Below are 55,863 nucleotides of genomic sequence, written 5' to 3'. Positions count from 1 at the left end.
AACACCAGTTCGCGGATCGGTGAGAAGTAGCCGACAAAAGTCATGCCGGTGACAAAACCGATCAGTAGCCACAGGGTGTGCTTGCTGAACTTGCGCAGGAATTTGTTGGCGCCCATCGGCGCTTTATCGAGCTTGATGCGTTGGTTGCGGTCGCCTTCGGTGATTTTTTCGCACCACATGAATATCCAGGTCCACACGCTTTGCGGGCAGGTGTAACCGCACCAGACGCGTCCGGCATACACGGTGATGAAGAACAGGCCAAAGGCCGCCACGATGAGAATGCCCGAGAGCAGGATGAAGTCCTGGGGCCAGAAGGTCGCGCCGAAAATGAAGAATTTGCGCTCGGGCAGGTTCCACCATACTGCCTGGTGGCCGCCCCAGTTCAGCCACACGGTGCCGAAGTAGAGCAGGAACAGCAAGGCGCCACCGAGCATGCGCAAATTGCGGAACAGGCCGGTGAAGGCACGGGTGTAGATTTTCTCTCGCGAGGCGTAGAGATCGACGGTCTTGGCAGGCGGGGTAACGTCATGTACCGGTATCTGGTTGCTCATCATTGCATCCCACGGCGGTGGAGATTTGCCTCGGCCAGTACGTGCCGGTCGGGGTCAAAACAGGCTGTTGCAGTGTCGTTATGATACGCCTCCATTGCTGCTGATCGGGGGCGACCTACGTGACCTGGATCAATTGATCTGGCAAGTAGGCTCGGTTTTGGCTGGCTCGGTCGTCAAAAACGAAGGAGGTCCCCTGTGGGAGCGGCCTTGCTCGCGAATGCGATGCGTCAGTCGCAAATCAAGTTGACTGATACACCGCATTCACAAGCAAGCCCGCTCCCGCACTTACTGCTCCTCGGCCTTCTTGTCCCCATGGGACAAGCTGTACACATACGCCGCCAGCAAGTGCACCTTATCGTTACCCTGCAATTGTTCCTGCGCAGGCATCTGGCCCTGGCGACCGTAGCGAATGGTTTGCTGCAACTGGGCGAAGCTCGAACCGTAGATGAACGCACCCGGGTGGGTGAGGTCTGGCGCGCCCATGGCGGGGGTGCCCTTGCCTTGCGGGCCGTGGCAGGCCACGCAGTTGGCGGCGAAGAGTTTCGCACCGTTGGCGACGTCGGCCTTTGCGCCTTCCGGCAGTTTGCGGCCATCGAGGTTGGTCACCACAAAGCCCGCCACGTCGGCCACGCCTTGTTCGCCGATGACGTCGGCCCAGGCCGGCATCACCGCGTGGCGGCCTTTCATGATGGTTTCCTTGATGGTGGCCGGTTCGCCACCCCAGCGCCAGTCGGCATCGGTCAGGTTGGGAAAGCCGTAAGCGCCCTTGGCGTCGGAGCCATGGCACACCGAGCAGTTGGATGCGAACAGGCGACCGCCCATCTTCAAGGCTTGCGGGTCCTTGGCCACTTCTTCAATCGGCATCGAGGCGAATTTGGCGAAGATCGGGCCGAACTTGGCGTCCGACCGTGCCATTTCCTTTTCCCATTCATGCACGCCGGTCCAGCCGGTCTGGCCGTTGGCGAACGGGGTTTGCTTGTCGTTGTCGAGGTAGTTGTAGCCCGGCAGCAGGCCCTTCCAGTTGCCCAGGCCCGGGTACAGCGCCAGGTAGCTCAGGGCGAAGACGATGGTGCCGACGAACAGCATGAACCACCACTTGGGCAACGGGTTGTCATACTCCTCGATGCCGTCGAACGAATGGCCGACGGTTTCGTCGGTTTGCTCGGCGCGCTGCCCCCTGCGGGTCGACAGCAGCAGCCAGGTCAGGGCGAAAATGGTACCCAGACTGAGGACTGTGACGTACAGACTCCAGAACGTAGTCATTCTTTGTTACTCCTAGAAGCTTGCTCGACGTGCTTGATGGCTTCGGGATCATCCGCAAAGGGCAGCATGGTCGCGTCGTCAAACTCCGACTTGCGCCGTGGACTGAACACCCACAACGCCAGGCCGACAAAGGCCACCATCACGACAACGGTGCCCAGGCCTCGAATCATCCCGATATCCATGAAGGTCACCGTTTGCTTTTGATGAGGGTGCCCAGGCCTTGCAGGTAGGCCACCAAGGCGTCCATTTCGGTCTTGCCCTTCACGGCTGCGGCTGCACCGGCGATATCTTCATCGGTGTAGGGCACGCCCAGGGTGCGCAAGACTTCCATCTTCTTCGCGGTGTCCTTGCCGTCGAGCTTGTTTTCCACGAGGAACGGATACGCCGGCATTTTCGACTCCGGCACCACGTTGCGCGGGTTGTACAGGTGCGCACGCTGCCAGTCATCGGAGTAACGCCCGCCGACACGGGCCAGGTCCGGCCCGGTGCGCTTGGAGCCCCACAGGAACGGGTGGTCCCACACGCTTTCGCCGGCCACCGAGTAATGGCCGTAGCGTTCGGTTTCGGCGCGGAACGGACGGATCATCTGCGAGTGGCAGCCGACACAACCGTTGGCGATGTAGACGTCGCGGCCTTCCAGTTCAAGGGCGGTGCGCGGCTTCATGCCTTCCACCGGCTTGTTGGTCACGTCCTGGAAAAACAGCGGAACGATCTGGGTCAGGCCGCCGATGCTTACGGCGATGACCATGAAGAAGGCCAGCAGGCCGATATTCTTCTCGACTACTTCATGCTTCATCAGTGCGCTCCCACAACGGCGATCTTGGCGGCGGCTTCGGCTTCGGCAGGGTCGGAGGCACGTACGGTGCGCCAGACGTTGTAGGCCATGAACAGCATGCCGGCGGCGAAGAACGCACCGCCCAGGGCGCGGACGATGTAGCCCGGGTGGCTGGCTTGCAGCGCTTCGACAAAGGAGTAGGTGAGGGTGCCGTCATCGTTGATCGCGCGCCACATCAGGCCTTGGGTGATGCCGTTGACCCACATCGAGGCGATGTAGAGCACGGTGCCGATGGTGGCCAGCCAGAAGTGCGCGTTGATCAGCCCGACGCTGTGCATCTGCACGCGACCGAACAGTTTGGGAACCATGTGGTACACCGCGCCGATGGAAATCATCGCCACCCAGCCGAGGGCGCCGGCGTGCACGTGGCCGATGGTCCAGTCGGTGTAGTGGGACAGCGAGTTGACGGTCTTGATCGCCATCATCGGCCCTTCGAAGGTCGACATGCCGTAGAACGCGAGCGACACCACCAAAAAGCGCAGGATCGGGTCGGTGCGCAGCTTATGCCAGGCGCCCGAGAGGGTCATCATGCCGTTGATCATGCCGCCCCAACTGGGGGCCAGCAGGATGATCGACATCGCCATGCCCAGGGACTGTGCCCAGTCCGGCAATGCGGTGTAGTGCAAGTGGTGCGGGCCGGCCCAGATGTACAGGGTGATCAGCGCCCAGAAGTGCACGATGGACAGTCGATAGGAGTAGATCGGACGCTCGGCCTGTTTGGGCACGAAGTAGTACATCATCCCCAGGAAGCCGGTGGTCAGGAAGAACCCCACGGCGTTGTGGCCGTACCACCACTGGATCATCGCGTCCGTCGCCCCGGAGTAGGCCGAGTAGGACTTGAACAGGCTGACCGGCAGCGAAGCATGGTTGACGATGTGCAGCATCGCCGTCACCAGGATGAACGCGCCGTAGAACCAGTTGCCCACGTAGATGTGCTTGGTCTTGCGCTTGACGATGGTGCCGAAGAACACCACGGCGTAGGTCACCCAGACGATGGCCAGAAAAATGGCGATGGGCCATTCCAGCTCGGCGTATTCCTTGGTGGTGGTGTAGCCCAGCGGCAGGGTGACGATGGCACCCAGGATGACCGCTTGCCAGCCCCAGAAGGTGAAGGCCGCAAGGCTGTCGGAGATCAGTCGCGTCTGGCAGGTTCGCTGCACGACATAGTAGGAGGTGGCAAACAATGCACAACCACCGAAGGCGAAGATCACCAGGTTGGTGTGCAGTGGGCGCAGGCGACCGAAGGTCGTCCATGGCAAACCGAAATTCAATTCCGGCCAAACCAGTTGCGAGGCGATGAACACCCCGAGCCCCATGCCAAGGATCCCCCAGACCACCGTCATGATGGTGAACTGGCGGACTACCTTATAGTTATAAGCAGTCGGACTGATTGCTGTGCTCATTCTAAGGTTCCACGGTTCAGGTTTTTTTATAGGTAAAATCGGCCGCAAGTATGTAGAAAGCGAGGGGCCATTGCAACGCAATGACTGACCTGTATCAATGCGTTCCACGCCAGATTCTGCGCCCTTTCCCTGTTTTGAGTAGGGACAAAATACAAAATGGAAAGCTGATCGAGTGGACAGGAAAATTTCGGCTCGTGACGGGAGTCGTCGCGTATGCCAGAACCGGTCCGCTGTGCAGGGAAGCGTAGACCCGAATGGCGGGAGGGGAAAGTTGTGCGTTGGAGGGGGTGTGACAAAAGGTCGCGAAGTCTCGGCGGGGGAAAGGGCGGTTATTCGTCCCAGGGATTGATCACCGTCACGCCACTGGATTTGAAGTCACTGCGATTGCGTGTGAACACGGTGAGTCCGTGTATCCGCGCGGTCTTGCTGGCCGGGCTAGCAAGACAGTGCGCAAAAAGCGTTGGCGAACACCAGGCCAGATCTATTTATGCGTGAAAACTCTTCATGGATTGGAACCGGCTAGGCCTTTTTCCCACATAGGAAAAGCAAATAGGCAGTAGGACTTCCAGTTAAGGAGAATTTGATGAGTGTTAACGCAATGTCCAATCACGCCATGCACGCTATGCAGCCGGCGTCGCAACTTTCGGCAAAACCGGGCACCGACAATCCGTTCACGCGAATGAGTGAGGCGCAATTGGTCAGGCATCTCTACGCTAATTTCGACAGGTTCACCGACCCTAAGCAGCCAGGCGTTGTCACGCGTCAATCCCTTGAGCGCATCGCGTATAGCTCCACGCAGTCTGGTATCAGCGCCGAAGATTCGCAGTTTGCACGGGCGCTGCTGGAAAACCATGGCCTCATGGACAAGCTGGACACCTATGGCAGGTCCAGACACGACGGAAAAATTAAACGGGAAAGTGCCCTTGCCGTCGCCTCCCCTGAGTACCAGCGGTTCAGTACCATGAGCGATAAGGAGATGTCCGACTACTTGATTGATCATTTCGATACGTTCAAGGAGTCCCCGGAAACTTTTAGCGCGTCCGGGCCCGATCTGGGGGTGACTATTTGGTCACTTGAGGATGTAGCCCTTTGGCCGAAGTCGCCTCTTGAGGCGAAGATGTTTGCGCATGAGTTGCTGGATCGCCCCGAGCTGATGAGTCGGCTGGGATTGAAGGATCGGGGCAGCCGAGTGACCCAACAATCTCTCGTGATCGCTCAGTCCAATCTTCCGTAAGTGCAACAATCAACGCTGTCGGTCTGATTGAAGCCACTGCAACCTGACAAAAAGCCCCGTCAGTATTCACTGTGCGGGGCTTCGTAGTGGGCGAGGGCTGATTACTCCTGCGTCTTCTGCTCCCCATGGGACAAGCTGTAAACATACGCGGCCAACAAGTGCACTTTGTCATTGCCCTGCAACACGTCCTGCGCCGGCATCTGGCCCTGGCGGCCATGGCGGATGGTCTGCTGCAACTGCGCCAGGCTGGTGCCGTAGATGAAGCCGGCGGGTTCGGTCAGGTCAGGTGCGCCCATGGCTTCCATGCCGTGGCCTTCCGGACCATGGCAAGCCACGCAAGTGGTGTTGAATGCAGTTTTACCGGCACCCAGGTCGGCCGTGTTGTCGGCCGGCAGAGGCAGCTTGGCCAGGTCATGACGCACGTAGGCAGCGACGTTCTTCACACCCTCGTCGCCGAGCATGTCACCCCAGGCCGGCATCGCCGCATGACGCCCATTCATGATCGTCGTTTTGATCGCGTCGGCCGAACCGCCCCAGCGCCAGAGCGTGTCCGCCAGATTCGGGAAGCCGTACGCGCCCTTGGCATCCGAGCCATGGCACACCGCGCAGTTGGAGGCGAACAGGCGCGCCCCCATTTTCAGCGCCTGCGGATCCTTGGCGACCTCTTCCACCGGCATCGCCGCGAATTTGGCGAAGATCGGCCCGAACTTGGCGTCGGCCCTGGCCATTTCCCTGTCCCATTCCCTGGTCTGGGTCCAACCGTCTTCATAGCCTGGCAACACACCTTTCCAGTTGCCCAGGCCCGGGTAGAGGATCAGGTAGCCGACCGCAAACACCAGGGTGCCGACGAACAGCATGAACCACCACTGGGGCAGCGGGTTGTCGTATTCCTCGATACCATCGAAGGCGTGGCCCATGGTCTGGTCCAGGCTGCCCTTGGTTTCGCCCTTGCGGGTGCCGATCAGCAGCCAGGTCAGGCCGATCAGGCTGCCGAGGGTCAGTACGCAGATCCATGTACTCCAGAACAGGGTCATGGCTGTGGGCTCCTTGTTGCAGGCTCGTCATGAGCGTCGGATGGAGAAGGTTCATCGGCGAACGGCAGCAGGCGCGCCTGCTCGAATTCCGCATTGCGTTGGCGGTTGAACACCCACAGCGACAGGCCGATGAAGGCGATGGCGACCACCAGCGTGCCGAGGCCGCGGACGGTGCCGGCATCGAATTCAAATCCCATGGCTCACCTCTTGCTCTTGATGGCAGTGCCGAGCACTTGCAGGTAGGCAACCAGCGCGTCCATCTCGGTCTTGCCCTTGAGGCTGGCCACGGCACCGCTGATGTCGTCGTCGCTGTAGGGCACGCCAAGGGTGCGCATGACTTTCAACTTGGTCTCAGTGTGACTGCTGTCGACCTGGGCGGTGACCAGCCACGGGTAGGCCGGCATTTTCGACTCGGGCACCACGTTGCGCGGGTTGTACAGGTGCGCGCGGTGCCAGTCGTCCGAGTAGCGCGCGCCGACGCGCGCCAGGTCCGGCCCGGTGCGCTTGGAGCCCCACAGGAACGGGTGGTCCCACACGCTTTCGCCGGCCACCGAATAGTGGCCATAGCGCTCGGTCTCGGCACGGAACGGGCGGATCATCTGCGAGTGGCACTGTACGCAACCTTCGCGAATGTAGATATCACGGCCTTCCAGTTGCAGCGCGGTATAAGGCTTCATGCCATCGACCGGGGTGTTGGTCACATCCTGGAAGAACAGCGGGACGATCTGGGTCAGGCCGCCGATGCTCACGGCCAGTACCATGAGCAGCATCAGCAGGCCGACGTTCTTTTCAATCGTTTCGTGTTTCATCTTGAACTCCTCAGGCCAACTGCGCGGTGGTGACGGCTTCGACAGGTTGCGCCGAACGCACGGTGCGCCAGGTGTTGTAGGCCATCAGCAGCATGCCGCCGAGGAACACCGCACCGCCCACCAGCCGCACGATGAAGCCCGGATGGCTGGCCACCAGGGTTTCGACGAAGGAGTAGGTCAAGGTGCCGTCTTCGTTGACCGCACGCCACATCAGGCCCTGGGCGATGCCGTTGACCCACATCGAGGCGATGTAGAGCACGGTGCCGATGGTGGCCAGCCAGAAATGCGCGTTGATCAGGCCGAGGCTGTACATCTGCTCGCGGCCGAAGACTTTCGGGATCATGTGGTACAGCGCGCCGATGGAGATCATCGCCACCCAGCCGAGAGCGCCGGCGTGGACGTGGCCGATGGTCCAGTCGGTGTAGTGGGAGAGGGCGTTGACGGTCTTGATCGCCATCATCGGGCCTTCGAACGTCGACATGCCGTAGAAGGCCAGGGAGACGACCAGGAAGCGCAGGATCGGGTCGCTGCGCAGCTTATGCCAGGCGCCCGAGAGGGTCATCATGCCGTTGATCATGCCGCCCCAGCTCGGGGCCAGCAGGACCAGCGACATCACCATGCCCAGCGACTGCGCCCAGTCCGGCAGCGCGGTGTAGTGCAAATGGTGGGGGCCGGCCCAGATGTACAGGGTGATCAGCGCCCAGAAGTGCACGATGGACAGGCGATAGGAATACACCGGGCGTTCGGCCTGCTTGGGCACGAAGTAATACATCATCCCCAGGAAACCGGCGGTGAGGAAAAAGCCGACGGCGTTGTGCCCGTACCACCACTGCACCATGGCATCCGTCGCACCGCCGTAGAGAGAGTAGGACTTGGTCAGGCTGACCGGGATTTCCAGGTTGTTGACGATATGCAGGATGGCCACGGTGATGATGAACGCACCGAAGAACCAGTTGCCGACGTAGATATGCTTGGTGGTGCGCTTCATCACCGTGCCGAAGAACACGATGGCGTAGGCCACCCAGACGATGGTGATGAGGATGTCGATCGGCCATTCCAGTTCGGCGTACTCCTTGGAACTGGTGTAGCCCAGTGGCAAGGTGATCGCGGCCAGAAGAATGACAAGCTGCCAGCCCCAGAAGCAGAACGCGGCGATTTTCGGCGCGAACAGCTGTGTCTGGCAGGTGCGCTGCACCGAATAGAACGAGCTGGCGAACAGTGCGCAACCACCAAAGGCGAAGATCACCGCGTTGGTGTGCAATGGGCGCAACCTGCCGAAGCTGGTCCACGGCAGGTCGAAGTTGAGCGCAGGCCAGACCAATTGGGCGGCGAGAAAAACCCCGAGGCCCATGCCGACGATGCCCCACACCACCGTCATAATGGCGAATTGGCGGACCACCTTGTAGTTATAGGTGGTACTTAAAGTAGTGTTCATGGTTCCCCATCCACGGTTCAACCCAAGCCAGTGCGGCACTTGGGCTGGAGTTATAGGCAGACTAAAAAGCGAGGCAAGCATGGGCAAAGAGCACAAGGCCAGTATTGACGGGGATCAATGGGCGCAGTGTGTGCGGGAGCGGGGTTGGTTGTGGGATGTCGCGACAGGCGCCGGCGCGGATACGCCGGTGACCTTGATCCTGGCCCACGGCGCCGGCGCCCCGATGGACTCAGCGTTCATGAGCGACATGGCTGCACGCCTTGCCGCGCACGGCGTGAACGTGCTGCGCTTCGAGTTTCCCTACATGGCCCAACGCCGTGTGGACGGTGGCAAGCGTCCGCCGAACCCGGCGCCCAAACTGCTGGAGGCCTGGCGTGAGGTGTACACCGAGGTGCGACGTCATGTCGCTGGGAAACTGGCGGTTGGCGGCAAGTCCATGGGCGGGCGCATGGCCAGTTTGCTCGCCGATGAGTTGGGTGCCGACGGACTGGTGTGTCTGGGCTATCCGTTCTATGCGGTGGGCAAGCCTGGGAAACCTCGGGTCGAGCATCTCGCCGGGCTGAAGACGTCGACCTTGATCGTGCAAGGCGAACGCGATGCCCTGGGCAATCGGGAGGCGGTGGAAGGGTATGGGTTGTCGCCGAGCATCGAGGTGATGTGGCTGGTGGCGGGGGATCATGACTTGAAGCCGTTGAAGGCGTCGGGGTTCAGCCATGAGCAGCATCTGGAGGCGGCGGCGGTGAAAGTGGCTGAGTTTCTTGGTGGCTGTTAGGGCCTCTTCGCAGGCAAGCCAGCTCCCACATTGGACGGGGTTCACAGATTTTGATTTGTGAATGCATTCAAGTGTGGGAGCTGGCTTGTCGAGTCGTCGCACCGCTGCGAAAGCGGTTTATCGGTTGAAACGCTCTACCAGCGAATACTGGGTATTGGCGGTATGGGTCAGCTCTTCACTCAACTGCGCCGAGTTCAGGGCCTGCTCCGACGTCTGATCCGCCAGCAACGCAATGGTGCTGATATTGCGGCTGATCTCTTCGGCGACCGAGCTTTGCTCTTCGGTCGCTGCGGCGATCTGGGTGGTCATGTCGGTGATATGCGCCACTGCCTCGCTGATGCCCACCAGTGCCTCATCGGCCTCCATCACTCGCGCTACGCCTTCTTCGGCCTGGCGATGCCCGGCGTCCATGGTTTGCACGGCGGCGCTGGCGGTTTGCTGCAGTTTGGCGATCAGGGTATGGATCTGACCGGTGGACTCGGCAGTGCGCTGAGCCAGTTGACGAACTTCGTCCGCGACCACCGCAAAACCACGGCCCATCTCACCGGCACGGGCCGCTTCGATGGCAGCATTCAAGGCCAGCAGGTTGGTCTGGTCGGCGATGCCTTTGATCACATCGACCACGCCGCCGATTTCATCGCTGTCCTTGGCCAGCTGGGTCACGGTCACGCCGGTTTCACCCACTGCGACGGACAGGCGCTGAATCGCCTCGCGGGTTTCCCCGGCGATGTCGCGACCACGGCCGGTCAGGCGGTTGGCTTCCTGGGTCGCATCGGCCGTGCGCTGCACATGGCTGGCGACTTCCTGGGTGGTCGCCGCCATCTGGTTGACCGCGGTGGCCACTTGTTCGGTTTCGACGCGCTGGCGTTCCAGGCCGCTGGAGCTGTTGTGCGCCAGGGTATTGGACTGCGCCGCCTGATCGTTGAGGTGTTCGGCGGTGTCCTGCAAACGTGTGAGGCACGTCTTCAGGCGTGCCTCCTGGCTGAGGATCGACATCTCCAGCCGTGCCTGGGCGCCACGGCTGTCGGTGTACATCTGCGCGATCAACGGGTCGGAGGTGGTCTGTTCCGCCAGGCGCAGCAGGCGCTTGAGGCCACGTTGCTGCCAGCTCAGGCCCAGCAGGCCCAGCGGCACCGACAACGCCGCCGCCAGGGCGAAGCCCCAGTGGGAATTGAGTGACGCGCCGATCATGAAGCTCAACTGGCTCACCAGAATAAAGGGCAGCCAGTCCTGCAACACCGGCAGCCATTTATCGCGCTGTGGAACGGCAGACTTGCCCTGGTTGAGGCGTTGATAGAGCGCTTCGGCCCGGCGGATCTGCTCGGCGGTGGGCTTGATACGCACCGATTCGTAGCCGATCACCTGGTTGCCATCGAAGACCGGCGTCACATAGGCGTTGACCCAATAGTGATCACCGCTCTTGCAGCGGTTCTTGACGATGCCCATCCATGGCAAGCCTTGTTTGAGCGTGGCCCACATGTGCGCGAACACCGCCGCCGGAACGTCTGGGTGACGCACCAGGTTGTGCGGCGCACGTACCAGTTCGTCACGGGTGAACCCACTGATCTCGACAAACGCGTCGTTGCAGTAAGTGATCACACCCTTGGCATCGGTGGTGGAGATCAACCGTTGCTGAGCGGGGAAGGTACGTTCGCGCTGGGTAACGGGTTGGTTATTACGCATGATTGTTCAATCCGCAAGGCTTTGAGGGGGTATCGGCGGTTGCAGGCATTTATTTAGCTTATTTTTTGCAACAATCAGCCGGCCAGCATCGGGTACGTAAACAAACCGAAGTGAAGCAGGTTCAAGCCGAAGTGCGTCGCCACCGCAGCACCCAGTCCGCCGAAGCGATAGGCCAAGCCATACCCGATGCCCGCGATCGTCGCCAGGAGCACCCAGTACCAGCCCGCCCCGACATGCACCAGGCCGAACAGCAACGAAGCCAGCAGCAGCGCCAGGTTCTCGCCGTAGGGTAGGTGTTTGAGGCGCTGGCTGAGCCCGCCCTGAATGTAGCCGCGGAACAGTGTTTCCTCCACCAGGGTCACCAGCAGCAGGTTGTTGAGTACCCACAGCCAAGACTGGTCCGGCCACTTGGGCGCCCAGTCGATCACGCCCAGCAGGTTCGCCAGGCCCAGCGCAACAATGGCCGTCAGCGTCAACGCCAGTGCGGTCACGCAGATCGACAGGCGCAAGGTGCGCCGCGCCACGATCCATGGGCAGGCCAGCAGCAGCCAGAAACCAATCAGCGGTTTGTCCTGGTTCAGGTACATCGAGAAGGGCACTGCGTCAGCGGTAAACCGTTGAGGGGCGATGGCGCGACCGTTGTAGAAGCCCGGTAACCAGTGCATGGCCAGGCCCAATGCCAGCACGATGAACAAGCCGTGGCCAAGGTAGCGTGCCCAGGGCGTGCGTTGCTGGCGCACGGCGTAGCCGGCCAGTAACAGCAGGGCGATGGACAGTGCCGCCAGTGCGCCCAGTTGCCCGTAGGCGAGGGCCAAAACGTAGCCGATGGAAAGAAGCGCCAGGTACAGCCAGGGCAGTGCGATCATGGGGAGCATCCTTGAAAAAACTCGGCGGCATTATAGCGACGGGTCTTGCCGACCCGCATGAAAACTCCGCCACGCGCGGGTGTTCATGAAGTGTTTGCAAAACGTATCCGCGGCTGGTTATAGTCGCCGCGTCTTCATCCCTTCACACAAGATCAGCCCATGCCAGCTCTCCAGCGCACAGTGGTAGTCGATTCAGCGGTCAACGCTGCGGTCGTGCCGTGCGGGAACCAGCAGCCTGTGCAGATCAGTCATTACCCACCTCCTGTCAGTAGCACGCCGGTGTACGCAGTCGTATCACCGCCGGGTGTTGGCATTTCGGGCTGATCAGCTGATCGCTGTTCCCGTCTGCCCACCTCAAAAACACTACTGAGTTTCAGCGCTTGCTGAATTGGCTTCTTGTCTGATGACAGGTGGTATTCATGTCTGTTCTTTCGAAACAATCCGTGGCCGCGGCGGCCTCGACGAGCCTGTTTGTCCTGCTGTGGAGCAGTGGGGCGATTTTCTCCAAATGGGGCCTGGCCCACGCTTCACCCTTTGCCTTTCTGCTGATCCGTTTTGCCATTGCCCTGATGGGCTTGGTGGTGCTGATTCCGGTTCTGCGGTTGAAGCTGCCGCGTCCCGGCAAACCCTTGCTCTACGCGGTATCGACCGGGCTGGTGTTGCTCGGGGCCTATCAGATTTTCTATCTGCTGGCCTTGAACCTTCACGTCACGCCGGGGGTGATGGCTACCATCATGGGCGTGCAGCCGATCCTCACTGTGGTGCTGATGGAGCGTCAGCGTTCGTTGAGCCGCGTGTTCGGCCTGGGGCTTGGGTTGGCGGGGCTGGTCATGGTGGTCTATCAGGGCATCGGTGTGTCCGGCATGTCCCTGGCGGGCATGCTGTGCGGGCTGCTGGCCCTGGCCAGCATGACTTTCGGCTCGATCATGCAGAAGCGCATTACCGACAACCCGCTGGGCACACTGCCGGTGCAGTACCTGGCGGGGCTGCTGCTGTGTGCGGTGTTTGTACCGTTCCAGCCGTTCCATTTTGAACACGGCACCGGCTTTTACCTGCCGGTGCTGTGGATGGGGCTGGTGGTGTCCGTGCTGGCGACGCTGTTGCTGTACCGCCTCATCGCCCGGGGCAATCTGGTGAATGTCACCAGTCTGTTCTACCTGGTGCCGGCGGTGACGGCGGTGATGGACTACCTGATCTTCGGCAACCGGCTGGCGCTGCTGAGCCTGCTGGGGATGGGGTTGATCATCATCGGCCTGGTGTTTGTGTTCCGCAAACACTGATGGATGCCGCTGCAGGAGCCGGCATGCCGGTTCCTACAGCGGTTTGGCCAATTTGCCCGGTCGCAGCACCAGCCACAACGCGCCCGCAATCAACACACCGCCATACAGATGCGCCATCGACAGGGGTTCATCGAGCAGTAACGCGCCCCACAGCACGCCGAACGGCGGAATCATGAAGGTCACGGTCATCGACTTCACCGGGCCGATGGCGGACAGCAGGCGGAAGTACAGAATGTAGGCGAACGCGGTGCACACCAGGCCCAGCCCCAGCAACGACAGCCACACATTCCAGCCGCCCCAACTGGCAGGCGGATGGCTGATGGCGTTGTAGACAAACAACGGCAGCAGTAACAGTGTGGCCCCGAGCATGCTGCCCAGGGCCGAAAGGCGGCTGTCCAGCCCACCTTGCTGGTCCAGCCAGCGTCGGGCGAGAAAGCCGGCAAAGCCATAGCAGGTGGTGGCCAGCAGGCAGGCCAGCGCGCCCATCAACAGGTGCAGGTCAAACGCTACCGGCCCGGCACGGGTCAGCACGCCCACCCCCAGCAGGCCCAGGCACACCCCCGAGACTTTCGACAGCGTCATGCGCTCACTGAAAAACAGTCCGCCGATCAACACACCCATCAGCGGCGTGGTGGCATTGAAGATCGCCGAATAACCCGCTGGCAGCACTTGGGCGGCCACCGAATACAGGGTCGCCGGGATCCCGGAATTGATCATCCCGAGCAGCAGCACCGTCTTGAACTTGCCCTGGAAATCCCACTTCACCCGCATCACCGCGAGGATCGCCAGCAAGCCCGCAGCGGCAATCGACACGCGGAAAAACGCCGTCGGCACGCTGCCGATCTCCGGCGCGATGATGCGCATGAACAGAAAGCTTGCGCCCCAGACGGCCGCCAGCCCCAGCAGGTACACAATATCGACAGGTCTCACGAAGCGCTCCTACGTCAGTAAGGCGGCGAGTGTTGCCCAGAGACCTGCCCAACACAATCACTGATTACACGACAAACCGCGTGACCAGCCCGTTGAGGTCCACGGCCAGGCGCGACAGCTCCTGGCTGGCGGCTGACGTTTGCGTGGCGCCGGCGGCGGTCTGGGTGGACAAGTCACGAATGTTCACCAGGCTGCGGTCCACATCCCGTGCCACCAGCGCCTGTTGCTCGGCGGCGCTGGCGATCACCAGGTTGCGCTGGCTGATCTGCGAGATGGCGGCGGTGATCTTTTCCAGGGCGCTGCCGGCGCTGTTGGCCCGTTGCAGGGTCTGGCCGGCGTGTTCGGCGCTGCTGGTCAGGGCGTCGACGGTGTCCTGGGTCCCGCGCTGGATGCCGGTAATCATCTGTTCGATTTCTTCGGTGGAGTCCTGGGTGCGTTGCGCCAGGGAGCGCACCTCATCGGCGACCACCGCAAAACCACGTCCGGCCTCACCGGCCCGCGCCGCTTCGATGGCTGCATTCAAGGCCAGCAGGTTGGTTTGCCCGGCGATGCCGCGGATCACTTCCAGCACCTTGCTGATGTCCTGGGCCTGCACGGCCAGGCCTTCGGCCTTGTTGGAGGCGCCGAGCACTTCGTCCACCAGGTTCTGGATCGAGCTGATGGTTTCGCTGATCTGGTAGTGGCCGTGTTTGCTGTCCTCGTCGGAGGCCTGGGACGCTTCGGCACTCGACACCGCATTGCCCGCCACTTCATCCACGGCAGCGCTCATTTCGGTGACGGCGGTGGCGGCCTGTTCGATCTCATCGTTCTGCGCCTGCAAGCCACGGGTGCTCTGTTCCATCACCGAGCTCATCTCTTCGGCGGCCGAGGCCAGTTGCTGGGCCGACTCGCTGATGCCACGAATGGTGCTCTGCAACTGCGTCTGCATGGTGGCCAGGGCGGTCAGCAACTGGGCCGGCTCATCCTGGCCCTGCACCACGATCGGTTGGCTCAGATCACCGCCGGCGATGGTGCGCGCCACATTCAATGCCTGGCCAAGCGGTGCGGTGATACTGCGGGTCAGCAACCACGCCAGCAGGAGGGTGGCAATCAGCGCGATGACGATGATCAGGCCGACAACCCACTGCGCGCTCGAATACATCTGCGCGGCTGAATCCGCCGCGGCTTCCACACCTTTCTGGTTGAAGGTGATCAGGTCCTCCAGGCTTTGATTGAGGACCGTGCCCTGGGGCGCCAGGCGGCTGTTGAGCAGGTCAATGGCCTCCTGTTGCTGGTCTTTGTCCACCAGGGCGACCATTTGATTGACGATGCTGAGGTAGGTGGCCGCGTTGCCTTTCAACACCTTGAGCAGGTCGCGTTCGGCGTCGCTGCTCAGCAGGGTTTCATGGCGGTCCAGCAAGGCTTGCAGTTCGCTGCGCTGGCGGGTGATCAGGACCTTGCTGTTGTCGCGGATACGCGATTCGTCGGTGGTGGCCAGGCGCAGGGCTTCCAGACGGATGCTGGCCACATAGGCGGCGCTGTCGTGGATGTTCTCGATGCTGGGCATCCATGACTCTTCGATAACCAGCGCGCTCTCCCGCAGCTTGGCCATCTGCCCCAGGCCAAACAGGCCCACCACCACCAGCAGACTGGCCAGTACCCCAAAACTCAGGCTGGCGCGCAGACCGATCCTCATGTTCCTCAATGACATCTCAATGCTCCTTGGGCGATTAGAACCTGTTCCCGGATCGGTCTTCAGACCTTGTTAGGGTGGGAGAGGGCGCGCTATATATCAAAGTGCCATCAATGTCGTAATCAGGGTTTCCCTTAGTGGAATTCCGCGCATCGCGAGGTGGAGACGATCGAGGTTGTGCAGCGCTTTCCGGCGCCTGCCTGCCAAGCCCCGCCGTTGCAGGCGTACGGGTAAAACGAAAGGTGACTTGGAGGTTTGTTTGTTGACCGATTGGTCGAATAAAAAAATTGAAAACAAATGTACGAAATACGCGGATTTGTTCCGGTTTGTGCAAGAAGTGACTCTTCTCGCGCCTGCATTCACTGACTAAGCTCAAGGCTCCAGATACCCGCAGAGGTTTCCCGCATGTCGCAGTCCGCCCTCGCCGTCGCCCGGATGATCCTCGATGGCTTTGACGATTACCGTGAGCATTTCCGCCGGATCACCGACGGTGCCCGTGAGCGTTTCGAAAAAGCCCAATGGCAACTGGGGCAGGCGGCTTCGGCGGCGCGCATCAATCTTTATGAAGAGAAGGTTGCAGAGGTAACTGCGCGGCTGCGCGCGCACTTCGAAGAGGCAGTCTTGCTCGACATCGATGCCTGGCCCGTGGTGAAAAGCGCCTACATCGGGATGATCGACCTGCGCTTTGACGATGAACTCTCGGAGACCTGGTACAACTCGATCTTCTGCGGCCTGTTCAGCCACGACCTGATCAGCGATGGTTGCATGTTTATCCACACCACCCGGCCCAGCCTGCGCCGGGCGCGGGCCGCGCAGACCCGCACCTACACGCCCGACGGCAACATCGCGCAGATGCTGGCGCAGATCTTTGCCGACTACCGTTTCAGCGAGCCCTACGCGGACCTGGCCACCGACCTGCGCCGCCTTGAAGCGCAACTGCGCGAAAGCCTGCCGGACTGGGTGTGCAAGGACCCGGAACTCAATGTCGAGCTGTTCTCCTCGGTGCTGTATCGCAACAAGGGCGCCTACCTCGTTGGCCGTCTCTATACCCGCGATGAACAATGGCCGCTGGTGATTCCGCTGCTGCACCGCGAAGGCCGGGGTATCCAGATCGATGCGCTGATTACCGACGAAGCCGAGGTGTCGATCATCTTTTCGTTCACCCGGTCCTACTTCATGGTCGACGTACCGGTACCGGCGGAATTTATCGGCTTTCTCCGACGCATCCTGCCGGGCAAGCACATTGCCGAGCTGTATACCTCCATCGGTTTTTACAAGCACGGCAAGTCAGAGTTCTACCGCGCATTGATCAACCACCTGGCCACCACCGATGACCGCTTCATCATGGCCCCTGGCGTGCGCGGCATGGTCATGAGCGTATTCACCCTGCCGGGCTTCAACACGGTCTTCAAGATCATCAAGGACCGTTTTTCACCGTCGAAAAACGTCAACCGCGCCACCGTGATCGAGAAGTATCGCCTGGTCAAAAGTGTCGATCGCGTGGGGCGCATGGCCGACACCCAGGAGTTCGCCGACTTCCGTTTTCCCCTGAGCAAGTTCGAACCCGAGTGCCTGGCCGAGCTGCTGGAAGTCGCTGCCGGCACCGTCGAGGTAGAGGGGGACACCGTGCTCATCCGCCATTGCTGGACCGAGCGGCGCATGACCCCGCTCAACCTCTACCTGGACAACGCCAACGCAGCCCAGGTGCGCGAAGCCCTGGAGGACTACGGCCTGGCCATCAAGCAACTGGCGGCGGCGAATATTTTCCCCGGCGACATGCTTCTGAAAAACTTCGGCGTCACCCGCCATGGGCGTGTGGTGTTCTACGACTACGACGAAATCTGCTTTCTGACCGAGGCCAACTTCCGCCACATTCCGCCGCCGCGCACCCCGGAAGACGAAATGGCCTCCGAGCCCTGGTACTCCATCGGCCCGCTTGACGTATTCCCCGAAGAGTTCCCGCCATTCCTGTTTGCCGATGCCAGCCAGCGCAGACTGTTCGACGAATTGCACGGCGAGTTGTATGACGCCGACTACTGGAAGGGCCTGCAAGAGGCGATTCGGGCAGGCAAGGTGATCGATGTGTTCCCTTACCGGCGCAGGGACCGCGATAACGAATGAGGCGCGCGCGGGTGGGCGGTTTTCTGCGACAATCCGCCCCCTGCATAAATAGACGACCGTTACGTACCTGATGACAGACCAAGCGCCCGCTATCGACCAACTGCTGAAAAACCTCGACCATGCCCTGCTCGCCGACCGCCACCGGTTGCGGCGTCAGTTGCTCGAGCTGCGCAAGAAGCCCGATGAGGAAAAGCTCGCGCAGTGGGTCGCGCGCATGCAGGCGTCTTGTGCCCAGGTCACGGCGCGGCGTGACAGTGTGCCGGCGATTCGGTATGACGACAGCCTGCCCATCGCCGCCAAGCGTGACGAAATCAAGGATGCGCTGCTCAAGCATCAGGTATTGATCATTGCCGGCGAAACCGGCTCGGGTAAAACCACGCAGTTGCCCAAGATCTGCCTGGAAATCGGTCGCGGCCAGTTCGGCCTGATCGGCCATACCCAGCCGCGCCGTATCGCAGCGCGCAGCGTGGCCAGCCGGGTGGCCGAGGAACTGGCCACGCCATTAGGCGCGCTGGTCGGCTACCAGGTGCGTTTCGAGGATCAGAGCGACTCCAATACCCTGATCAAGCTGATGACCGACGGCATCCTGCTGGCGGAAACCCAGAACGATCGCTACCTCGAGCGCTACGACACGATCATCGTCGACGAAGCCCACGAGCGCAGCCTGAACATCGACTTCCTGCTCGGCTATTTGAAGACCCTGCTGCCACGTCGCCCGGACCTGAAAGTCATCATCACCTCGGCGACCATCGACCTGGAGCGTTTTTCCAAGCACTTCAATGACGCGCCCATCGTGGAAGTGTCGGGTCGTACTTTTCCGGTGGAAACCTGGTACCGCCCGCTGACCCTGGAACAGGACGAAGAGGGCAACCGCGTCGAGGACGACCTGACCGTCGACCAGGCGATCCTTGCCGCACTGGATGAAATTGCCGCTTATGAACGCAGCGAACGGCGCAGCCCCGGCGATGTGCTGGTGTTTCTGCCGGGCGAACGCGAAATCCGCGATGCCGCCGAGATGCTGCGCAAGGCGCAGCTCAAGCACACCGAGATTTTGCCGCTGTACGCGCGCCTGTCGCCGGCCGAACAACAGCGCATTTTCCAGTCGCACCCGGGCCGGCGCGTGGTGCTGGCGACCAACGTCGCCGAAACCTCGCTGACCGTGCCGGGCATTCGCTACGTAATCGACAGCGGCACCGCGCGCATCAGCCGCTACAGCTATCGCGCCAAGGTACAGCGCCTGCCCATCGAAGCGATTTCCCAGGCCAGCGCCAACCAGCGTAAAGGCCGCTGCGGGCGGGTCGAGCCGGGTATCTGCGTGCGGTTGTACAGCGAAGAGGATTTTATCGGACGCCCGGAATTTACCGACCCGGAAATCCTGCGCACCAACCTCGCGGCGGTGATTTTGCAGATGCTGCACCTGCGCCTTGGCGAAATCACGGACTTCCCGTTTATCGAGCCGCCGGATGGCAAGGCCATCAGTGACGGTTTCAACCTGCTGCAAGAGCTCTCGGCGGTGGACCGCAATAGCCAGCTCACGCCGTTGGGCCGTCAGCTGGCGCGCCTGCCGGTGGACCCGCGCATGGGGCGCATGCTGCTGGAAGCGGCCAAGCTGGGCAGTTTGCAGGAGGTGTTGATCGTGGCCAGCGCCATGTCGATCCAGGACCCGCGCGAGCGCCCACCCGAGCGCCAGCAGGCCGCCGACCAGGCGCATGCGCAATGGAAGGACACCGACTCGGATTTCGCCGGGCTGGTCAACTTGTGGCGTGGCTTTGAAGAACAGCGCCAGGCGTTGACGGCGAGCCCGTTGCGCAATTGGTGCCGCAAGAACTTCCTCAATTACCTGCGCCTGCGCGAGTGGCGCGATTCCCATCGCCAGTTGAGCCTGATCTGCCGCGATATGCAGCTGGCGATCAACAAAGAACCGGCCGATTACCCGAAATTGCACAAGGCGGTGCTGTCCGGCCTGCTGAGCCAGATCGGTCAGAAAACCGAAGACGGTGATTACCTGGGCGCGCGGCAGCGGCGCTTCTGGATTCATCCGTCGTCGGGCATCGGCAAGAAGCGCCCGCAATGGCTGATGACCGCCGAGTTGGTGGAGACCACCAAACTGTATGCGCGCATGGTCGCCAAGATCGACGCCGACTGGATCGAACCCCTGGCCGGGCATCTGATCAAGAAAAACTATTTCGAGCCGCACTGGGAGAAGAAGCGCGGACAAGTGGTGGCCTATGAGCAGATCACCTTGTTCGGGTTGATCGTGGTAGGGCGCCGGCCGGTGCATTTCGGTCCGATCGATCCGGTGGTGTCCCGCGAGCTGTTTATCCGCGAAGGGTTGGTGCGCGGCGAGATTCAGTCGCGGGCCAGGTGCCTGGCGGCCAATCAGAAACTCTTGGAGCAGCTTGACGAACTGGAAGCCAAGGCGCGCCGGCGGGACATCCTGGCCGACGAGGAAACCCTGTACGCGTTCTACGATGCGCGCCTGCCCGCCGAGATCCACCAGACGGCCACGTTCGACAGTTGGTACCGGGTCAACAGCCAGAAGAACCCGCAACTGCTGATCATGCGCGAGGAGGATGTGCTGGCCCGTGAAGCCAGTGAAGTCACGGCGCTGCACTACCCGGACACCCTGCGCCTGGGCGACCTGGAGCTGGCCCTGAGTTACCACTTCGAGCCCAACCACCCCCGCGACGGCGTGACCCTGCGCGTGCCGGCACCGCTGCTGCCGGCGTTGCCGCCGGAGCGTCTGGAGTGGCTGGTACCGGGGGTGATCGAAGTCAAGTGCATCGCCCTGGTGCGCAACTTGCCCAAAGCGCTGCGCAAGAATTTCGTGCCGGTGCCCGATTTCGTCAAGGCGGCGCTGCAACGCATTGAGTTCGGCCAGGGTTCGCTGCCCCAGGCGCTGGGCCGTGAACTGCTGCGCATGACGGGGGCGCGCGTGGGCGACGACGCTTGGACCGAGGCCGCGCAGCAGGTGGAAAACCATCTGAAGATGAATCTGGAAGTGGTCGATGGCCAGGGCAAGTTCCTCGGCGAAGGTCGCGATCTGGCCGAGCTGACCGCACGCTTCGCCGAAGCCAGCCAGGCGGCGCTGGCGGTGCCGCAGACTGCGAAAAGCCAGCAGCCGGTTGAGGCCAAGGTATTCGCGGCAGTGGCCGAAACCACCCAGCAGAAGATCGCCGGCTTGTCGATGACGGTGTACCCGGCGTTGGTGGAAGAAAACGGCACGGTCAAGGAAGGACGTTTCTCTACCGCTGCCGAGGCCGAGTTCCAGCACCGTCGCGCCTTGCAACGCTTGCTGATGCAGCAACTGGCCGAACCGGCCAAGTTCCTGCGGGGCAAGCTGCCTGGCCTGACCGAGCTGGGGTTGATGTACCGCGAACTGGGGCGTGTCGATGCGCTGGTGGAAGACATTCTGCTGGCCAGCCTTGACGGTTGCATCTTGGACGGCGAGCCGAGCCTGCCACGGGACGGCGCCGGGCTGGCGGCCCTGGCCGAGCGCAAGCGCGGCAGTTGGACCGAGCACGCCGAGCGCCTGGCACGCCTGACCCTGGAGGTGTTGAAGCTCTGGCACGGTTTGCAAAAGCGCTTCAAAGGCAAGATCGACCTGGCCCAGGCGGTGGCGTTGAACGATATCAAGCAGCAGTTGAGCCACCTGGTGTACCCGGGGTTCGTGCGGGAAACCCCCGCGTACTGGCTCAAGGAATTGCCACGTTTCCTCAAGGCCGTTGAGCTGCGCCTGGAAAAACTGCCGAGCCAGGTGCAGAAGGACCGGGTGTGGAGCGGCGAGTTGTCCGGCCTGTGGACGCAGTATGAAAACCGCCTGAAAAAGCATGCGCAGGAAGGCAAGCGCGATCCCCAGCTGGCGCTTTACCGCTGGTGGCTGGAGGAATACCGGGTGTCGTTGTTTGCCCAACAGCTGGGGACCAAGGTGCCGATTTCCGACAAACGCTTGAGTAAGCAGTGGGGCCTGGTCGAAGCCTGAAATACAACACCAATCCCGCTCCCACAGGTTCGATGTATCCCGGCAAGGGCGTGTTTATTGAGGGTATGGCGCGAAATCCCGAGGTTTGTGGCAAACTTCGCCGCTATAAATGCCGGGATCGTCGTGAAAAGCCACGACGCGATGGAATAAAGCGTTGCCAGTTTGGTGCCCGCAGTGCGGAATCGGACTACTTATAGTTTGGTACGACGGTACCAATATCTTCTGCCTGACAGATTTAGAGGAACGACCGTGCATAACGTCGTCATCAGCGGCACTGGCCTGTATACCCCCGCCAACAGTATCTCCAACGAAGAGCTGGTGCAGTCTTTCAATGCCTACGTGCAGCAGTTCAACAACGATAACGCGGATGCCATCGAGCGCGGTGAAGTGCAGGCGCTGACGGAATCCAGCGCGGCCTTTATCGAGAAAGCGTCAGGCATCAAGAGCCGCTTTGTCATGGACAAGGACGGCATTCTCGACCCGCAGCGCATGGCGCCACGCCTGCCCGAACGCAGCAACGACGAATGGTCGGTACTCTGCCAGATGGCCGTCGGCGCCGCCGAACAGGCTTTGCAGCGCGCCGGCAAGACCGCCGCTGACATCGATGGCGTGATCGTCGCCTGCTCCAACCTGCAACGCGCCTACCCGGCCATTGCGATTGAAGTCCAGGCAGCCTTGGGCATCCAAGGCTTCGGTTTCGACATGAACGTAGCCTGTTCTTCGGCCACTTTCGGCATTCAGAACGCCGCCAATAGCATCCAGTTGGGGCAAGCGCGGGCGATCCTGATGGTCAACCCGGAAGTCTGCACCGGTCACCTGAATTTCCGCGACCGTGACAGCCATTTCATCTTTGGTGATGCGGCCACCGCCGTGGTGCTCGAGCGCGCTGATCTGGCGACGTCCAGCCATCAGTTCGACGTGGTGAGCACCAAGCTGCTGACGCAGTTCTCCAACAATATTCGCAACAACTTCGGCTTCCTCAACCGCACGGCGGAAGAGGGTGTCGGTGCACCGGACAAGCTGTTCGTACAGGAAGGCCGCAAGGTGTTCCGCGACGTTTGCCCGATGGTGGCCGAGCTGATCGGCGCGCACCTGGCGGAAAACCAGCTGGACGTCGCCGATGTGAAGCGCTTCTGGCTGCACCAGGCCAACCTGAGCATGAACCACTTGATCGTGAAGAAACTGCTGGGACGCGAAGCCTCGGTGGAAGAAGCGCCGGTAATCCTCGATACTTACGCCAACACCAGCTCGGCGGGCTCGGTCATTGCGTTCCACACCTACCAGGACGATCTGCCCAAGGGGTCGGTGGCGGTACTCAGCTCGTTTGGCGCGGGTTATTCGATCGGCAGCGTGATCCTGCGCAAACGCTGATCTACCGGTCGGCCAATGTCCAAGGTGGGAGCTGGCTTGCCTGCGATGACGAGGGTGAATTCACAGCCGCTATCGCAGGCAAGCCAGCTCCCTCAGGTATCGGGTTTTCACTGTGGGATCGAGGTAAACGATGGCAGCAGCGGACGACGCGCACCTGCTTGAACGCCTGCTCAAGGGTGAGCAGCGGGCCTACAAGGAATTGGTCAGTACTTACCAGAGCGCCATGCGCGCGGTGGCCTATGCCATCGTCGGCCAACGCCACGCCGATGAAGTCGTGCAGGACGCCTGGCTGTCGGTGGTGCGCAACCTGGCCAGGTTCGAAGGGCGTTCCAGCCTCAAGACCTGGCTGCTGACCATTACCGCCAACGCCGCCAAGGGGCGTTACAAGCAGAACCGGCGCGAGGTGCTGCTCGACGATTTGCCTTCGCCCCACGGTACCATCGGCGATGAGCGCTTTTCCCCGGATGACGGCCACTGGGCCGTCGCCCCGTACGCCTGGCATCAGGACACCCCGGAAGCCCTGCTGACCGAGGATGAGCTGCGCAAATGCCTTGAGCATACGTTGTTGAGTCTGTCGGAACTGCAAAGCAGCGTGCTGTTGTTGCGTGAGCGCCAGGGGCTGGAGTTGGAGGAGATTTGTAATCTTCTGACGCTCTCGCTCTCCAATGTCCGTGTGCTGTTGCATCGAGCACGGCTTAAAGTCTTTGCCACGGTGGAGCATTTTGAGGAAACGGGCGAATGTTGACCTGTAAAGAACAAGTGGCGCGTTCCAGTGACTATCTCGACGGGCAACTGACCTTTCGCGAGCGTCTGCTGGTGCGTCATCACTTGATGTTCTGCCCCAACTGCCGACGGTTTATCCGTCAGATGCGCCTGATGCAGGCGACGCTGAAGATCATGCCGGATGAGCCGGTAGAGGGTGTGGAGGCCTTGGCGCAGCAGTTGGCGCAAGAGCGGCTCAAGGATCACAAAGGTGGGGAATAAGCAGGCTCGCGTAGGTGGACCGGACGGATGATGGGGACCGCTCCACCCACGCAAGACTGTTTAAGAAGCAGCCTCAAGCGGTTAGCTTGAAGCTGCCAGTGACACGCTCGTCCTTGAAGCTTGTAGCTTGAAACTTACCGTTATCGTTCTTAGAACTTGGCTTCGGCATCCAACTGCAGGGTGTTGGTGTTGGCATCACGCTGAGTACGGCTGGAGAAGTCAGCCTTGGTCAGGAAGTACGTGGCGCCCAGGGCGAAGTTCTTGTCGATGTCGTAGCTGACCTTGAACTTGTGGCCACGGGAACCGGTGGTGCCGTTGGCGAAGTCCGAGTCGGTGAAGGCACCCACTACAGCGTTACGCTGAATGTCGCGGTAGTTGTAGTCCAGGTTGAAACCGAACACTTTGGACTTGGCACCCAGCAACCAGGCGGTGTCTTGGTCGGTTACGGCATCGTTGTTCTTCACGTACTGGCCGTAGAACGCCAGAGGCACCGCCAGGCCACCGATGTCGGCCTGGGCAAAACCTTCGTACAGGCGGAACTGGTTGTCGGCCGAGTTGCCGTTTACGGCCAGTGCGCATGGCGTGGTGGTCGTGGTGCAGCGGCTGTCCTTGTCGTTCTGGTAGGCATAGACGCTGCCGCCCAGGGTCAGTTTCAGGTTGTCGGTCACCGAGAAACGGGTACCCAACTGGCCGGATGTCAGGCGCAGGTCGTGGCGGAACTGCACGCCGTCGCCGTCGACGTTGTCCTTGAGGTTGTAGTTACCGATGCTGCCGAACAGCTCGGCGCTGCTACCCAGCGGGTATTTGTAGGTCAGTGCCAGACCTTCCGGGTTGATGTCGCTATCCCAGATCACGTCGCCCATGTTGACCCACGGTTGCAGCATCTTGCCGCCAATCACGTGCAGGTTCTTGATTTGGTCGGGGTGGTAGTCGATGTAGCCGAGGTCCAGCCAGATCGACTTCTTGTCGAAGTAGTTGTCCTGGTCCTGGTTGGTGGAGCGGGCGTCGTCGCTGCTGCCGGTGGCGATACGGATACCGGTGTCGACCTGGGAGTTGATCTCGGTGTAAGCGCCCAGGCGTGCACGGATGCGCTGACGATCCTTGTCGCGGCCGCCGTTATTGGATTCGCCCTGGATCTTCACGGTTTCCTGACGGAAACGTACGTCACCCTTGAACTGGGTCTTCGCGGCCCAGGCCAGCTTCTGGTCGAAGCTGCTCAACTCGTTGGTTTTCTTCGCGGTGGCCGCGATCTGCTCGTTGGTCTCTTGTTGAGCTTGTTGTGCGATCTGCTTTTCTTTCTGATCCTTGGCCAGTTCCGCTTGCAGCTCGGTGTACTGCGCCGAAGTGATCTGGCCGTTGGCCTTGAGCATGTCGAGCAACTTGGCGTCGACTGCGGCGCTGGCCGGAACGCTCAGGGCCAGTAACAGGCCGCCGCACAGGACCGCCGCAGTTTTGGTGGAAGCAAGACGCATATCAATCTCCGAAAGTGAGGAGGGATGGCAAACCATCCAGGACACAACCGACCGATGACGGACGGAAAAATAGCCGCCTGGTAGAACCAGGCGCTCTAAAAACAGGCGTCAGTATCACGATCGTTTATGACGCAGCAGTGGCTATCTGATGTCATCTAGATGACAAATTCTTTAGGTTTGGAACTATTGGGCTGTGACCCTGTCGTGCGATTCGAGGGTGTGTGAAGGGCCGTGATAAGCGATACTCGCCAAGCTTTCACGCCATGACGTAGTGAGGATGCCGATGCCGCTGCAACGCCTGGACAGCCTGTCCGAAATCGCCCCGCAGGAGTGGGACGCCCTGGTTCCGGATAGCCAGCCTTTTGTGCGGCACGCCTTCCTCAGTACGCTGGAAGACAGCGCCAGCCTGGGCCCGCAATCGGGTTGGCGCCCCGAGCATTTGCTGCACCGTGAAGGCGATCGGCTGGTGGCGGCCTTGCCTGGTTATCGCAAATGGCATTCCTATGGCGAATATGTGTTCGATCACGCATGGGCGGATGCCTGCGAGCGCGCCGGTATCGACTATTACCCCAAGCTGCTGGTCGCGGTGCCGTTCAGCCCCGTGAGCGGGCCGCGCCTGTTGGCGGCCAATGCCCAGGACGGCTTCGAGCTGCTGAAGAGCCTGCCGGGCTATCTGGAAATCGAAGGGCTCTCCAGCGCCCACATCAACTTCACCGATGCATTGGCCGATGAGGCACTGGCCGCGCAATCGGGTTGGTTGCAGCGCGTGGGGTGTCAGTATCACTGGCAAAACCGTGATTACCGTGACTTCCAGGACTTCCTCGACGCCCTGAGTTCACGCAAGCGCAAACAGATGCGCAAGGAACGTGAGCAGGTGGCGGGGCAGGGCATCGAGTTCGAATGGCTGCAAGGCCATGAGTTGAGCGAGGCCCAGTGGGATTTTGTCTACGCCTGTTACGCCAATACCTATGCAGTACGCCGCCAGGCGCCCTACCTGACCCGCGCATTTTTCAGTCTGCTGGCCGAGCGTATGCCCGAGGCGATCCGCGTGGTGCTGTCAAAACAGGGCAATCGCCCGGTGGCCATGGCCTTCAGCCTGATCGGCGGCGACAGTTTCTATGGCCGCTACTGGGGCTGCCTGGCGGAATTCGACCGCCTGCATTTCGAAACCTGTTTCTATCAGGGCATGGACTACGCCATCGCCCACGGCCTTCACCGTTTCGATGCGGGCGCGCAGGGTGAGCACAAATTGATCCGTGGGTTTGAACCGGTGATCACGCGCTCGTGGCACTACCTGCGTCACCCGGGGTTGAAGAATGCCGTTGAGGATTTCCTGGAGCGTGAACGTGTGGGCGTGCTGGCGTATGCCGAAGAGGCGAGGGCAGCCCTGCCTTATCGGCAGGCCTGAACCGCTGGTCTGGTGTTGAGGGCAGAAAAAATCTGGATCGCTATCCTGTATGTACAAAAGTACATACAGGATGTGCCATGCTATTTGAGTGGGATGAAGCCAAAAATAGAGCGAATATTGTTAAGCACGGCATCGATTTCAATGACGTTCCTGATCTCTTTCGGCACCCAATGCTGGCCATGCGTGATGATCGAGTGGATTATGGGGAAGAGCGATGGGTCAGTATTGGTTGGATCAAATTGTTAATGGGTGTGGTCGTATACACCGAGCGGCGTGGTGATGTGATTCGTATCATCTCCGCCCGAAAAGCAACCAAGAGGGAGGCCAATTACTATGACGCAAACATCGAAAACTGATTGGGAGCGCTTGGCCAAGATGAATGATGAGGACATCGATACCAGCGATATCCCTGAGCTGGACGCTGAGTTTTTCCGGCGTGCCGAATTGCGTGTTCCGGTGAAGCAGGCAGTGACTATCAGGCTTGATGCGGATGTTCTGGAGTGGTTCAAGGGGCAGGGAGCTGGCTACCAGACGCGAATCAATCAGCTGTTGCGCCAGTACATGCAGGCCCATCAAGGCTAAGGTCCCGCTCTATTCAAGGCAGCCCTGCCTTATCGGCAGGGCTGAACCCGTTTTACGTCAGGCCGAGTCCTCCTTGCCGAGCCATCGGTAGGTCACACCGCCGACCACCGCGCCGAGGATCGGCGCGAGCCAGAACAACCACAACTGCTGGATCGCCCACCCGCCCACGATCAACGCCGGGCCGGTACTGCGGGCCGGGTTGACCGAGGTGTTGGTGACGGGAATGGAGATCAGGTGGATGAGTGTCAGGGCCAGGCCGATGGCGATGGGCGCCAGGCCCGCCGGGGCGCGACGGTCAGTGGCGCCGAGGATGATCAGCACGAACATCGCCGTCATCACCCACTCACAGACAAACCCCGCCACCATCGAATAACCGCCCGGCGAATGCTCGCCATAGCCGTTGGACGCCAGGCCGCCTGCCAGTTCAAACCCGGGCTTGCCGCTGGCAATGAAGTACAACAACGCGGCGGCCACAACACCGCCGATGACTTGGGCGACGATATAGGCCGGTAACTCCCTGGCCGGAAACCTTCCGCCCACGACCAGCCCCACCGACACGGCCGGGTTGAGGTGACAACCGCTGATATGCCCGATGGCGAACGCCATGGTCAGCACCGTGAGCCCGAACGCCAGGGACACGCCCAACAATCCGATCCCGACTGCGGGGAATGCCGCGGCCAACACTGCACTCCCGCAACCGCCCAACACCAGCCAAAACGTACCCAATCCCTCTGTGACTGAACGTTTGAACAAAGACATGCAACACGTCCTTGATAGATCCCTATCGAATCAGTAAATCGGTGATGCTCCCTGCAGATTTACTTCAGCGCCCCTCTGGGCACTGCACACAATTACAGCACGCTTTTGACACAAATCCAGCTCATGAAAAAGCGCCAGGCCCCTTTGTTTCAGGGGGCTGGCGCTTATTTGGAGCAGGCGACGATCAGTCGATTCCGACAAACCCTCCCGTCTGGTGCTGCCACAGCCGCGCGTACAGCCCCTTGTGCGCCAGCAGCTCGGCATGGCTGCCGCTCTCGGCGATCTGGCCCTTCTCCAGCACCACCAGGCGGTCCATCCGTGCGATGGTCGACAAGCGGTGGGCGATGGCGATGACGGTCTTGCCCTGCATCAGCGTTTCCAGGCTTTCCTGGATCGCGGCTTCCACCTCCGAGTCCAGGGCCGAGGTGGCTTCGTCCATGATCAGGATCGGTGCGTCCTTGAGCAGCACCCGGGCAATGGCGATGCGCTGGCGCTGCCCGCCGGAGAGTTTCACGCCACGTTCACCCACGTGGGCATCCAGCCCGGTGCGGCCTTCAGCGTCCGACAGCAACGGGATGAATTCATCGGCGCGGGCCTTGTGCACGGCAGCCATGAGCTCTTCGTCGGTAGCGCCAGGCTTGCCGTACAGCAGGTTGTCGCGGATCGAGCGGTGTAGCAACGAGGTGTCCTGGGTGATCATGCCGATCTGTTCGCGCAGGGTTTCCTGGGCAACTTCGGCAATGTTCTGGCCGTCGATCAGGATGCGCCCGCCTTGCAGGTCGTACAGACGCAGCAACAGGTTGACCAGGGTCGACTTGCCCGCGCCTGAGGGACCGATCAGGCCGATCTTTTCACCGGCCTTGATTTCCAGGTTGAGGCCGCCAATGATCCCGCTTTGCTTGCCGTAGTGGAAATCCACCTGTTCGAAGCGCACTTCGCCGTGGGGCACGTTCAGGCGCGGCGCGTTGTCGCGGTCGATCACGGCCAGCGGCTGGGCGATGGTCTTGAGACCGTCCTGCACTTGGCCGATGTTTTCGAAAATGCCGTTGACCACCCACATGATCCAGCCGGACATGTTGACGATGCGGATCACCAGGCCGGTAGCCAGGGCAATCGCACCCGTGGAAATCAGCGATTGGGTCCACAACCACAGCGCAAGGCCGGTGGTGGTGACGATCAGCAGGCCGTTCATGCTGGTGATCACGATGTCCATGCTGGTGACCACGCGGCTGGCCAGCTGGGTTTTCTCGGTCTGCTCGATGATTGCTTCCTTGGCGTATTCCTGCTCGTAGTGGGTGTGAGCGAACAGCTTCAAGGTGGTGATGTTGGTGTAGCCGTCGACGATGCGGCCCATCAGTTTGGAACGTGCCTCGGAGGACGTCACCGAACGCTCTTTCACCCGGGGTACGAAGTAGCGCAGTGCCAGGCTGTAGCAGATGATCCAGGTGATCAGCGGGATCATCAGGCGCCAGTCGGCCTCGGCGAACAGCACCAGGGAACTGATCGCATAGATCGCCACGTGCCAGATCGCATCCACCGCTGCCACGGCGGAGTCGCGCAGGGAGTTGCCGGTCTGCATGATGCGCTGGGCAATACGCCCGGCGAAGTCGTTCTGGAAGAAATTCAGGCTCTGCTTGAGCACGTAGCTGTGGTTCTGCCAGCGGATCAGGCTGGTCATGCCGGGGCTGATGGTCTGGTGCACCAGCAGGTCATGCAGGGCGCCGAAGATCGGGCGCAGCAGCAGGGCGACCACGGCCATCCAGATCAGCTCGGCACTGTGCAGCTGGAAAAAATCGACGGGCGGCGTGCCCTGGGCCAGGTCGATGATGCGGCTGAGGTAGCTGAACAGTGCCACCTCGATCAGCGCGCCGATCAGGCCCACCACCAGCAAAGTGGCGAAGTGCGGCCATACCTGGCGCAGGTAGTAGAGGTAGAAGGGCAGGACGGTATCGGGAGGAGCCGCGCTGGGGGGCGCGCGGAAGATATCGATCAGTTGTTCGAAACGACGATAGAGCATTAGGGTTGACGCCCGCCGGGCGGGCTCTCCTTTCAAATGCGCGCGCGGCCTTGTGGGCGGCGCGCGGAGCTACCTGCTACCTCAGTCGATGCGCTTGGCCGACTTGATGTACACAGGATCGATTGGCACGTTCTGCATGCCCTGTTTGGTCGTGGTCTGGGAGTTGACGATGATGTCGACCACATCCATGCCCTTCACGACCTTGCCGAACACGGCGTAGCCGGCATCGCGGCCCGGGTCGAGAAAGGCGTTGTCGGCCACGTTGATGAAGAACTGGCTGGTGGCCGAGTTCGGGTCATTGGTGCGCGCCATCGACAGGGTGCCACGTACGTTGTGCAGGCCGTTGCTGGCTTCGTTCTTGATCGGCGCGTCGGTCGGTTTTTGCGACATCTGCGCGTTGAACCCGCCGCCCTGAACCATGAAGCCCGGGATCACACGGTGGAAGATCGTGTTGCTGTAGAAGCCCTTGTCCACATAGGCCAGGAAATTCTTGGTACTGATCGGCGCCTTGACCGGGTCCAGTTCGATTTCGATGTCGCCGTTGGTGGTGGTCAGGAGTACGTGCTGAGCCTTGACGGGCTCGGCCGCCATCAGGTTGGCTGCGAACAGTACGGAGCCGGCGAAGAAGGCGATTTTTTTCAACATGGGTCAGTGATCCTGGGTAGTGGTTTCGACTGTCTTTAGAAAATCGAGCAGGGTAGCGTTAAAGACTTCGGGTTGATCCAAGGGCGTGGCGTGGCGGGAATCCTCGATGACCACCAGCCGCGCATCGGGCAGCAGTTTTACATAGTTTTCTTTGTGCGCCACGGGGGTGTAGTCGTGGTCGGCGCTGATGACCAGTGTTGGACAGGCGATTTTGGAGAGTCGTTCCTGTACGCCCCAGCCCACAATCGCGTCGAAGCTGGCGAGATAAGCACGTTTGTCGTTCTTTGCCCAGCGCTCGGCCATCTTGCGGCGCAGGTCGGCTTGTTCCGGCTCGGGGAACAATCGATCACCCAAGGCCTTGCCAATGGTGGCCAGGCTGAGCAGGCGCGCCAGGCTCCAGCGCTTGGTCCATTGCCAGTAATCGCCCGGGCTGCGCACCTTGACCTCGGGCGTGCTGTTGACGATGCACAGGCTGCGCACCCGGGCGGGTTCGTCCACGGCCAGTTGAAAGGCGATCATGCCACCCATGGACAAACCCACCACGTGGGCGGGCGGCAGGTTCAGGTGTTCGATCAGCGCAATCAAGTCGAAAGTGAACCCCTGGATGCTGTAGCGCTCGCGGGGTTTGTCGGAGCGACCATGGCCACGCACATCCACCACGATCAGGCGGTAATGCCGGGCCAGCACCGGGATCTGCAATTCCCAGTCCTGACTGCTGGAGCCCAGGCCGTGGATCAGGATCAACGGGTTGCCGTGGCCATATTCCTCGTAGTGCAGGGTGCAGCCTTCATGGTCGAACCAGGCCATGCATGAACTCCGTTTCAGGCTTGCTGTGGGGCGGCGAAAGGTGCGTCCAGGGGAGCGGTATCAAAAGTGCGCAGCAGTTCGACGAGGATCTGCGTCGCCGGCCCCAGGGGTTTGTCCTTGTTCGAATACAGATAGAACGTGGGATGGCGGCTGCCGCCCTGTTCCAAGGGTAGCTGCTTGAGTACGCCTTCGGCGAGTTCGCGTTCGATCATGTGCCGGGGTAGCCAGGCAAAGCCCAGGCCGCTGCCGACGAAGGTGGCGGCGGTGGCCAGGCTGCCGACGGTCCAGCGCTGTTCGGCGCCAAGCCAGCCCACGTCGCGGGGTTGCTGGCGACCGGAGTCGCGGATCACCACCTGCATCTGGCTTTCCAGGTCCTGGAAACTCAGCTCGCGATTCATGCGGTGCAGGGCGTGGTCGGGATGGGCCACGGCGACGAACTCCACGTCGCTCATTTCCGTACCCAGGTAACCCGGGATGCTGAAGCCGGAGATCGCCAGGTCCGCCACACCTTCCATCAACAACTCTTCAACGCCGGAGAGCACCTCTTCACGCAGCCGCACGCGGCAGCCACGGCTCTGCGGCATGAACGCGGTGAGGGCGCGCACCAGGCGTGCGTTAGGGTAGGCGGCGTCCACCACCAGGCGTACCTCGGCTTCCCAGCCCTGTTCCATATGGTGGGCGAGGTCTTCGAGCTGGCTGGCGTTTTTCACCAACTGGCGGGAGCGGCGCAGCAGCACTTCGCCTGCTTCGGTGAGCACGGCCTTGCGCCCGTCGATACGCAGCAGCGGCACGCCGAGCTGATCCTGCATGCGGGCCACGGTGTAGCTCACCGAGGATTGCGAACGGTGCAGCGCTTCGGCCGCCTGGGCGAAGCCGCCATGGTCGACCACGGCTTGCAATGTGCGCCATTGATCGAGGGTAACGCGGGGCGCTTTCAAGATGAGCTCCTCTTGTCCTAAGCTGACAGCCTTTATTGGAGACTGCCGAATGAGAAAATTCTGTTATTTGCTGCTGGTGCTGCTGCCAATGAGTGCGTTTGCCTACCCCATCGATGTCACGAAAAAAATCGACGGCGTCAGCGTGGACTACACCGCTTCCGACGTGGACGGCGATATCAGCTCGATCCAACTGAATAACTACGGCACCAACGATGCGCTGTGCTCGGTAACCTTCACCAATGGCCCGGAATCACCGCGGCGCCGTACGGTCACGGTGCCGGCGGGCAAAAGCACCAACACCACGGTCAAGTTCAACCGCGCCATCATCAAGATGCGTATCGCCTTGGCCTGCTCGCCCAAATAAAGCGCAAGCGGAGCATGCCCTCAGGAATACTCCGCTTATAAGCAAATTTCTAGATGGTTTATAGCAGTTTTTTGCGCTTTTTAATCGAATTGGCTCTGTTTAATCTTCACTCCATCGACTTACAGCAATTACAGATGGAGCCTACAACGCCATGTCCAATGTTCTGATCATCGAAAGCAGCGCCCGCCAGCAGGGTTCGATTTCCCGCCAGCTGACTCAGCAGTTCATCAGCCAATGGCAAGCCGCCCACCCGGCGGATCAGATCACCGTGCGTGACGTGGCCAGCAACCCGGTCCCGCATCTGGACGCCGACCTGCTGGGCGGTTGGATGAAGCCCGCCGAAGAGCGCAACGACAGTGAACAAGTGTCCCTGGACCGCTCCAATGAATTGACCGACGAATTGCTCGCCGCCGACGTGCTGGTACTGGCCGCGCCGATGTACAACTTTGCAATTCCCAGCACCCTCAAGGCTTGGCTGGACCATGTACTGCGTGCCGGCGTGACCTTCAAATACACCGCGACCGGCCCTCAGGGCTTGTTGACCGGCAAGCGTGCCATCGTGCTCACCGCCCGTGGTGGCATTCATACCGGCGCCAGCTCTGACCATCAGGAACCCTACCTGCGCCAGGTAATGGCCTTTATCGGTATCCACGACGTCACCTTCATTCACGCCGAAGGGGTGAACCTGAGCGGAGACTTCCAGGAGAAGGGCATCAACCATGCCAAGGCGCTGTTGGCACAGGTCGCCTGAACCGTTAATCGTCAGATAATCGCGCGGTGTTTATCTAACCCCACGCCAACCCTTCAAGTACGCGTACGAACCTCCCTTTGCACTTGTAGCTCCTGAGTGCTCCTGCCCGACTGACGCTTTAGCGAGGTCGGGTTTTTTTTGCCCCGAGTTTCGTCAAACGCCGAAAAGCTTTAATGTCCCGCCCATTCGAAACGAGGCGCGCATGGGCTATCTACTGGTTGTCACCCTGATTCAGGCATTTTCCTTCAGCTTGATCGGCGAATACCTCGCCGGTCACGTCGACAGTTATTTCGCGGTGCTGGTGCGTGTGGTGCTGGCCGGGCTGGTGTTTATCCCGCTGACACGCTGGCGTGCGGTGGAGCCGGCCTTCATGCGCGGCATGCTGATGATCGGCGCGTTGCAGTTCGGCGTGACCTACGTGTGCCTGTACCTGAGCTTTCGCGTACTCACGGTGCCCGAGGTGTTGCTGTTCACCATTCTTACGCCGTTGCACGTGACCCTGATCGAAGATGCCCTCAACCGGCGCTTCAATCCCTGGGCACTGGTTGCAGCGCTGGTGGCGGTGGGCGGCGCGGCGGTGATTCGTTTTGACCAGATCACCCCGAACTTCCTCATGGGCTTCCTGTTGCTGCAACTGGCCAATTTCACCTACGCCGCCGGGCAGGTGATGTACAAGCACCTGGTGGCGCGCTACCCCAGCGACTTGCCGCACTACCGTCGTTTCGGCTACTTCTACCTCGGCGCCCTGATCGTGGTGCTGCCGGCATTTCTGTTGTTCGGCAAGGCCAACTTCCTGCCCGAAGCCCCCCTGCAATGGGGCGTGCTGGTATTCCTCGGCCTGGTCAGCACGGCGCTGGGCATGTACTGGTGGAACAAGGGCGCCTGCCTGGTCAACGGCGGTACCCTGGCGGTGATGAACAACCTGCATGTGCCGGTGGGCCTGTTGCTGAACCTGCTGATCTGGAACCAGCACGAGCCGTTGGGTCGATTGGCGCTGGGCGGTCTGGTGATTCTGGGGGCGGTGTGGATCAGTCGGTTGGGCCAGCAACCGAGCAGGGGAGCAGCGAAAAAAGTGTCGTAGCAAAAAGTTGAATCGCCAGAAACGAGGAGGCCCCGCAAAGCGGGGCCGTCACATAACCTAGTCTCGTCACCGTTTCGTGTCGCACGGGAGTGGAGGTTCCTAGGGCTGCGGGGCCAGATTACCAGCCGCGATTTTTACGTCAACCCCATCTGGCGCCGGTCTAGGTCAACTGCACCATTTGGCAACAGTATGTTTATTTCAAGCGAAAAAAACCGTCTGCACTATCGCTCCCGCTTGTACATTTCTTTGCGCTGAAGGGAGTTTGCGGGTAGATGGTCTGGCAAACGTTGGAGTCAAAGCTCTCCACACCACGAATGACGCGCTACCTCAGGGGATATCAGGGCAATCAAGAGCATGCCGCTGCCGCCTATGTGCACAACATGCGGATCGCAGAATCCCTGGTGTCGATTTTCCACGTACTTGAAGTGAGTCTACGCAACGGTATTCAGCGCGAGATGGCGCGCGAGTATGGGCGTGCAGATTGGTACGAGGCCTTCAGAGCAAGCAGCAATCCAGAGCTTCGCTCTAACTATCAAAAAGTGGACGACGCGCGTGCAGCGCTCAAGAAAAGAGGTGTGGACCCAGGTCCGGACGACATCACGGCTGAATTGAGCTTTGGCTTCTGGACTTCACTGTTCAATCGAAAGGCCTTCCCGGATGTTTCCAAGCCTTTGATGAAGGTGTTTTTCTACTGTCCGAGATACGCCAGGAAAGCAGACGTCATCCGCAGCCGCCTGAATAATGCGAGGGACTTGCGAAATCGATGTTTCCATCACGAGCCACTCCTATGGCGACCGCTATTTGCCTTGCACCGGGATATCACAGAAGTTGTGCAGTGGATTGATCCTGGTTTGTGCGCCTGGTTAAAAAACCATGATCGACTCCCCACTGCATTGGTTGATTGGATTCACTGGAGGGAGGCGGCGAAGTTTCCGGCCGCTCAACCAGCGTCAAAAACTGAATAGCGCTAGAGCACGGCTTTTTCCGGTGACGGCAAATGACTGGTGCCCAACACCGCCGGCAACACCCCCGCCCGCAAATCATTGCCACTCGGCTGCTGATACAGGCTCAGCCCGAATTCCGGCAGCACCGCCAGTAAGTAGTCGAAAATATCACCCTGAATCCGCTCGTAATCCGCCCACGCCGTGGTGCGGGTGAAGCAGTAGATTTCCAGCGGCACGCCCTGGGCGGTGGTTTGCATCTGGCGCACCATGCAGGTCATGTTCGGCTGAATGTCCGGATGGCTTTTGAGGTAGGCCAGGGCGTAGGCGCGGAAGGTGCCGAGGTTGGTCATGCGGCGGCGGTTGGCCGACAGTTGCGCGCTGTGGCCCTGGGCTTCGTTCCAGGCCTTGAGTTCGGCCTGCTTGCGTCCGATATAGTCGGTGAGCAAGTGCACTTGGGTCATGCGCATTTCTTCGTCGTCACGCAAAAAACGCACGCCGCTGGCGTCGATGAACAGGCTGCGCTTGATCCGCCGCCCACCCGACGCCTGCATGCCGCGCCAGTTCTTGAACGACTCGGACATCAGGCGCCAGGTGGGGATCGAGACGATGGTCTTGTCGAAGTTCTGTACCTTGACCGTGTGCAGGGTGATGTCCACCACGTCGCCATCGGCGCCGACCTGGGGCATCTCGATCCAGTCGCCGACGCGCAGCATGTCGTTGCTGGTCAGTTGCACGCTGGCGACGAACGACAGCAGGGTGTCCTTGTACACCAACAGAATCACCGCCGACATGGCGCCAAGACCCGACAGCAGCAACAGCGGCGAGCGGTCGATCAGGGTGGCGACGATGATGATCGCGGCAAACACGAATAGCACCATCTTGGCCAGTTGCACGTAACCCTTGATCGAACGCGTGCGTGCGTGTTCGGTGCGTGCATAAATGTCCAGCAAGGCATTGAGCAGTGCACTCACGGCCAGGGTCATGAACAGGATGGTAAAGGCCAGCGCCACGTTGCCGATGAACAGGGTGGCGGTTTTGCTCAGGTCCGGCACTAGGTAGAGGCCGAATTGAATGACCACCGATGGCGTCATTTGCGCCAGGCGGTGAAAGACCTTGTTCTGGCGCAGGTCGTTGAGCCAGTGCAGTGCCGGCTGCCGACCCAGCAGCTTGACGGTGTGGAGGATCAGATAACGTGCCGCTCGTCCGAGCAGCAGTGCCACCACCAGCAACACCACCAAACCCAGGCTGGCGTGCAGCAGGGGGTGTTGATCGAGGGCGCCCCAAAGGTCTTGGACGTTGAGCCAGAGCTGTTTGATATCCATGGGTGAAACCGATTCTTCTATAGGAACGAGACGGGGCGATTAGAGCATTTAAGTGCAACAAAGTTATCGTTGCGGACAAATACCCTGACAAAAAAGCAGCTGATTGGCCTCGTTCGCATAAAGACGCTCGGTTTGGACGCCCGAAACCGGTACCCTATGCAGCTGATTTTTTGCATTTCTTCGAGGTAGCACCCGTGTTTTCCCAATTCGCCCTGCACGAACGCCTGCTCAAAGCCGTGGCCGAGCTTAAATTTGTCGAGCCTACGCCTGTGCAGGCAGCGGCCATCCCGCTCGCGCTCGAAGGGCGTGACCTGCGGGTGACGGCTCAAACCGGGAGTGGCAAGACCGCTGCCTTCGTTTTGCCGATTCTTAATCGTCTGATCGGCCCGGCCAAGATCCGCGTGAGCATCAAGACCCTGATCCTGCTGCCGACCCGCGAGCTGGCCCAGCAGACCCTGAAGGAAGTGGAGCGTTTCTCGCAATTCACCTTCATCAAGTCCGGCATGATCACCGGCGGTGAAGACTTCAAGGTCCAGGCCGCGATGCTGCGCAAGGTACCGGATATCCTGATCGGCACTCCGGGCCGCATGATCGAGCAGCTAAACGCCGGCAACCTCGACCTCAAGGAAGTCGAAGTGCTGGTGCTGGACGAAGCCGACCGCATGCTCGACATGGGCTTTGCCGACGATGTGCAGCGCCTGGTGGGCGAGTGCGCCAACCGTCAGCAGACCATGCTGTTCTCCGCCACCACCGGCGGTTCGACCCTGCGCGATATGGTCGCCAAGGTGCTGAACAACCCTGAGCACCTGCAAGTCAACAACGTCAGCGACTTGAACGCCACCACGCGTCAGCAGATCGTCACCGCCGACCACAACGTGCACAAAGAGCAGATTCTCAACTGGCTGCTGGCCAACGAGACCTATCAGAAAGCCATTGTGTTCACCAACACCCGCGCGGCGGCGGACCGTATCTACGGTCGCCTGGTGGTCCAGGAATACAAGGCGTTCGTGCTGCACGGCGAGAAGGACCAGAAAGACCGCAAGCTGGCCATCGATCGCCTCAAGGCCGGTGGTGTGAAGATCCTGGTCGCCACCGACGTCGCCGCCCGCGGCCTGGATGTGGACGGCCTCGACCTGGTGATCAACTACGATATGCCGCGCAGCGGCGACGAGTATGTGCACCGTATCGGTCGTACCGGGCGGGCCGGCAACGATGGACTGGCCATCTCGCTGATCTGCCATGGCGACTGGAACCTGATGTCGAGCATCGAACGCTACCTCAAGCAGTCGTTCGAGCGCCGCACCATCAAGGAAGTCAAAGGCACCTACAGCGGGCCGAAAAAGGTCAAGGCTTCGGGCAAGGCGGCTGGCGTGAAGAAACGCAAGACCGACGCCAAGGGTGACAAGAAGAAAACCGGCGCCAAGTCGCCGACCAAGCGCAAGATCGCCAACCGTCCAAAGACCGACACGCCGTCGCTGGTCAGCAAGGACGGCATGGCGCCGCTCAAGCGTCGCAAGCCTGCGGCGCCTGCTACCGAGTAAGGTCGGCGGGGCATGTAAAAAAACCGGACGATTGTCCGGTTTTTTTATGCCGTCAGTTTTGAGCCTTGGCCGCTGCTTCCTTCAGTTCCTTCAGACGCGCATCGATCAACTGGCACTTATCGGGGAAATCCGCACTCTCGGTGTCCAGATCCATCTTTTGCAGTTCGTCATTCATCTCCTTGGCCTTGGCGGGATTCTGTTCAGTCAGCTTCGATACTGCCTGGGCCAGTTGCTCGCGCTTGGCGGTGGCTTCATCGGGCGTACAGGCCCATGCGGGCAGGGCGCTCAACAGCGTGGCAGCCATGACCAGATTTATCGCGGTTTTCATGATCGGACCTCCTTGGCAGTCGTGTTCAGTTGAGGTCGCCTGACTGGCGAAAGTTCACCCGTGTGACGCTGGTCCGGTCGGCTGAACGGCTACGCATGGGGCGTGTCCCACCTTTGACAGGCTACTTTCCACGGCCTGCAGGAGAAATCAGGATGACGACTTACAACTGGGATCTGGTCGAACGGTTGCTGCACGAGGTGCAGAACGGCGAAGGCAGCTTCGCGCCGCGCAAATATGCCGAGCAGGAAGCCGCCGAGAAGGCTACGGCGGGCGAGTCCACTGGCAATCTGGATGCGCTGAAGAAGACGGCGGCGGATTACGAAGCGCTGCTGTTCAAGCGCGGTTTCATCGAGTCGCGCCCCGAAGAGCAGGGCGGCAATGGCGAGAATTTCATCCTCACTCCGCTGGGCGCTCAATTGCTGGCGTTGATCGACAGTTCGATCCCGGGCAATGACCATCCGCGCCAGGTGCTGGATGAGCAGGCCGATGCGCTGGACCCGGCGACTTTTGCCGAGGTGGCCTCCAAAGCTCAGATTGCTTGACAGCCTACCCGTTTAGACCCCGGCAGCCTTCAGGCACTTGAGCGTCTTGAAGTCGTTACGCACGCTATCGATCTTTTGCGTCAGTTTCATGCGCTGCTGGGGTGTGCTCTGGGCCATCAGGTCGACGATCAAACTGCGTGCCTCGGCTTCGGTGCGTGCATAGGCGACCTTGTATTCCGGTGTCCACAGGCTTTCCCGCTCCACCAGTAATTGCCGCATTTTCTGCGCAAAATCCGCGCTCTGCCGCTGGGCGACGGCGGCACTGAACTGCGCCTGCCACCTTGCCCGGTTACCGATCCATTCCTGATTCTGCTCGCCCAGCGCAGTGGACCAGGCCGTCACCCGCGCTTGCTGACTGGCGCTGAGCGGGCCGATCCAGGCGTCCAGGCGCTTGCTCATGCGTTCGGCGCGCTCTTTGATCTGCTGGGCAAGCGGCGGTTTGAGGTATTCATCCTGGCGCTTGCGCAGGTCCTTGGCCAGCGCCTCGTTCATCTCCTTGGCCTGACGCTCGTCCAACCCTTGCAACAACTGAATGGCCGAGGGCGTGATTTCCCGTGCGATTTCGGCAATCGCCTGTTTGGCTTCTGCCGTACGGGCTTGCAGGGCCGCGTCGGTAATCTGGCCGCTGTCGACCATCTGTTGCAGGCGGTCGAGCCAATCCAGATAACCGGGTAACTGGGTGGTGCAGTGCCAGGCCAGGTGTTCCTTGAGGGTATCGTTGAACCAGCTCTTCTGCCCGGCGTTCATGTCCAGGTAATCGTTGAGGGTCCAGGGAATGATCACGTCCAGGTTGCGGTACGCCAGGCCCACTCGACTGCAGCCGGCGAATACCAGGCTCAGGCTCAACACGACCACCAGGAGTTTCAGCCGACGCAACATGGGCGATTCCTTGCGCAGAGGGATTAATGCATGGGAACCCGCGCGGGGCGCGACAGTTCAGCCCATCAATAAAACGACCGTGCGGCCTTCAAGGTCAACAGCCCGTCACATTGCGAATTGTGTCCGGAGTAGGCGGAGCAGTCGCTGCCGCTGAGGCTGGAGTCGCTATAGATCAGGTTCAGGTCAATCCCCATCCAGGCGCGGGAGAACTGCAGCGACCAGTCGCTGAAGCTGCGAATCGAGCCGCCGTCTACCGACACCGGTGTGCCCAACTGATGGGTGGTGTACTTCACGCTCACACCAATGCCGAATGGTTGTGTACCGCCGAGGTCGGCGAAGAGCGTGCTGTCCTGGCGGTCCGGATCATTGCTGAAGGACACGCCGAACCGGTTGCCCAGCAGGTTCAGGCCGCCGTAGAACTCCTGGCTGTCGAGCGGGCTGAGCTTGGGGTAGCTGTAGTGGATCAGGCCCACTTCGTAGCCCAGCGTCTGGTCGAACGGGCGCTTGAACCCCATGTAAGAGTCGACTTCGAGGTTGCTGGTCGAAGACAGGCCCATGTTCGGCGAGAACTGGCCGAAATACAGGCCACTGTCATGGCTCAGGTCGAGCCCGCCGTGAAACGAATCGCTACCGGGCGCGGTGGGTTTGACCAGGCCCTGGGCCATGCTGCGACTGGGCGTGGTGCCCAGCTTGAGATCGAAGTCGCCCAATTCACGCTGGAAAATCTGCGCTTCGGCCAGGGGGCTCGCCATCAGGGCGCCGATCAGGAAAATGCTGGCTTTGAGCATGCTTCACTCCATGAAAAAGCGAGGAGCAGTAACGAGGAAATCGGGCAGAAGCCCGTGCTAGACGCGTGCAAGCATACCGGCGAATGTCAGGCGTTGAGCCCCGTTCGTCGATTGACGCGATGATTCGTGTGGGAAGGGGGCGGAATCCAGTCCTAGCGCCCTGGAAGGCAAGACGCTTGGGGACATGGTGTATTGCGGGGGGGATTACTTCTTGCCCAGGCTGATCTGCTTGGACGGGCCGAAAGTCTGGCCGCTTACGCCCTTGGCGATCTGCTGGATTTCGCCACCGGACTTGAGGAATGCGGCAATCTGGCTGTTGATCGATTCGCTGGTTTCAACGGCGGGAGCTGGCTTTGCTTTGCTGTTGGATGCTTTTACGCGCATGGCGGCCACTAACCTGTAAAAATTAACTTGGCCAGGCATCGTACAGGAAATACTTGACAATTGCTTGGCAAATATCCCGCGGGAATAAGTGGCGGGCCTTGAAATAACACAAGTTCATCTTTGAAATAATCCCCTAACTTACTGTTTTAACTCGAAACCCTAGGGGCATCGGGCGGTTTGTACCCGGTCTGGATTCAGCCGAGCGATCAGACGAGCGGGGCGGTGCCAGTGAAAAGCCACGCAACCCCGTGATTTTTCAGGTACGCGCGCGTGGCGAGCGCAACTCGGGTAGAATGCCGCCCACGTTACGAGGGTATTGGAAATGGCTTTAGTCGGGCGCTACAACAGTTTGCAAGTGGTTAAACATACTAACTTTGGTTTGTACCTGGACGGTGCGCAAGACGGTGAAATCCTCTTGCCCAATCGGTATATCCCCAAAGATATTCCCAGTGAGGATGAAGACTGGCTTAACGTTTTCATTTATCTGGACAGCGATGACAAACTTATCGCCACGACTGAAAAGCCCAAAGTACAAGTGGGCGAGTTTGCCAGTTTGAAAGTCGTGGAAGTCAATAGTATTGGCGTGTTTCTCGATTGGGGGCTGCCCAAGGACCTGTTGCTGCCGTATTCGGAAGAAAAACGCCAGTTGAGCGCGGGTGAATACTGCGTGGTGCATGTCTACCTCGACAAGCACACCAAGCGCATCACCGCCACTGCGCGGCTGGACCGCTACCTGGACAAGACCCCCGCCAACTACAAGGTGGGCCAGGAAGTCGACCTGCTGGTAGCCGAAGCCACCGACATGGGCTTCAAGGCGATCATCAACAACAAGCATTGGGGCCTGATCCACAAGAATGAAGTGTTCAAGTTCCTGCGCCCGGGCAAGGAAGAGAAAGGCTTTATCAAAGAGATCCGCGCTGACGGCAACATCAGCCTGAGCCTGCAACCGGTCGGTCAGGAAGCGGCGTCCAGTCTGAACTCGAAGATCCTGGCCAAGTTGCGCGAGAACAACGGTACCTTGCCGGTCAGCGATAAAAGCGATCCGGCGGTGATCAGCAACTTGTTCGGTGTGAGCAAGGGCAACTTCAAGAAGGCCATTGGCGCGCTCTACAAGCAAGGTCAGATCGTGATTCACGCGGACCGTATTGAACTAAGCTGATCGTGCATCGCTCTCCTGTAGGAGCGGGGCTCCTACAGAGGTTGCGGTCATGTCTAAAAGCGTTATCTACGCCTATCTTGGTACCTTGGTCACCTTTCTGATCCTGGACGGCCTCTGGCTCGGGGTCTTCATGGGCCCCACCTACAAATCCCTGCTGGGCCCATTGCTGCTCGATCAGCCGCGCCTTTGGCCCGCCGCGTTGTTCTACCTTCTATATGTCCTCGGCTGTGTGGTCTTCGTGGTTCTGCCCAGCAACAGCTGGCAGCACGCTGCGGGCATGGGCGCCTTGCTGGGGCTGGTGGCCTACGGCACCTATGACCTGAGCAATTGGGCCACGCTGAAAGGTTGGACTCCCGGCCTGGCCGCGATGGACATGGCTTGGGGCGCCTGCCTCACGGCCATTTGCTGCACGGTGGGCTATCTGTGTGCACATCGGGTGCAACCGTGATTGTGTACAGGATTATTGTGCACCGTTGCTGAGCGTAGGCCTTGCTTCGAGTCTTCCTGAAATGCCTTTGGAACCTCCGTTTTAGAGGGATTGTGTGCCATTGGCATGCATTCTGCTGACTATCTCGTATACAAACTTCGCCGCCTTCCGTATGCACCCTGTATCGGAAGCGCAGGCGAGTATTTCGAGGAGCCCAGCGATGACCGAGCAATTGCCCAAAGGCTACAGCCCACGCCTGTATAACCAGGACCTGGGGCCGCTGCCGCAGAAATGGAACTGGTACAACATCTTTGCCTTCTGGATGAGCGACGTGCACAGCGTCGGCGGCTATGTGTTCGCTGCCAGCCTGTTCGCCCTTGGGCTGGCCAGTTGGCAGGTGCTGATTGCCCTGCTCGCGGGCATTTGCATTGTGCAACTGATCGCCAACCTGGTGGCCAAACCCAGCCAACAGGCCGCTGTGCCTTACCCGGTGATCTGTCGACTGGCGTTCGGTGTGTTCGGCGCGAACATACCGGCAGTGATTCGCGGGCTGATCGCGGTGGCGTGGTACGGGATTCAGACCTACCTGGCATCGAGCGCCTTGATCATTGTGGTATTGCGCTTTTTCCCACAGATGGCGGCGTATGCAGAGCCGCATTTCGCCGGTCTGTCCTACTTGGGGTGGATGGGCTTCCTCGGCTTGTGGGTAGTGCAGGCAGCGGTGTTCTGGGCTGGCATGGAGTCCATTCGCCGTTTCATCGATTGGGCGGGGCCGGTGGTCTATGCCGTGATGTTTGCCCTGGCCGGCTGGATTGTGTGGAAGGCCGGTTGGTCGAATATCAGCTTCACCCTTGCGGAAAAGTCCCTGTCGGGTTGGCAGGCGTTTGGCCAGGTCATCGTGGCGACGGCGCTGGTGGTGTCGTATTTTTCCGGTCCGACCCTGAATTTCGGCGACTTCAGCCGTTACTGCCGCAGCATGCAGGATGTCCGGCGAGGCAACTTCTGGGGGCTGCCGGTGAATTTTCTGGCGTTTTCCCTGGTGACCGTGGTGATTGTGTCGGGCACCTTGCCGGTGTTCGGCGAAATGCTGCATGACCCTATCGCCACCGTCTCGCGCATCGACAACAGCATGGCGGTGCTGCTGGGCGCCTTTGCCTTTGTGACGGCCACCATCGGCATCAACATCGTCGCCAATTTCGTCTCGCCGGCGTTTGACTTCGCCAACGTGGCGCCCAGCAAAATCAGCTGGCGCGCCGGTGGGATGATTGCCGCTGTGGCGTCGATTTTCATCACGCCGTGGAACCTGTTCAACAACCCGCTGATGATTCACTACACCCTGGATATCCTTGCCGCGTTCATCGGCCCACTGTTCGGCATCCTGCTGGTGGATTTCTACCTGATCAAAAAACAGCGGATCGACGTGGATGCGCTGTTCGATGACAGCCCGAGCGGGCGTTACTATTTCGACGGCGGTGTGAACTGGACGGCGGTCAAGGCCCTGGTGCCCGCGACGCTGGTGGGCATCGCGATCACTTTCACACCGGCGTTGCAAGGCATGGCCAACTTTGCCTGGTTTACCGGTTGCTTCCTGGGTGGCGTGTTTTTCCTGGTGTTGGCGCGCCGCGAACAAGTGCGTGTTTCAACCCCTCTGGTTGCCGGCTGACAACCCCGGCAGTGTGGCGGGACGCAGCAACAACGTGCCCGCCAGCAACAGCCCGCAGCCTGCAATCACCAATGCTGGTTGCAGGCCACCGCTGAGGTGGCTGCTGACCGACGCCAGCAACGGGCCGCTCAACTGACCGATGGCAAAACTGGCGGTCAGCAGTCCGGTGCTGCGCTGGTAGCCGTGGGGGGCGACGTCCCGCAGGCGCGCCATCACCAATTGCATGCACGCCAGGAACGGCGCACCGCACAGCAACACACCCAGCGCCAGCCCCCGGCCGTTGCCCAGCAGGCAGGCGAACACGCCGGCAGCTTGCAGCCACAGGGTGGTCATCAACCAGCGACGGGTGGTGTCCGGGTCCTTGCGACGAAGGCTGGCGACCACCACCCCGATCGCGGCGGCCAGGCCAAAGCACGGCCAGAACAAATCGGCCTGCCAGGCGCCCTTGAACTGCGCGCTGGCCATCTGCGATAGAAAGGTCGCGGGAATGATGTAACCGAGGCCGTAAAGCACATAAATCCAGCACAAATGCGCGATGCTGCCGTTATTGCCGGCCTCGGGCGAGTTTGCCACCGGTGCGCCGGCGGTGGAGGGCCGTGGCAGAAACGGCAGGATCGCCAGCAGCATCACCAGGGCCACCACGCCATACACCAGCCATAACGTGGCGGAGCTTTGCCCCAGCAGGTTGGAGCCCAGCGCGAGCAAACCGGTCAACAGGATGCCCAGCCCTGGACCCGCGAAAACCAAGGCCCCCAACCGCGGGCGCCCGGCGGCGATCGCCAGCGGCTGGCTCAGGCTGGTGATCATTACAAGGGCCCAGGCGCTGGCTACCCCTGTGCCGAAGCGCAGTAGCAGGTGTGGCCAGAATCCATGGGCCCAGTACGACGCCAGGGTCAGCAGCACGCATAACCACAAGCCGCCATACAGGCGCCCGCGCACATGGTGATGGCTGCGGGCGAAGATCGAGTCCACGGCACCCACGAAGTAACCCAGGTAGTTGGCGGCGGCGATCAGGCCGGCGCCGGTCAGGTCAATCTGGCCCTCATTGAGCAGGTGCGGCATTTGCGGGGTGAGGGCGAAACGGCCAATGCCCATGGCCATCATCAGGGCGATAAAGCTGGCGAGTAAGCGGATCAGGGGTGACATGGTCAAGGTTCCTGCAAGTCAGCGAATGACCCTCAGGCTAAAGCGGATTGACTTTCTGTAAAAATGAATAATAGTGAGTAACTTGTTCAGTTTTGGAGAAAGGAATGGAGTTCAGTCAATTGCGCATCTTCCAGGCCGTGGCGGAAGAGGGCTCCATCACCCGAGCGGCGGACCGCCTGCACCGTGTGCCATCGAACCTGTCGACCCGACTCAAGCAGATGGAAGAGCAACTGGGCGTGGAGCTGTTCGTGCGGGAACGCCAGCGTTTGCAGCTTTCTCCGGCAGGCAAGGTGTTGCTGGATTACAGCACCCGCCTGCTGGCGTTGCATGACGAAGCCCATGGTGCGGTGCAAGGCGGGCAACCGGCGGGCGATTTTGTGCTGGGCAGCATGTACAGCACGGCGGCGGTGCATTTGCCCAAACTGCTGGCGCGTTATCACAAGGCTTATCCGATGGTGAACCTTCAGGTGCAATCGGCGCCCAGCGGCGAGCTGCTCGAAGGCTTGATTACCGGCCGCCTGGACGCCGCTTTCGTCGACGGCCCCGTCACCATTGCCACGCTGGATGGTGTTGCCCTGTGCGAAGAACGCCTGGTGCTGATCTGCGAAGCCGATCACCCGCCGGTGCGTGGCCCGCAGGATGTCGCGGGGCGTTCAGTGTTCACCTTTCGTCGCAGTTGCGCCTATCGCACGCGGCTGGAAACCTGGTTTTCCCATGACCGAGTGGCCATGGGGCGGGCCATCGAGATCGAGTCCTATCAAGGCATGCTCGCCTGTGTCATCGCCGGTTCCGGAGTGGCGTTGATGTCCGAGTCCATGCTGGCCAGCCTGCCGGGCAAGGACAGCGTGTCCGTTCATCCATTGACCGGGCCTTTTGCCACTGCGACCACCTGGCTGATGTGGCGAAAGGGTATGCTCGGCGCTAACCTCAACGCATGGATCGACCTGCAACGAGAGGGCATGGTGGAGTGGGTGCAAGACACCCGGGCCATTGCTTGAACGATCCGTCAGGATTTTGATGAATTCAGTAATAGTTCGTTGTGGTTTCGTTCAAGCATTTTGTAGGACTTGGGGCTACTATCACTGTAGGAAAAGGCGACAGAACTGACGCCTACCGGCATTACCCTCAAAGGGGGCAACCATGAAAGAGAAAATTCAAAACTGGCTCCATGACCTCGGTGTTGCACTGGGCTTGATCGAGCCTCCGCTGCAACCGGTGCCGATCCGTACGGATGACGAGCAGCGTCGGCCACGTCGCCGGTAAGCGTGAGGCGCTCAAGTGATCGGATGTTGATCGTGCGGGCGCTGACGTGGCAGGTCACTTTTCAGGGCATTCCCAACTCCCTGTGCTTGAGCGATGCCTGTCCATCTCCCTCTTATCGTCTGACGAGGCAGCCGCCGTCGTCAGACTCTTCTGCTTATTTCGTCATCCACGCCTAATCCCGCTTTCAGCCTCTATATTTTTGCCTTCACAAGGACGAGAAGGCATTGGGATGACGAGCATTGATAATGAAGGCATGTTGATTTCCAGCAGGGTCGAACTCCGCCGGTTTCCCTCGATAGAGCATGGGGATTTGCGCAGCGTGCGCGCCCTGGTGATCCACCAGACTGACGCCCCAACGGCGCAGCACACTTTCAATAGTTACCGAAATAAGGGCAATGGCGCGCACTTTCTCATCGAAAAGGACGGTGTGATCTACCAAACGGCCAGCCTGAAAAAACGCTGTTATCACGTCGGGAGATTGCTGCGTTCCAAGTGCCAGGCGGTGGATAAGTCAACGTGTGACGCTGCTCAGATCAAGGCCATTGAATCACTCACCTGGACGTTGCAGCTCCGCGCGTTGGATCGGTATGAACGCACCAAGAACTACCCTGAGCGTTACCCCATGAATGCCGATTCATTAGGCATCGAGCTGGTCGGAAAACACTTGGATAAAAAGCAATATGAGACGGTGACGGCGTTGCAAAATCAATCGCTGCAATGGTTGGTCGCTGAGTTATACGGTCATTTCAGTCTGACTTCCAAGGATGTCTACACCCACCCGCAAATTTCGTATAAACATCTGGGTGAAGCCGGCAGCGCGGTGTGGCAATGAGGTTTTGGCCAGCGGCATTTGCTGTGTTGCTCGTGGGCTGTTCGCCTGTCAGCGATGTGTCGATTACGCGTTTTGAATCCCTGGAGCCTGAGTCGTGCCGAGCATCGGACGTTGCACTCGATGAGCGGCAAATCACCTCTTTCTTCAAGCGTGCCGAACGCATTGATGGGCGCACGCTGCATGACGACTATGAATGGGCGCCTTGTCACCTTGAGGGCACCCTGACCTATCAGGGAAAGGCCTGTACCTGGCACGTGCGCGCGGGACATACAGGCGAAATCGAATGCCCGGGGGTACAGCAGTACTTTGGCTGCAAGACCTGCTACGACCTGTTTGGAGGGCCCATGCCTTAGCGCGGGCCCGCTCGGACTTGACGTTTTAGCGTCAGAAATGGATTACCTCATTGTCAGAAGCGGGGTGCTTATTTAATCCCACCGATGCGCATAGGTTGAACTCTGCCAGGAAAGGTCCGCCCTGACTCCATAAGGCCTGGAAACGCTTAAGTGCATTTCTGTAGTGGCCCAAGGTATCCAACTGGTGCTGGACTATGGGCCTGCAACATTGGAGGCATTTCGGATTCGCACACAAGCACTGGGCTGCAGTCTCTGCACATGGTGCACGCCTGCGACACTTACGATTCAGGCGGCAACCACCGAAGGCTGTCATTGCGACCTCGACTATGCTGTCTCCGTTCAACTGAGTTTGATGGCCCTGCGCGGCTTGGTCAGGCGCAAGCTCGCACAATCACTGACGATCCCCTCACAGCCCGCCGATACCGATGCGCCGCACGTGGCCATCATCGGTAGAGGCATCAACGGGTTGCTCCAAGCGGTCATGCTGCGCATCGCGAATTATCAGGTTACGGTGTATGGCGGGCATCAGCAGGGCGATGGAGCCAGTCACAAGCGTATAAACATGCGCCATATGTCAGCCACGGAGACCACCGCAAAACCCCTGGAAAACGACTATTTATTGCCTGGTAATCAGTGTTTGGCCATTGAGTGCAATCGTGCGGGCATCGAGTTGTTTGAAAAGCTTCTGGCGGACAATCCGTCGCTGGCGCGATTCGCGCAGGGCCCAGATATTGACGCGGCGGACACTGATGCAGAGCCTATCCATCTAAAGAGTGAGATAGAGGTGCTTTTGCAGGATTCTGGCGTTCAGTTCAAGCCTGCACATCTGAGTTCGGCTCAAATTGATGAACTGAGCAGGCAGCACTTCGTAATGGTGCTTGGGGATGTAGAGGCTGGGTTATCGATAGTCTATTGCTCTGCCTACCATCGCATCGCAGCTGGCGGAACCTACGCCGCAGGCACAACCCAGGGATTGGTTTGGGCCTCGTTGGTCCAGGAAATCATCCAGGCGAATTGAAACGTATCGACGGGGCAAAAAAAACGGGCACGACATCCGACGTCGTGCCCGCTGAAGAAACCATTTTAAACCCTGTTACGCATCAAACCGCCCGAGCCGTCATCGCTTCCGGTTTGCGTGACAGCAGGCTTACCAGCACGAAACTCACCAGCCCGACCCCCAGGCTGTAGTAGATCGGCGTGTTTGCATCCAAACCATCCTTGAACATGAACACCAGCGCGGTCACGAAGCCCAGGGTCATGGAGCTGATGGCCCCCGCGGTGGTGGCGCGTTTCCAGAAGATCGCGCCGATCAGCGGGATGAGCATGCCGCCCACCAACAGGTTGTACGCCAGCGTCAGGGCGCTGATCACGTCGTTCACCACAAGGGCGATACCCAGCACGGCGATACCGGTGAGCAGCGTGAACAGGCGGTTGACCGCCAGGCTCGACTGTTTGCCGCCACGCAGGCGCGGCAGCAGGTCTTCGGTCAGTACGGTGGAGGCGGCCAGCAGGCCGGCACTGGCGGTGGACATCATCGCCGCGAGCGCGGCGGCGATCACCAGGCCACGAATGCCGTCCGGCAGCGACAGTTTGACGATGGCGGCGAAGGCGTTGTTGACGTTGTCCAGGTTCGGGATGAGCACGTGGGCGGCCATGCCGATCAAGGCACAGGCCAGGCCGTAGAGGATGCAGTAGAAACCGGCGAACGTGCCTGCGTACTTGGCGACTTTTTCGTCACGGGCGGTGAATACCCGCTGCCAGATGTCCTGGCCGATCAGGATGCCGAAGAAGTAGATCATGAAGTAGGTGACGATCGTGTCCCAGCCGATGGCGGTGAAGCTGAAGCTCGACGTCGGCAGCTTGGCCACCAGTTCGTCCCAGCCGCCAACGCGGTACAGGCAGATCGGCAGCAGGATAAACATCAGGCCCACGGTCTTGATGATGAACTGCACGATGTCGGTCAGGGTCAGCGACCACATGCCGCCGACCGTGGAATACACCACCACCACGCCACCGCCCAGCAGTACCGAGAGCCAGAACGGCAGGCCGAACAGCACTTGCAGCACGGTGCCGATGGCCAGGATCGAGGTCACGCCGATCATCAGCGCATAGGCCAGCATGATCACCGCACTGGCCTGGCGGGCCATGGGGTTGTAGCGTTTTTCCAGGACCTGGGTCACGGTGAAAATCTTCAGTTTCAGCAGCGGCTTGGCCAGGAACAGGTTCAGCGCAATGATCCCCATGCCCAGCGCGGCACACAGCCAGAAACCGGAGATACCGTGCACATAACCCAGGCGCACGGTGCCGACGGTGGACGCACCGCCCAATACCGTGGCGGCCATGGTGCCCATGTACAGCGATGGGCCCAGGTTGCGCCCGGCCACCAGGTAGTCTTCGTGGGTCTTGGCGCGGCGCATGCCGTAATAGCCGAGCACGAGCATGCCGGCGGCGTAGATGAGTACGACGAATAAATCCAAAGCCATGACGGCGGGTCTCCGATTATCGTTTTTATGGGCGATCAGGCGGCGTGTTGCATCGCCGGTTTAGCGAGCAAATCCTTGCTCTTGCTGCGCGGATCCGTCGGGCCATAAACGGCCGCCGGCTCCGGAAACAGACGAAGCAGCGTGAGGTACACCAGCGACGCCAACCCCAGCGTCACGGGCAGGCTGATATCGATGCCGTCGGCCAGGTTGCCCAGCGGTCCGACGAACTGCCCCGGCAGGTTGACAAAGCACAGGCCCACCAGCGCGCTTGGAATCCAGGCCCCCAGCCCGCGCCAGTTCCAGCCGTGGCTGAACCAGTAGCGGCCGCCGGTTTCACCGCGGGTGAACACCTGCAGGTCATCCGGGCAGTAGAAGCCTCGGCGCACGATCAGGCCGATGATCATCATCACCATCCACGGCGTGGTGCAGGTGATGATCAGCACGGCGAAAGTCGACACGCTCTGCACCAGGTTGGCGGCGAAACGTCCGATGAAGATGAAGGCAATCGACATCACCCCGATCAGCAGCGTGGCCTTGACCCGCGACAGCACGCGTGGGAATACGCTGGACATGTCCAACCCGGTGCCATACAGCGAAGTAGTACCGGTAGACATACCGCCAATCACCGCAATCAGGCACACCGGCAGGAAGAACCAGCTCGGCGCCACCGCCAGCAAACCGCCGACATAGTTGTTGGCCGCAATATAGTCCGGCGCCTTGATCGCTACGATGGTTGCGGTGGCCAGGCCGAACAGGAACGGGATGAGGGTGGCGACCTGCGCCAGCACCACCGCCAGCATAATGCGCACTTTCGGCGTTTCACGCGGGATGTAGCGCGACCAGTCGCCGAGGAACGCCCCGAAGGAGATCGGGTTGCTCATAGCCACCAGTGCGGCACCGATGAACGCGGCCCAGAAGCCGGCCTGGCCGAGGGCGACGGTACCGGCGAAGTGGCTGTCGAACGCCGGTGCAAAGGCGAAGATGCCCAGCAGGAACAGCAGGCTCGCTGCCCACACCGCAATGCGGTTGACCCACAGCATGAAGCGGAAGCCGTAGATGCATACGGTCAGCACGAGAATGGCGAATACACCGTAGGCCAGGCCCAGGGTCAGGTCGGTTTCCGGCAAGCCAATCAGACGTTTCGCACCTCCAACCAGCGCATCGCCCGAACTCCACACCGAGAGTGAGAAGAAGGCAATCGCCGTCAGCAATGACAGAAACGAGCCAACGATCCGCCCGTGCACGCCAAAATGCGCACCGGAAGACACGGCGTTGTTGGTCCCGTTGATCGGCCCGAACAGGCCCATGGGCGCCAGGATCAGCGCGCCCACCAGCACGCCCAGCACAATCGCCCAGACCCCGGCCTGGAACGACAAGCCGAACAGCACCGGGAACGAGCCCAGCACGGCGGTGGCAAAGGTATTGGCACCGCCGAAGATCAGTCGAAACAGATCCTTGGGGCCGGCGGTACGTTCGTGGTCCGGGATCTGTTCGACCCCGTTGGTTTCTATTTTGCGAATACTGTTTTCGTTGTTTTTATTATTCATGATCAGCTCCGATCACATTGGCTAAGGGGGCGGCAGCCCTTCCGGCATTGCGGACAAATGTTCGTGACAGGCCAGCCACAGGCCTTCTTGTTGTTGTGTGCCAGACCCTTGTCGTTTGAAGACGATGGTCTCGCGCTCCTGGCTAATGAATTGCTCCCCGTTCATGCGCAACTCGGTGGCCACGTCATGAATAAAAATCGCCACGTCGCCCTGCAGGCTGACGAAGGCATTGCTCGAGGTGCACGACAGCACCTCGAACCCCTCGTCCGCGCGCCAGCTGTCCCACAAGGCCTGGTAGGCATCGCGACTGAGCAGTGGCTGGGGGAGGGTGTAGAACACGAAACTGGCATCGGCCGTGAACGCGCCAAAATACGCAGCGCGGTCATTGCGGGCGAAGGCCGACACCAGGTCGGCCGCGGCTTTCAGCACGGCTTGGGCGCTCATCAGCGGTGTGCCACGCCGGGCAGTACGCAGAGCATCTCGTACAGCAGGTTGGCGCCTAGCAGCGAGGTGTTGCCGGTGGTGTCGTAAGGCGGCGAAACTTCTACCAGATCACAACCAATCAGGTCGAGGCCCTGGCAGCCACGGATGATCTCGATAGCCTGGATGGTGGTCAGTCCGCCGATTTCCGGGGTGCCGGTGCCGGGTGCCCAGGCCGGGTCGATGCCGTCGATATCGAAACTCAGGTACACCGGGCCGCCGCCGACTTTCTCACGCACTTCGGCCATCAGCGGCGCCAGCGACTGGTGCCAGCATTCTTCAGCCTGGACCACGCGGAAGCCCTGCTTGCGACTCCAGTTGAAGTCTTCGGCGGTATAGCCCTGGGCGCGCAGGCCGATCTGTACCACGCGGTCGCAATCCAGCAAGCCTTCTTCTACCGCGCGGCGGAAGGTGGTGCCGTGGGCGATCTTCTCGCCGAACATATGGTCGTTCACGTCGGCATGGGCATCGATGTGCACCAGCCCGACCTTGCCGTGTTTCTTGTGGATCGCCCGCAGGATCGGCAGGGTGATGGTGTGGTCGCCGCCCAGGGTCAGGGGGATCACGTTGTGTTCGAGGATCCCGTCGTAGGCTTCTTCGATGATGCGTACGGCGTCGAGCAGGTTGAAGGTGTTGATCGCCACGTCGCCGATATCGGCAACCGACAGCGAATCGAACGGCGCCGCGCCGGTGGCCATGTTGTACGGACGGATCATCACCGATTCGGCGCGGATTTCACGCGGCCCGAAGCGGGTGCCGGCGCGCAAGGAAGTGCCGATGTCCAGGGGCACGCCGATAAAGGCGGCATCCAGACCGGCTGCGGTCTGAAGGTGGGGAAGACGCATCATGGTGGCGATGCCGGCGAAGCGCGGCATTTCGTTGCCGCCCAGTGGTTGGTGGAAAATCTTGTCCACGGGAGTGCCTCATCGTTGTTTTGTTTATTAGGGGTCGATTCTGCGAAATACGTCGAAACGAAAGAATCGGCAGGGGCAAATACTTAGTTCAGATTTTTCTAAACTAATGCCTGAGGTAAACTCCGTTCAAATGTGGGAGCTGGCTTGCCTGCGATGGCGGTGGGTCAGCTTGCACCTGTATTGCTGATACACCGCCATCGCGGGCAAGCCCGCTCCCACAGGATTATGTGTGTGCCTTCGGAGACCCCATGGCCAACGCCTTGCCCGACCTGAAACTCCTGCGCATCTTCGTCAGCGTCGTGCGGCATCAGGGGTTCGCCAATGCTCAGCACGAACTCAACCTGTCCACATCGGCGATCAGTACCTATATGAGCCAGCTGGAGTCGGCGTTGGGCCTGGTGCTGTGCCATCGTGGGCGCGGCGGTTTCAGCCTGACCAGCAAAGGTGAGTTGTTCCACCAGGAAACCCTGCGCCTGCTGGGCGAATTGGAAGGCTTCGAGCAATACGCCGCCGCGTTGAAAGGCGAATTGCGCGGCACCCTCAAGCTGGGCGTGCTGGACTCCACCGTGAGTGACAAGGCGTTGCCGTTTGCCGAAGTGATCGGTGCCTACAGCCTGGAGCATCCGGCGGTGCACCTGCATTTGTCGGTGATGAGTCCGTACGAATTGCAGTTGGGGGTGCAGGACAACCGCCTGGACCTGGCCATCGGCGCGTTTTCCAATCGCATGAGCGGCTTGATCTATATGCCGCTCTACCGTGAACAACACTGGCTGTATTGCAGCACGCGGCACCCGCTGTTCAACGAGCGGCGCATTCCAGAGCCTGTGATCACCCAGCAACGCATGGTCGGTCGCGGTTACTGGAGCCAGGCCGAACTGGCGCGTCACGGCTTCAAGCACAGCGCGGCCACGGTGGAAAGTATGGAGGCCCAATTGATCCTGGTGCTGTCTGGCGCTTACATCGGTTATTTGCCCGAACACTATGCCCAGGCCTGGGCCGACAGGGGCGACTTGCGCGTACTGCTGCCGGCGACCTTCGGCTACCAGGCGCCGTTTTCCATGATCATGCGCCGGGGCCGCAGCCGCGAGCCGTTGATCCAGACCTTCCGCGATTTGCTCAAAGCCCAGCTCAATCAGGCCTGAAACCATGTCCAGACCCCAATGTCCCCGCTGCTTCAGGCCTGTCACCCATTGTCTGTGCCCGCTGATCCCCAGCCTCGACAGCCGCACCCGGGTGTTGCTGTTGCAGCACCCGAGCGAGGTCAACCATGCGCTCAACACCGCGCGGCTGGCGGCGCTGGGTCTGAACAATGCGCAGTTGGTGGTGGGGGAGGTGTTCGATGATCTGCCGGCGTTGTTGAACGTGCCGGGCTATCGGGCGCGGCTGTTGTTTCCAGCGGACGACGCTCAACCCTTGCAGGCCTATGGACCGTCCGATGACGCGCTGCTGCTGGTGGTGCCTGATGGCACCTGGCGCAAGGCGCGCAAATTGCTGCACCTCAATCCATTACTGGCAACCTTGCCCCGCGTGACGCTGGCCGACGGTGGCGTTTCGCGCTACCGGTTGCGCAAGGCACCGGGCCCGGGAGCGTTGTCGACGGTAGAAGCGATCACGCAGGCCTTGCAGGTGCTGGAAGCGCCAGCCTCGTTCGAGGCGCTGCTCAAACCTTTCGAAGCCTTGATCGAGGGGCAGATTGCGGCGATGGGAGATGAAGTGTTTCGCAAAAATCATGGCGACGGGCGGACCGGGTAGCAGATTTATCGAGGTAGGTTTATCGCAGGCAAGCCAGCTCCCACAGGGGAATGGCAATAGAGAGTTC

The 55,863-nt window shown here is 60.5% G+C and carries 54 protein-coding genes and 2 pseudogenes (1 of these 56 only partly in view); 26 read left to right on the top strand and 30 right to left on the bottom strand.

Annotated elements, in window-relative coordinates; genetic code table 11:
- The 6 genes and pseudogenes from ccoG to ACW9IN_RS22695 all read right to left on the bottom strand — a co-directional run.
- A protein-coding gene (gene ccoG / locus ACW9IN_RS22720; RefSeq protein ID WP_457367913.1) for a cytochrome c oxidase accessory protein CcoG crosses the window boundary here: on the bottom strand, window positions 1-551 show its start. The gene continues 853 nt to the left of window position 1, outside the view; the window shows 551 of its 1,404 coding nt (coding positions 1-551); it begins with the start codon at window positions 549-551; its stop codon lies off the left edge, out of view.
- A gap of 285 nt (window positions 552-836) precedes the next feature.
- A complete protein-coding gene (gene ccoP, locus ACW9IN_RS22715) occupies window positions 837-1,814 on the bottom strand; it encodes a cytochrome-c oxidase, cbb3-type subunit III (RefSeq protein WP_457367912.1) in 978 nt (325 codons plus the stop codon).
- On the bottom strand, window positions 1,811-1,996 hold the full coding sequence (locus ACW9IN_RS22710) for a CcoQ/FixQ family Cbb3-type cytochrome c oxidase assembly chaperone (RefSeq protein WP_005790274.1): 186 nt from the start codon (window positions 1,994-1,996) through the stop codon (window positions 1,811-1,813). The genes ccoP (ACW9IN_RS22715) and ACW9IN_RS22710 overlap by 4 nt, the downstream gene beginning before the upstream one ends.
- Before the next feature lie 5 nt (window positions 1,997-2,001).
- The gene (gene ccoO / locus ACW9IN_RS22705) at window positions 2,002-2,610 is read right to left on the bottom strand and encodes a cytochrome-c oxidase, cbb3-type subunit II (protein ID WP_025854274.1); all 609 of its coding nucleotides are present in this window, start codon (window positions 2,608-2,610) and stop codon (window positions 2,002-2,004) included.
- Window positions 2,610-4,052: a cytochrome-c oxidase, cbb3-type subunit I gene (gene ccoN, locus ACW9IN_RS22700; protein WP_457367911.1), complete on the bottom strand. Its 1,443-nt coding sequence runs from the start codon at window positions 4,050-4,052 to the stop codon at window positions 2,610-2,612. The genes ccoO (ACW9IN_RS22705) and ccoN (ACW9IN_RS22700) overlap by 1 nt, the downstream gene beginning before the upstream one ends.
- 329 nt (window positions 4,053-4,381) lie before the next feature.
- Window positions 4,382-4,474: pseudogene (locus ACW9IN_RS22695) on the bottom strand (VapC toxin family PIN domain ribonuclease); the annotation flags it as partial.
- Window positions 4,475-4,635: 161 nt separating this feature from the next.
- On the opposite strand from ACW9IN_RS22695, the gene ACW9IN_RS22690 reads away from it, so the two are divergent.
- Entirely contained in the window at window positions 4,636-5,286 is a 651-nt protein-coding gene (locus ACW9IN_RS22690; protein WP_457367910.1) for a hypothetical protein, read from the top strand.
- Between the two features lie 101 nt (window positions 5,287-5,387).
- Here ACW9IN_RS22690 and ccoP (ACW9IN_RS22685) read toward each other — a convergent pair whose 3' ends face one another.
- The 4 genes from ccoP (ACW9IN_RS22685) to ccoN (ACW9IN_RS22670) are packed head-to-tail and all read right to left on the bottom strand — an operon-like array spanning window position 5,388 to window position 8,564.
- Window positions 5,388-6,320 carry a cytochrome-c oxidase, cbb3-type subunit III gene (gene ccoP / locus ACW9IN_RS22685; protein ID WP_457367909.1) on the bottom strand — a complete coding sequence of 311 codons (933 nt, stop codon included), beginning with the start codon at window positions 6,318-6,320 and terminating at the stop codon, window positions 5,388-5,390.
- Window positions 6,317-6,517, bottom strand: a complete 201-nt coding sequence (locus ACW9IN_RS22680; RefSeq protein ID WP_457367908.1) for a cbb3-type cytochrome oxidase subunit 3 — start codon at window positions 6,515-6,517, stop codon at window positions 6,317-6,319. The genes ccoP (ACW9IN_RS22685) and ACW9IN_RS22680 overlap by 4 nt, the downstream gene beginning before the upstream one ends.
- 3 nt (window positions 6,518-6,520) lie before the next feature.
- Window positions 6,521-7,129, bottom strand: a complete 609-nt coding sequence (ccoO, locus tag ACW9IN_RS22675; protein ID WP_457367907.1) for a cytochrome-c oxidase, cbb3-type subunit II — start codon at window positions 7,127-7,129, stop codon at window positions 6,521-6,523.
- 10 nt (window positions 7,130-7,139) lie between these two features.
- Entirely contained in the window at window positions 7,140-8,564 is a 1,425-nt protein-coding gene (gene ccoN / locus ACW9IN_RS22670) for a cytochrome-c oxidase, cbb3-type subunit I (protein WP_457367906.1), read from the bottom strand.
- Window positions 8,565-8,643: 79 nt separating this feature from the next.
- On the opposite strand from ccoN (ACW9IN_RS22670), the gene ACW9IN_RS22665 reads away from it, so the two are divergent.
- Complete coding sequence (locus ACW9IN_RS22665; protein WP_457367905.1) at window positions 8,644-9,336, top strand: alpha/beta family hydrolase; 693 nt, start codon at window positions 8,644-8,646, stop codon at window positions 9,334-9,336.
- 117 nt (window positions 9,337-9,453) lie between these two features.
- Here the strand turns inward: ACW9IN_RS22665 and ACW9IN_RS22660 are convergent, their stop codons facing one another.
- A complete protein-coding gene (locus ACW9IN_RS22660; protein WP_457367904.1) occupies window positions 9,454-11,019 on the bottom strand; it encodes a methyl-accepting chemotaxis protein in 1,566 nt (521 codons plus the stop codon).
- Window positions 11,020-11,093: 74 nt separating this feature from the next.
- Window positions 11,094-11,885: a CPBP family intramembrane glutamic endopeptidase gene (locus tag ACW9IN_RS22655; RefSeq protein WP_457367903.1), complete on the bottom strand. Its 792-nt coding sequence runs from the start codon at window positions 11,883-11,885 to the stop codon at window positions 11,094-11,096.
- A 419-nt stretch (window positions 11,886-12,304) separates the two neighbouring features.
- Here ACW9IN_RS22655 and ACW9IN_RS22650 point away from each other — a divergent pair, with 419 nt between their 5' ends.
- Window positions 12,305-13,165, top strand: a complete 861-nt coding sequence (locus tag ACW9IN_RS22650; protein WP_457367902.1) for a DMT family transporter — start codon at window positions 12,305-12,307, stop codon at window positions 13,163-13,165.
- 33 nt (window positions 13,166-13,198) lie between these two features.
- Here the strand turns inward: ACW9IN_RS22650 and ACW9IN_RS22645 are convergent, their stop codons facing one another.
- Together ACW9IN_RS22645 and ACW9IN_RS22640 are read right to left on the bottom strand one after the other, a co-directional pair.
- Window positions 13,199-14,095 carry a DMT family transporter gene (locus ACW9IN_RS22645; protein WP_457367901.1) on the bottom strand — a complete coding sequence of 299 codons (897 nt, stop codon included), beginning with the start codon at window positions 14,093-14,095 and terminating at the stop codon, window positions 13,199-13,201.
- Between the two features lie 64 nt (window positions 14,096-14,159).
- Window positions 14,160-15,770, bottom strand: coding sequence for a methyl-accepting chemotaxis protein (locus ACW9IN_RS22640; RefSeq protein WP_457367915.1), 1,611 nt, complete (start codon window positions 15,768-15,770; stop codon window positions 14,160-14,162).
- A 402-nt stretch (window positions 15,771-16,172) separates the two neighbouring features.
- Between ACW9IN_RS22640 and aceK the strand changes: the two genes are divergently transcribed.
- From aceK to ACW9IN_RS22615, 5 genes are all read left to right on the top strand, one after another.
- Window positions 16,173-17,888, top strand: a complete 1,716-nt coding sequence (gene aceK, locus ACW9IN_RS22635) for a bifunctional isocitrate dehydrogenase kinase/phosphatase (RefSeq protein WP_457367900.1) — start codon at window positions 16,173-16,175, stop codon at window positions 17,886-17,888.
- A 70-nt stretch (window positions 17,889-17,958) separates the two neighbouring features.
- Complete coding sequence (hrpA, locus tag ACW9IN_RS22630) at window positions 17,959-21,870, top strand: ATP-dependent RNA helicase HrpA (RefSeq protein ID WP_457367899.1); 3,912 nt, start codon at window positions 17,959-17,961, stop codon at window positions 21,868-21,870.
- 249 nt (window positions 21,871-22,119) lie between these two features.
- On the top strand, window positions 22,120-23,241 hold the full coding sequence (locus ACW9IN_RS22625; protein WP_457367898.1) for a beta-ketoacyl-ACP synthase III: 1,122 nt from the start codon (window positions 22,120-22,122) through the stop codon (window positions 23,239-23,241).
- A gap of 130 nt (window positions 23,242-23,371) precedes the next feature.
- A complete protein-coding gene (locus ACW9IN_RS22620; protein WP_457367897.1) occupies window positions 23,372-23,986 on the top strand; it encodes an RNA polymerase sigma factor in 615 nt (204 codons plus the stop codon).
- Window positions 23,980-24,225, top strand: coding sequence for an anti-sigma factor family protein (locus ACW9IN_RS22615; protein ID WP_457367896.1), 246 nt, complete (start codon window positions 23,980-23,982; stop codon window positions 24,223-24,225). Before ACW9IN_RS22620 ends, ACW9IN_RS22615 begins: the two co-directional genes overlap by 7 nt.
- Window positions 24,226-24,374: 149 nt before the next feature.
- Here the strand turns inward: ACW9IN_RS22615 and ACW9IN_RS22610 are convergent, their stop codons facing one another.
- Window positions 24,375-25,697 (bottom strand): putative porin, encoded by a 1,323-nt coding sequence (locus ACW9IN_RS22610; protein WP_457367895.1) that lies wholly within the window; start codon window positions 25,695-25,697, stop codon window positions 24,375-24,377.
- Between the two features lie 283 nt (window positions 25,698-25,980).
- Here ACW9IN_RS22610 and ACW9IN_RS22605 point away from each other — a divergent pair, with 283 nt between their 5' ends.
- The 3 genes from ACW9IN_RS22605 (at window position 25,981) to ACW9IN_RS22595 (ending at window position 27,687) form a co-directional block, all read left to right on the top strand.
- Window positions 25,981-27,105 carry a GNAT family N-acetyltransferase gene (locus ACW9IN_RS22605; protein ID WP_457367894.1) on the top strand — a complete coding sequence of 375 codons (1,125 nt, stop codon included), beginning with the start codon at window positions 25,981-25,983 and terminating at the stop codon, window positions 27,103-27,105.
- 77 nt (window positions 27,106-27,182) lie between these two features.
- A complete protein-coding gene (locus tag ACW9IN_RS22600) occupies window positions 27,183-27,461 on the top strand; it encodes a BrnT family toxin (protein ID WP_457367893.1) in 279 nt (92 codons plus the stop codon).
- Complete coding sequence (locus tag ACW9IN_RS22595; protein WP_457367892.1) at window positions 27,439-27,687, top strand: BrnA antitoxin family protein; 249 nt, start codon at window positions 27,439-27,441, stop codon at window positions 27,685-27,687. Before ACW9IN_RS22600 ends, ACW9IN_RS22595 begins: the two co-directional genes overlap by 23 nt.
- A gap of 57 nt (window positions 27,688-27,744) precedes the next feature.
- On the opposite strand, the gene aqpZ is transcribed toward ACW9IN_RS22595, so the two are convergent.
- The 5 genes from aqpZ to ACW9IN_RS22570 form a co-directional block, all read right to left on the bottom strand.
- Window positions 27,745-28,446, bottom strand: coding sequence for an aquaporin Z (gene aqpZ, locus ACW9IN_RS22590; protein WP_457367891.1), 702 nt, complete (start codon window positions 28,444-28,446; stop codon window positions 27,745-27,747).
- A 184-nt stretch (window positions 28,447-28,630) separates the two neighbouring features.
- Complete coding sequence (locus ACW9IN_RS22585) at window positions 28,631-30,463, bottom strand: ABC transporter ATP-binding protein (RefSeq protein ID WP_457367890.1); 1,833 nt, start codon at window positions 30,461-30,463, stop codon at window positions 28,631-28,633.
- 81 nt (window positions 30,464-30,544) lie between these two features.
- Window positions 30,545-31,108, bottom strand: a complete 564-nt coding sequence (locus tag ACW9IN_RS22580) for a peptidylprolyl isomerase (protein WP_457367889.1) — start codon at window positions 31,106-31,108, stop codon at window positions 30,545-30,547.
- A 3-nt stretch (window positions 31,109-31,111) separates the two neighbouring features.
- Window positions 31,112-31,915: an alpha/beta fold hydrolase gene (locus ACW9IN_RS22575; RefSeq protein WP_457367888.1), complete on the bottom strand. Its 804-nt coding sequence runs from the start codon at window positions 31,913-31,915 to the stop codon at window positions 31,112-31,114.
- A gap of 14 nt (window positions 31,916-31,929) precedes the next feature.
- Window positions 31,930-32,853, bottom strand: a complete 924-nt coding sequence (locus ACW9IN_RS22570) for a LysR family transcriptional regulator (protein ID WP_457367887.1) — start codon at window positions 32,851-32,853, stop codon at window positions 31,930-31,932.
- A gap of 49 nt (window positions 32,854-32,902) precedes the next feature.
- Here ACW9IN_RS22570 and ACW9IN_RS22565 point away from each other — a divergent pair, with 49 nt between their 5' ends.
- From ACW9IN_RS22565 to ACW9IN_RS22550, 4 genes are all read left to right on the top strand, one after another.
- Window positions 32,903-33,217: a 3-phosphoglycerate kinase gene (locus ACW9IN_RS22565; RefSeq protein WP_457367886.1), complete on the top strand. Its 315-nt coding sequence runs from the start codon at window positions 32,903-32,905 to the stop codon at window positions 33,215-33,217.
- 151 nt (window positions 33,218-33,368) lie between these two features.
- Window positions 33,369-33,968 carry an FMN-dependent NADH-azoreductase gene (locus ACW9IN_RS22560; RefSeq protein ID WP_457367885.1) on the top strand — a complete coding sequence of 200 codons (600 nt, stop codon included), beginning with the start codon at window positions 33,369-33,371 and terminating at the stop codon, window positions 33,966-33,968.
- A gap of 202 nt (window positions 33,969-34,170) precedes the next feature.
- A complete protein-coding gene (locus tag ACW9IN_RS22555; RefSeq protein WP_457367884.1) occupies window positions 34,171-35,049 on the top strand; it encodes a carboxylate/amino acid/amine transporter in 879 nt (292 codons plus the stop codon).
- Window positions 35,050-35,321: 272 nt separating this feature from the next.
- Window positions 35,322-36,014 (top strand): hypothetical protein, encoded by a 693-nt coding sequence (locus tag ACW9IN_RS22550; RefSeq protein WP_457367883.1) that lies wholly within the window; start codon window positions 35,322-35,324, stop codon window positions 36,012-36,014.
- Window positions 36,015-36,016: 2 nt separating this feature from the next.
- Here ACW9IN_RS22550 and ACW9IN_RS22545 read toward each other — a convergent pair whose 3' ends face one another.
- The gene (locus ACW9IN_RS22545; RefSeq protein ID WP_457367882.1) at window positions 36,017-37,315 is read right to left on the bottom strand and encodes a mechanosensitive ion channel family protein; all 1,299 of its coding nucleotides are present in this window, start codon (window positions 37,313-37,315) and stop codon (window positions 36,017-36,019) included.
- 194 nt (window positions 37,316-37,509) lie between these two features.
- Between ACW9IN_RS22545 and ACW9IN_RS22540 the strand changes: the two genes are divergently transcribed.
- Window positions 37,510-38,856 (top strand): DEAD/DEAH box helicase, encoded by a 1,347-nt coding sequence (locus ACW9IN_RS22540; protein WP_457367881.1) that lies wholly within the window; start codon window positions 37,510-37,512, stop codon window positions 38,854-38,856.
- A 52-nt stretch (window positions 38,857-38,908) separates the two neighbouring features.
- On the opposite strand, the gene ACW9IN_RS22535 is transcribed toward ACW9IN_RS22540, so the two are convergent.
- A complete protein-coding gene (locus tag ACW9IN_RS22535; protein WP_457367880.1) occupies window positions 38,909-39,184 on the bottom strand; it encodes a hypothetical protein in 276 nt (91 codons plus the stop codon).
- A gap of 152 nt (window positions 39,185-39,336) precedes the next feature.
- Between ACW9IN_RS22535 and ACW9IN_RS22530 the strand changes: the two genes are divergently transcribed.
- Entirely contained in the window at window positions 39,337-39,726 is a 390-nt protein-coding gene (locus ACW9IN_RS22530) for a transcriptional regulator (protein ID WP_457367879.1), read from the top strand.
- A 12-nt stretch (window positions 39,727-39,738) separates the two neighbouring features.
- Here the strand turns inward: ACW9IN_RS22530 and ACW9IN_RS22525 are convergent, their stop codons facing one another.
- The 3 genes from ACW9IN_RS22525 to ACW9IN_RS22515 all read right to left on the bottom strand — a co-directional run bounded on the left by ACW9IN_RS22525 (window position 39,739) and on the right by ACW9IN_RS22515 (window position 41,777).
- Complete coding sequence (locus ACW9IN_RS22525) at window positions 39,739-40,605, bottom strand: DUF6279 family lipoprotein (protein WP_457367878.1); 867 nt, start codon at window positions 40,603-40,605, stop codon at window positions 39,739-39,741.
- A gap of 65 nt (window positions 40,606-40,670) precedes the next feature.
- A complete protein-coding gene (locus ACW9IN_RS22520) occupies window positions 40,671-41,393 on the bottom strand; it encodes a TorF family putative porin (protein WP_457367877.1) in 723 nt (240 codons plus the stop codon).
- A 204-nt stretch (window positions 41,394-41,597) separates the two neighbouring features.
- The gene (locus tag ACW9IN_RS22515; RefSeq protein WP_003193095.1) at window positions 41,598-41,777 is read right to left on the bottom strand and encodes a hypothetical protein; all 180 of its coding nucleotides are present in this window, start codon (window positions 41,775-41,777) and stop codon (window positions 41,598-41,600) included.
- Window positions 41,778-42,099: 322 nt separating this feature from the next.
- Between ACW9IN_RS22515 and ACW9IN_RS22510 the strand changes: the two genes are divergently transcribed.
- From ACW9IN_RS22510 to ACW9IN_RS22500, 3 genes are all read left to right on the top strand, one after another.
- On the top strand, window positions 42,100-42,936 hold the full coding sequence (locus tag ACW9IN_RS22510) for a CvfB family protein (protein WP_457367876.1): 837 nt from the start codon (window positions 42,100-42,102) through the stop codon (window positions 42,934-42,936).
- 49 nt (window positions 42,937-42,985) lie between these two features.
- A complete protein-coding gene (locus tag ACW9IN_RS22505; RefSeq protein WP_457367875.1) occupies window positions 42,986-43,384 on the top strand; it encodes a DUF2177 family protein in 399 nt (132 codons plus the stop codon).
- 199 nt (window positions 43,385-43,583) lie between these two features.
- Entirely contained in the window at window positions 43,584-45,026 is a 1,443-nt protein-coding gene (locus tag ACW9IN_RS22500) for an NCS1 family nucleobase:cation symporter-1 (RefSeq protein WP_457367874.1), read from the top strand.
- On the opposite strand, the pseudogene ACW9IN_RS22495 reads toward ACW9IN_RS22500, so the two are convergent.
- Window positions 44,938-46,172 (bottom strand): annotated as a pseudogene (locus ACW9IN_RS22495) (MFS transporter). The gene ACW9IN_RS22500 and the pseudogene ACW9IN_RS22495 sit on opposite strands and share 89 nt — an antisense overlap.
- A gap of 104 nt (window positions 46,173-46,276) precedes the next feature.
- Here ACW9IN_RS22495 and ptrR point away from each other — a divergent pair.
- The 4 genes from ptrR (at window position 46,277) to ACW9IN_RS22475 (ending at window position 49,638) form a co-directional block, all read left to right on the top strand.
- Entirely contained in the window at window positions 46,277-47,170 is an 894-nt protein-coding gene (gene ptrR, locus ACW9IN_RS22490) for a putrescine utilization regulator PtrR (protein WP_457367873.1), read from the top strand.
- A gap of 142 nt (window positions 47,171-47,312) precedes the next feature.
- Window positions 47,313-47,435 carry a PA1414 family protein gene (locus tag ACW9IN_RS22485; protein WP_003193089.1) on the top strand — a complete coding sequence of 41 codons (123 nt, stop codon included), beginning with the start codon at window positions 47,313-47,315 and terminating at the stop codon, window positions 47,433-47,435.
- A gap of 229 nt (window positions 47,436-47,664) precedes the next feature.
- Window positions 47,665-48,267, top strand: coding sequence for a peptidoglycan recognition protein family protein (locus ACW9IN_RS22480; protein ID WP_457367872.1), 603 nt, complete (start codon window positions 47,665-47,667; stop codon window positions 48,265-48,267).
- A 516-nt stretch (window positions 48,268-48,783) separates the two neighbouring features.
- Window positions 48,784-49,638 (top strand): hypothetical protein, encoded by an 855-nt coding sequence (locus ACW9IN_RS22475; RefSeq protein ID WP_457367871.1) that lies wholly within the window; start codon window positions 48,784-48,786, stop codon window positions 49,636-49,638.
- 82 nt (window positions 49,639-49,720) lie between these two features.
- On the opposite strand, the gene ACW9IN_RS22470 is transcribed toward ACW9IN_RS22475, so the two are convergent.
- From ACW9IN_RS22470 to speB, 4 genes are read right to left on the bottom strand one after another with little or no spacing between them, the layout of a single operon-like run.
- Window positions 49,721-51,103, bottom strand: a complete 1,383-nt coding sequence (locus tag ACW9IN_RS22470; RefSeq protein ID WP_457367870.1) for a sodium:solute symporter — start codon at window positions 51,101-51,103, stop codon at window positions 49,721-49,723.
- A gap of 35 nt (window positions 51,104-51,138) precedes the next feature.
- Window positions 51,139-52,650, bottom strand: a complete 1,512-nt coding sequence (locus ACW9IN_RS22465; RefSeq protein ID WP_457367869.1) for a purine-cytosine permease family protein — start codon at window positions 52,648-52,650, stop codon at window positions 51,139-51,141.
- Between the two features lie 21 nt (window positions 52,651-52,671).
- Complete coding sequence (locus ACW9IN_RS22460; protein WP_457367868.1) at window positions 52,672-53,094, bottom strand: YybH family protein; 423 nt, start codon at window positions 53,092-53,094, stop codon at window positions 52,672-52,674.
- A complete protein-coding gene (gene speB, locus ACW9IN_RS22455) occupies window positions 53,094-54,044 on the bottom strand; it encodes an agmatinase (protein WP_457367867.1) in 951 nt (316 codons plus the stop codon). Before speB ends, ACW9IN_RS22460 begins: the two co-directional genes overlap by 1 nt.
- A 248-nt stretch (window positions 54,045-54,292) precedes the next feature.
- On the opposite strand from speB, the gene ACW9IN_RS22450 reads away from it, so the two are divergent.
- Together ACW9IN_RS22450 and ACW9IN_RS22445 are read left to right on the top strand one after the other, a co-directional pair.
- Entirely contained in the window at window positions 54,293-55,186 is an 894-nt protein-coding gene (locus tag ACW9IN_RS22450; protein WP_457367866.1) for a LysR family transcriptional regulator, read from the top strand.
- A 4-nt stretch (window positions 55,187-55,190) separates the two neighbouring features.
- Entirely contained in the window at window positions 55,191-55,796 is a 606-nt protein-coding gene (locus ACW9IN_RS22445; RefSeq protein ID WP_457367865.1) for a tRNA-uridine aminocarboxypropyltransferase, read from the top strand.
- Window positions 55,797-55,863: the final 67 nt, after the last annotated feature.

This window comes from Pseudomonas sp. SDO5271_S396 (assembly GCF_054071795.1).
The sequence above is the reverse complement of the archived record's forward strand: the minus strand, read 5'-3'. Positions and strand labels throughout refer to the sequence as shown.

Coding starts and splice junctions, on each gene's coding strand:
- ccoP (WP_457367912.1), bottom strand. CDS start 1,814: ATGACTACGTTCTGGAGTCTGTACGTCACAGTCCTCAGTCTGGGTACC.
- ACW9IN_RS22710 (WP_005790274.1), bottom strand. CDS start 1,996: ATGGATATCGGGATGATTCGAGGCCTGGGCACCGTTGTCGTGATGGTG.
- ccoO (WP_025854274.1), bottom strand. CDS start 2,610: ATGAAGCATGAAGTAGTCGAGAAGAATATCGGCCTGCTGGCCTTCTTC.
- ccoN (WP_457367911.1), bottom strand. CDS start 4,052: ATGAGCACAGCAATCAGTCCGACTGCTTATAACTATAAGGTAGTCCGC.
- ACW9IN_RS22690 (WP_457367910.1), top strand. CDS start 4,636: ATGAGTGTTAACGCAATGTCCAATCACGCCATGCACGCTATGCAGCCG.
- ccoP (WP_457367909.1), bottom strand. CDS start 6,320: ATGACCCTGTTCTGGAGTACATGGATCTGCGTACTGACCCTCGGCAGC.
- ACW9IN_RS22680 (WP_457367908.1), bottom strand. CDS start 6,517: ATGGGATTTGAATTCGATGCCGGCACCGTCCGCGGCCTCGGCACGCTG.
- ccoO (WP_457367907.1), bottom strand. CDS start 7,129: ATGAAACACGAAACGATTGAAAAGAACGTCGGCCTGCTGATGCTGCTC.
- ccoN (WP_457367906.1), bottom strand. CDS start 8,564: ATGAACACTACTTTAAGTACCACCTATAACTACAAGGTGGTCCGCCAA.
- ACW9IN_RS22665 (WP_457367905.1), top strand. CDS start 8,644: ATGGGCAAAGAGCACAAGGCCAGTATTGACGGGGATCAATGGGCGCAG.
- ACW9IN_RS22660 (WP_457367904.1), bottom strand. CDS start 11,019: ATGCGTAATAACCAACCCGTTACCCAGCGCGAACGTACCTTCCCCGCT.
- ACW9IN_RS22655 (WP_457367903.1), bottom strand. CDS start 11,885: ATGATCGCACTGCCCTGGCTGTACCTGGCGCTTCTTTCCATCGGCTAC.
- ACW9IN_RS22650 (WP_457367902.1), top strand. CDS start 12,305: ATGTCTGTTCTTTCGAAACAATCCGTGGCCGCGGCGGCCTCGACGAGC.
- ACW9IN_RS22640 (WP_457367915.1), bottom strand. CDS start 15,770: ATGAGGATCGGTCTGCGCGCCAGCCTGAGTTTTGGGGTACTGGCCAGT.
- aceK (WP_457367900.1), top strand. CDS start 16,173: ATGTCGCAGTCCGCCCTCGCCGTCGCCCGGATGATCCTCGATGGCTTT.
- hrpA (WP_457367899.1), top strand. CDS start 17,959: ATGACAGACCAAGCGCCCGCTATCGACCAACTGCTGAAAAACCTCGAC.
- ACW9IN_RS22620 (WP_457367897.1), top strand. CDS start 23,372: ATGGCAGCAGCGGACGACGCGCACCTGCTTGAACGCCTGCTCAAGGGT.
- ACW9IN_RS22615 (WP_457367896.1), top strand. CDS start 23,980: ATGTTGACCTGTAAAGAACAAGTGGCGCGTTCCAGTGACTATCTCGAC.
- ACW9IN_RS22610 (WP_457367895.1), bottom strand. CDS start 25,697: ATGCGTCTTGCTTCCACCAAAACTGCGGCGGTCCTGTGCGGCGGCCTG.
- ACW9IN_RS22605 (WP_457367894.1), top strand. CDS start 25,981: ATGCCGCTGCAACGCCTGGACAGCCTGTCCGAAATCGCCCCGCAGGAG.
- ACW9IN_RS22600 (WP_457367893.1), top strand. CDS start 27,183: ATGCTATTTGAGTGGGATGAAGCCAAAAATAGAGCGAATATTGTTAAG.
- ACW9IN_RS22595 (WP_457367892.1), top strand. CDS start 27,439: ATGACGCAAACATCGAAAACTGATTGGGAGCGCTTGGCCAAGATGAAT.
- aqpZ (WP_457367891.1), bottom strand. CDS start 28,446: ATGTCTTTGTTCAAACGTTCAGTCACAGAGGGATTGGGTACGTTTTGG.
- ACW9IN_RS22585 (WP_457367890.1), bottom strand. CDS start 30,463: ATGCTCTATCGTCGTTTCGAACAACTGATCGATATCTTCCGCGCGCCC.
- ACW9IN_RS22580 (WP_457367889.1), bottom strand. CDS start 31,108: ATGTTGAAAAAAATCGCCTTCTTCGCCGGCTCCGTACTGTTCGCAGCC.
- ACW9IN_RS22575 (WP_457367888.1), bottom strand. CDS start 31,915: ATGGCCTGGTTCGACCATGAAGGCTGCACCCTGCACTACGAGGAATAT.
- ACW9IN_RS22565 (WP_457367886.1), top strand. CDS start 32,903: ATGAGAAAATTCTGTTATTTGCTGCTGGTGCTGCTGCCAATGAGTGCG.
- ACW9IN_RS22560 (WP_457367885.1), top strand. CDS start 33,369: ATGTCCAATGTTCTGATCATCGAAAGCAGCGCCCGCCAGCAGGGTTCG.
- ACW9IN_RS22555 (WP_457367884.1), top strand. CDS start 34,171: ATGGGCTATCTACTGGTTGTCACCCTGATTCAGGCATTTTCCTTCAGC.
- ACW9IN_RS22550 (WP_457367883.1), top strand. CDS start 35,322: ATGGTCTGGCAAACGTTGGAGTCAAAGCTCTCCACACCACGAATGACG.
- ACW9IN_RS22545 (WP_457367882.1), bottom strand. CDS start 37,315: ATGGATATCAAACAGCTCTGGCTCAACGTCCAAGACCTTTGGGGCGCC.
- ACW9IN_RS22535 (WP_457367880.1), bottom strand. CDS start 39,184: ATGAAAACCGCGATAAATCTGGTCATGGCTGCCACGCTGTTGAGCGCC.
- ACW9IN_RS22530 (WP_457367879.1), top strand. CDS start 39,337: ATGACGACTTACAACTGGGATCTGGTCGAACGGTTGCTGCACGAGGTG.
- ACW9IN_RS22525 (WP_457367878.1), bottom strand. CDS start 40,605: ATGTTGCGTCGGCTGAAACTCCTGGTGGTCGTGTTGAGCCTGAGCCTG.
- ACW9IN_RS22520 (WP_457367877.1), bottom strand. CDS start 41,393: ATGCTCAAAGCCAGCATTTTCCTGATCGGCGCCCTGATGGCGAGCCCC.
- ACW9IN_RS22515 (WP_003193095.1), bottom strand. CDS start 41,777: ATGCGCGTAAAAGCATCCAACAGCAAAGCAAAGCCAGCTCCCGCCGTT.
- ACW9IN_RS22510 (WP_457367876.1), top strand. CDS start 42,100: ATGGCTTTAGTCGGGCGCTACAACAGTTTGCAAGTGGTTAAACATACT.
- ACW9IN_RS22505 (WP_457367875.1), top strand. CDS start 42,986: ATGTCTAAAAGCGTTATCTACGCCTATCTTGGTACCTTGGTCACCTTT.
- ACW9IN_RS22500 (WP_457367874.1), top strand. CDS start 43,584: ATGACCGAGCAATTGCCCAAAGGCTACAGCCCACGCCTGTATAACCAG.
- ptrR (WP_457367873.1), top strand. CDS start 46,277: ATGGAGTTCAGTCAATTGCGCATCTTCCAGGCCGTGGCGGAAGAGGGC.
- ACW9IN_RS22485 (WP_003193089.1), top strand. CDS start 47,313: ATGAAAGAGAAAATTCAAAACTGGCTCCATGACCTCGGTGTTGCACTG.
- ACW9IN_RS22480 (WP_457367872.1), top strand. CDS start 47,665: ATGACGAGCATTGATAATGAAGGCATGTTGATTTCCAGCAGGGTCGAA.
- ACW9IN_RS22470 (WP_457367870.1), bottom strand. CDS start 51,103: ATGGCTTTGGATTTATTCGTCGTACTCATCTACGCCGCCGGCATGCTC.
- ACW9IN_RS22465 (WP_457367869.1), bottom strand. CDS start 52,650: ATGAATAATAAAAACAACGAAAACAGTATTCGCAAAATAGAAACCAAC.
- ACW9IN_RS22460 (WP_457367868.1), bottom strand. CDS start 53,094: ATGAGCGCCCAAGCCGTGCTGAAAGCCGCGGCCGACCTGGTGTCGGCC.
- ACW9IN_RS22450 (WP_457367866.1), top strand. CDS start 54,293: ATGGCCAACGCCTTGCCCGACCTGAAACTCCTGCGCATCTTCGTCAGC.
- ACW9IN_RS22445 (WP_457367865.1), top strand. CDS start 55,191: ATGTCCAGACCCCAATGTCCCCGCTGCTTCAGGCCTGTCACCCATTGT.